Source organism: Bacteroides sp. ZJ-18 (genome assembly GCF_011038705.2).
GTDB lineage: Bacteria > Bacteroidota > Bacteroidia > Bacteroidales > Bacteroidaceae > Bacteroides > Bacteroides hominis.
Window position 1 is genome coordinate 2,249,191 of the sequence record NZ_CP072198.1, and the last position, 57,671, is coordinate 2,306,861.

A 57,671-nucleotide genomic window follows, 5' to 3' on the forward strand; every position below is an offset into this window, starting at 1 on the left:
CTCCATTGTTGTGGGAGGGCTGACCTACTATTTTACGGAGATGTTGCAGATCCAGCCGTTTAATGTGACACTTTATGATGACATGATCAGTTCTCCTGACTTTCAGGAGGAGAAGCGCTATACTCTTTCTGTCGAAGTGATGAGTGGTTCGTATTTTGATGGAAAGACGGTAAGCGAATTACTATTGCCGGAACGTTGTGAGATTATCAATATACACCGTGATCGGAAAGATATACCCCCGGCAAAGCAAAAACTTGTTCCGGGGGACCAGGTGCAGATCGAGATGGATGCACAAGATATTGAAAAATTATACGAACCTTTGGTAAGTATGGCCAATATCTATTGAGCTTGTTCTCTCAGCCAGGCTATTTCTTCGGGCCACAGTGTTTCGTCAATGGTCTCCAGAATTAATGGCATATTGTCGAAACGGGGATCTTTCATTAGTTTCTCAAAGAAAGCGAAACCAATTAATCCCTTACCGATGCTGTCGTGGCGATCTACTCGACTACCTAATTCTTTTTTGGAATCATTGAGGTGCATCCCCCGCAGATATTCAAATCCGACTACTTCACCGAATTCTCCGAAGACATTATCATAATCATTCAGAAAGTCATAACCGGCTGTAAAAGTGTGGCAGGTGTCCAGACAAACCCCTACACGGCTTTTATCCTCCACGCGGTCGATGATGTACTTCAGCTGCCAGAATTCATTTCCCAGGTTGCTTCCTTGTCCGGCAGTATTTTCAATAACGGCAGTTACTCCTTGGGTCTTTTCCAAAGTCAGATTGATGCTTTCTGAGATCCGATCCAGACATTCTTCCACCGGTATCTTGTTGAGGTGGCTGCCGGGATGGAAGTTCAGCAGTTTCAGTCCCAATTGTTCGCAACGTTGCATTTCGTCAAGGAAGGCAGCCCGGCTTTTGGACAGTCCCTCTTCTTCGGGATGTCCCAGGTTTATCAGGTAACTATCGTGCGGGAGAATGTATTCGGGGGCGAAGCCGAATTTCTCACAATTTTCTTTGAAGAGACGGATACTATCTTCGGTTAGTGGCTTACTGACCCACTGGCGTTGATTTTTAGTAAAGAGGGCAAATGCATTGGCCCCGATTTCGTGTGCATTGACAGGAGCGAACTCAACGCCTCCTGATGCACTGACATGTGCTCCGATATATTTCATATTCTTTTCTTTGATTCATATGCAAAGATAACATTTCCGTAACAATATATGTTTTGCCCCATAACAATATATGTAATGAGTGATTACATATATTGTTATGGGGCAAAAGCTCTGATGGGATCCGACAGTTAAGCCAGATTGCCTATTTCATCCAGATTCTTTTGGATATCATCATCTGTAAGCGAATAGTTTACCAAGTCACCGGACAGGTATTTGTCATACGAAGCCATATCGATCAGTCCGTGACCGGACAGGTTGAACAGAATCACTTTCTCTTCTCCGCTTTCTTTGCATTTGTTTGCCTCACGGATGGCGGCTGCGATGGCGTGGCAAGATTCCGGAGCAGGAATAATACCTTCAACCTGTGCGAACAGGCATCCGGCTTCGAAAGATTCCAGTTGGCTGATATCGACAGCTTCCATCAGTTTGTCTTTGAGGAGTTGCGAAACGATCACTCCTGCACCGTGGTAGCGAAGTCCGCCGGCGTGGATGTTGGCCGGAGCAAAGTTGTGTCCCAATGTAAACATTGGCAACAGTGGGGTATATCCTGCTTCGTCGCCGAAGTCGTATTGAAACTTACCGCGGGTCAGCTTCGGGCAAGATGCCGGTTCGGCAGCAATGAAGCGTGTTTTTTTACCTTCAAGGATGTTATGGCGCATGAATGGGAACGCGATGCCACCGAAGTTGGAACCACCACCAAAGCATGCGATCACCATATCGGGATATTCACCTGCCATTGCCATTTGTTTTTCAGCTTCCAGGCCGATCACGGTCTGGTGCAGGGTGACATGGCTCAGAACGGAACCTAATGTATATTTACAGTTTGGAGTAGTTTGAGCCAGTTCGATGGCTTCAGAGATGGCGGTACCCAATGAGCCCTGATGATTCGGGTGTGCAGTCAGAATATCTTTTCCTGCACGGGTCGACATCGAAGGCGAAGGAGTCACTTGGGCACCATAGGTCTGCATGATGCTACGGCGGTAAGGTTTCTGCTCATAACTGATTTTCACTTGATAAACGGCTGCTTCCAAACCGAAAAGTTTGGCGGCGTAAGCCAGGGAAGCTCCCCATTGTCCGGCACCGGTTTCAGTTGTTACATTCTGTACACCTTCTTTTTTACAATAATAAGCTTGTGGAATGGCCGAGTTCAATTTGTGCGAACCCATCGGGCTGACACTTTCATTCTTGAAATAAATATGTGCCGGTGTGCCTAATGCTTTTTCCAGCCCATAGGCACGGACCAATGGAGTACTGCGGTAATATTTGTACATTTCACGAACCTCTTCCGGTATTTCTATCCATTGGTCGGTTTGGTTCAGTTCCTGGCGGCAAAGCTCTTCCGCGAAGATCGGATACAGATCTTCTGCCTTTAATGGCTGTTTGGTTCCCGGATGCAACGGGGGCATCGGCTTGTTCACCATGTCGGCTTGTATGTTGTACCAGTAATGCGGAATTTCTTCTTCAGGCAGTATGTACCTTTTTTTCTTGTCGCTCATAATATTGTAGTTATTTGATTATTCTGATGCCAAAAGTAAGTATAATTTTTAAGAATTATATGATTTCAGCAACAAAGAATCGGATATGTTTGTTATTTTAGTTAAGTTTGTGCGACTCTATTAATATGCAATCCGATGAAGATTTATCATAAATTCTTTTTGTACCAGAATAAATTGTTGCAGCCTTACGTACGACTTTTGTTACGATTAATGGCAATTATCACCTATCTGGCTTCCATCATGCTGATAGTCGGAGTGATTTACGAACATGGCTTTACGCTCTCTGCCCATGAAGTTACGAAAATACATCTTCTTTATAAGACGGTTTGGATTATATTCCTGATCGACGTTACGCTGCATATCCTGCTTGAATACAGAGATACGAAAAAGAATTTCCGGAAGTTGGCCTGGATACTGAGCTGGTTACTGTATCTGACTTTGATTCCTGTTATCTTCCATCGGCCCGAGGAGGGAGGGGCTATTCTGCATCTGTGGGAATTCCTGCACGGTTACTTTTACCATATTGTCTTGCTGTTGCTTTTCTCCTTACTGAATTTGTCTAATGGGCTGGTACGATTGTTGGGCAGGAGAACCAATCCTTCTTTGATTCTGGCTGTCAGCTTCCTGGTGATTATATTTATCGGATCGGGGTTGTTGATGTTGCCTCGTTGTACTGTGGAGGGGGTTACCTTATCGTGGGTCGACGCGTTGTTTACTTCTACCAGTGCCGTCTGCGTAACCGGGTTGGTTCCCGTTGACGTATCCGCTACTTTTACGCCGGCCGGACTGACAGTTATCATTCTTTTGATTCAGATCGGTGGTCTGGGAGTGATGACACTGACCAGTTTCTTTGCCATGTTCTTCATGGGAAATACTTCTTTGTACAATCAGTTGGTCGTACGTGATATGGTAAGTTCCAATTCATTGGGGTCGTTATTCTCTACTTTATTGTACATATTAGGTTTTACATTGGTCATTGAGGGGATAGGCATGCTCTCTATCTGGTTCAGTATACATGGTACGCTGGGGATGGATGTTCAGGATGAACTGGCTTTTTCTGCCTTTCATTCCATCTCTGCCTTTTGTAATGCCGGATTTTCTACGTTGCCTGGTAATTTAGGCAATCCGATGATTATGACCCAGCATAACTGGCTGTATATAACCGTGTCTTTCCTGATTATTTTTGGTGGAATCGGATTTCCGATTCTGGTTAATTTTAAAGATATTATAGTTTACCATGCCCGTCGTTTCTGGCGTTTGATCCGTACCCGCCAGTGGGACAATCATCAGGTACATCATCTGTTCAATCTTAATACTAAGATTGTATTGATAATGACTGTTCTGCTACTGGTTTTCGGAACGCTTGCCATTGCTTTTTTCGAGTGGAATCATTCGTTTGCAGGCATGTCGGTTGCCGATAAGTGGACACAGGCTTTCTTCAATGCCACTTGCCCCCGAACCGCCGGATTCAGCAGTGTAGACCTGACTTCACTGAGCATACAAACCATCATGCTTTATATAGTCCTGATGTGGATCGGTGGTGCGGCACAGTCCACAGCCGGTGGTGTGAAAGTAAATGCTTTTGCTGTTGCCTCACTCAACCTGATCGCTGTGCTGAGAGGAACCGAAAGAGTGGAGGTATTTGGCCGTGAGTTGTCACATGACTCCATCCGACGTTCCAATGCTGCGGTAGTCGTTTCTTTGGGAATCTTGTTTGTGTTTGTCTTTATTCTGAGCATACTGGAACCCAAGATGTCTATCATGACCCTGACGTTTGAATGTGTGTCGGCTTTAAGTACGGTTGGCTCCAGTCTGAATGCCACTCCTTTGCTGTGTGATGAAAGTAAGTTGCTGGTATCTCTGCTTATGTTTATCGGCCGTGTAGGATTTATCACTCTGGTGCTGGGCATCGTGAAACAGAAAAAGAATACAAAATACCGTTATCCGAGCGATAACATTATCATAAACTAATCAGTTGAATTTATTATGAAATACATTATTATTGGTCTTGGAAACTACGGTCATGTGCTGGCTGAGGAACTTTCCGCCTTAGGGCACGAGGTGATAGGGGCCGATTTGGACGAAGGACGGGTAGATAGCATAAAAGATAAGATTGCCACCGCCTTTGTAATCGATGCGACGGACGAGCAGTCTCTTTCCGTTTTGCCTCTTAACAGTGTTGATATGGTGATTGTTGCCATTGGTGAGAATTTCGGAGCTTCAATCCGTGTGGTGGCTATGTTGAAGCAAAAGCAGGTGCAACATATTTATGCACGTGCCATCGACGGAGTACACAAAGCAGTGCTTGAAGCATTTGGACTGGAGAAGATACTGACTCCGGAAGAAGATGCCGCCCGAAGTTTGGTGCAGTTGCTGGATTTTGGTACAAAGATGGAAACTTTCCGGATAGATTCGGAATACTATGTAGTCAAATTCAATGTTCCCGAGAAATTTGTAGGCTATTTTGTCAATGAGTTAAATCTGGATGAAGAGTTTCATTTAAAGCTGATAGGACTGAAACGCTCCAATACCATCAAGAATTGCTTGGGCATTTCGTTGGTAGAGCACAAGATAGTGAACGAATTGCCCGAGAATGCCAAGATTCGTCCGGATGACGTATTGGTATGCTACGGTAAATATAATGATTTCCAGAAATTGTGGAAGGCATTGTGATAGACAAATAACGGAAGACGACGAATCATTGATATAAAAATGCGCCATAAATGTTATTGTCTAACATTTAAGGCGCATATAAAAAGAGAGAAAATTATTCTTTCAATGCTTCTTCCAGATTGATACCCAAGGCACGGGCTACTCCTGCACCATAAGCCGGATCAGCTTTGTAGCAGTTGCGCACATGCCGTTGTTTGATAAACAGTTCTGCATCGCCCATAGCACGTGCGGTATTTTCGAACAATAATTGTTGTTCATCCGCAGGCATCAGTCGGAATAAGTCACCCGGTTGGCTATAGTAATCGTCATCGTATTCGCGTTCGTTATAGTTGAATACATCTCCATGAACCTTCAGAGGCGGTTCCTTTTTATCCGGAGAGTCTTGCCATTCACCATAGCTGTTCGGTTCGTAGCCTTTGGCCGAGCCATAATTGCCATCCACCCGCATAGCTCCGTCGCGATGGAATGCGTGGAACGGGCAACGTGGCTTGTTCACCGGAATCTGTTCAGAGTTTACTCCCAGTCGATAGCGTTGTGCATCGCCGTAAGAGAATAGGCGTCCCTGTAACATCTTGTCGGGAGAGAAACCGATACCTTCAACAATATTCATCGGGTTGAAAGCCGATTGTTCTACTTCTGCGAAATAGTTTTCCGGGTTACGGTTCAGTTCAAGGATACCTACATCCTGTAACGGGAAATCTTTGTGCGACCAAACTTTGGTAAGGTCAAACGGGTTGATGCGATAGTTGTCAGCCTCTTCTTCTGTCATCAGCTGGATCTGGAATTTCCATTTCGGAAAATCGCCTCGTTCGATACTTTCGTACAAGTCACGTTGATGTGATTCACGATCTTTGGCTATGATGGCTTCAGCTTCCTGGTCAGTCAGGTTCTTGATGCCCTGCATGGTTCTCAGGTGGAATTTAACCCAGATACGTTTGTTCTCAGCGTTTAGGAAACTGTAAGTATGACTGCCGAATCCATGCATGTGGCGATAAGAAGCCGGAATACCGCGCGGACTCATTGTAATGGTTACCTGATGGAGGGCTTCAGGCAATAGGGTCCAGAAATCCCAATTGTTATTGGCACTACGCATGTTGGTGTGTGGGTCACGTTTTACTGCATGGTTCAAATCGGGGAATTTCAGAGGATCGCGCAGAAAGAACACAGGGGTATTGTTACCTACCAGATCCCAGTTTCCTTCTTCTGTATAAAACTTCATGGCAAATCCACGGATATCGCGTTCTGCATCGGCGGCTCCGCGTTCTCCTGCTACAGTTGAAAAACGTACGAAACATTCTGTCTGTTTACCTACCTGGCTGAAGATAGCGGCTCGTGTGTACTTGGTGATATCGTGTGTGACGGTAAATGTGCCGTAAGCTCCGGAGCCTTTAGCGTGCATACGGCGTTCGGGGATCACTTCACGATCGAAATGAGCGAGTTTCTCAATCAACCATGGATCTTGTAGCATGATTGGCCCGCGGGGGCCTGCTGTCTGGCTGTTTTGGTTGTCGGCAATAGGACGACCATTAGCTGCTGTAAGTTTTTTCTTTTCCATATAGTTTTGGTTTTTACCGGAAACAAAGCTTTCAATGATGTGAAGTCTTTTACAGCCCCTCTTCCGTGTTATTACTTGACAAAAGTAGCGCTAAATTGTTTACTCGTCAAATAGATAATTTCAATCCATGGATAGGTGATATCTATTTCTATCAAAGATATCAGTTTTACTTGGATTTGCAATGTTTCGTGGGAAAAAATATAAGATGTAAGTGGTTCTATTTTTTCCAACCGATTGTTTCCAAAAACCATTGGGTATTAGTTTCGTTCAGTTTTTGCTCCTTGAGCATTTCCGGCATTTGACTATAGTTTCTTTTGAATGCTTTTATCAGTTCGTTAAAACGTTCGGGCGAGTAATTCAGTGCAATGCTGGTCGCTTCGGTCGCTCCCATGGCAGGGGTCAATACGATCCCGGCATCCCGGTATTTGAGCGCAGTGACAGCCTTGCTGAATCGTTTGAATTGTGAAACCATTCCGTCATTTAATTCCGGGATAGAAGTCGGATATTGAATTTCTATCGTGTTTCCCTGGCTGCACGATGTTTCCGGTAGAGTGATCAGTAATGCCAATTCATCACCGATGTATTCATATTCTGCTTTGCTTCCATTCACGGTGATTGCTTTCGGAATGGCGGAACCTAATACTTTTATCTTAAACTGACGGTTAGGCGGCATGTTGCGATAGCTGCCTTTCCGAGGAGCAATCGTTACGGTTAAAAGATTATCTTTTCGTTCACAGGCCATCCGGGTACGGGCATATTCGTTGGCATAATATTTATCATTGCCGTTGTCTTCATAGAAACAGAACGAACCGCTTCCTCCGGGGAATACATTTACGATGATTTCTTCGTTATTGCTGTTCAGATTCTTCACCCGGTTGTAAAGAGGGAGTACGGAGCCCGCTTTTACGTATACCGGATATTCGGTCAGTGTAAACGAGCGTTCTACTGTCTGTCCTCCTTTCAACAAGGTTCCGGTTGTCCATTCAAACCAGTCGTTACCTTCCGGCAGCCACACCTTTACTGTGGAAAGTCCGTTTTGCATGGGAGTAGTGATGGGGGCTACCAAAATCTGGTCGCCAAACATGTATTCGTTTCTGAAATCGTATGCCTCTTTGGCTTCAGGATAATCGTAATACATCGGGCGGCAGATAGAAATACCATTATCGTAAGTCTCCCGAGCCATCGTATATATATAAGGAGCCAGTTGGTAGCGGAATAGGATCGAGTTACGTAAGGCTTCGAAATAATCCCCTTTGAAATTCCATAATTCTTTATTCAGGACCGCATTCTTTGTAGAGTGAGTTCGCATCACGGGTGTCAGAGCACCGTATTGCATCCAGCGGGTGAAAAGTTCCGGATCGAGTATTTCTTTTTCACCGCCTTTGAACATGTGCCCACCGATGTCATGGCTCCAGTAACCATACAATACATTGGAGGCGCAGTTAGTAAAGTAAGGTTGGAATTCAAGCGATTTCCATGATATGACAGCATCTCCCGAGAAGCCGATCTGGTAACGGTGATTGCCCAGTCCTCCCCAGCGATGATAGAGCATCGGACGCGTATCACGGTTACGCTCCATATCCGAGAAGAAAACATAATTGATCCACCAGGTATTACTGAGGCTGTCCACTTTCTTGTCATACATCCATTGCTGCCAGTCGAGCCACCAGAAGTCTACTCCTTGTTTTTCCATGGGGCGGAGTACCTTGTTCAGCATACCGTTCATAAAATGTTTGTCCGAAACTACCCAGGGGATAGGTTCGTGTTTAGCCGTATCTATTCCCATCCATTGTGCCATCTCCGGATATTTTTCTTCATAAGGGGCCACACCATCGGCAGGATGTAGATTTAGGGTAATCTTTAAGTCATTGTCTTTCAGATAACCGAGGAATTTGGCAGGATCCGGAAAGAGTCGGTGATTCCATGTCCATCCTGTCCATCCGCCGAACCCCGGTTCGGTATAGTGCCAGTCCATGTCTACCACCAATACATCCAAAGGAATGTTATAAGTGTGGAAGTTGTCCACCAATTGCCGCATCTCCTTGTCCGAATAACTCCAATATCTTGACCACCAATAGCCGAATGCGTACCGGGGTGGTAGAGGAACTTTTCCCGCAAAGGCTGTATAATCTTTCAGGGCAGCTTTGTAGTCGTGTCCATAGGCCATGAAGTACCAGTCTTGTCCGTCTTTATTTTCACGTGTCTCTACCCAGGGCCATTCCGAATCATCAAACAGGAAATTCTTTGAATCGTCAATCAGAGTCCATCCGTCTGTTGAGAGAAGACCGTCTTCCAGCTTCATGTCCTGATGGCTGTATATGTTGTGGTTTCCTTCAAAACCATCCAGTGTGCGGTCCGTCCCTTTCAGGTTTCCCTTTTGCGTTGTACCGGGTGTCCACTCGAAGGGCAACATTCCTTTGGCCGATGTAATCGTTAAATTATCTTTCGTAAAAGGACCTTTCCCTTTTTTATATTTCAATTTCATACGGGCGGTACTTATCACTACCACCGCACTTTTATTTTGTACCGTGTACTCCGGAACCGGTAAGTTACGGTGGATTGCTACAAATGATGGGGCGTCGGTAAACGTACCCGAAGGACTCCATTCCATACGGATAACTCCATCTGTGAGAATGCTAAAACGTACGTTCCCATCACAATAGGCTATTGTGTTCTGAGGAGTTGCGGCCGAGAGTGAAAGGCTGAACAGAACTCCTTGCAATGCCAGTAAAAAATAGACTGCTAAATGTTTCATGTTGTATTTATGTTAGTTTTTCACAAAGATAAGAGTAATATTCATATATTCGTAATAATGAATTTTAAATCTTTTTATATCTTTGCAACCTGTGCAATAATTATCGTTCCTTTAGTTACAACAGATGATAGTATGAAAAAAGACGGTTTCTCAGAAATTTATGATGTTTATTTTCCGAAGTTACTGCGTTTTACCCAAACGTATCTGATTTCAGAGGATGAATCGGAGAATATTGTCCAGGAAATCTTTATCTATTTATGGGAACACAGAGATATCATCGAAACACTTCAGAACCTGAATGCCTATCTGTTTACATTGGCAAAAAACCGTTGTATCGACTATTTTCGTAAAGAGATGGTTCGTGATATCCGTAAAGGTTCGCTTTCGGAGATAGAAAACAGGGAACTCCAACTGAAACTATATTCATTGGAAGCATTTGACAACGATCGCCTTTCGGATGCTGACATTGAGGAGATATTGAATAATGCCATCAATCGCTTGCCGGAGCGTTGCCGTGAAATATTTATTATGAGCCGTTTGCAGAATCTCCGCTATAAAGAGATAGCTATACGGCTGAATGTTTCTCCCAATACGGTTGAGAATCAGATTGCCATCGCATTGCGCAAGTTAAAAGAAGAACTGAAAGACTACTTTCCCCTTTTTGTTTTCATTATCTGAAAAAGAATCCCTATTTTTGTCAAGTTATTAGGAATTACTTATTTTATATTCAAAACACAACAATGAAACACTTAGTTATTTGCATCGTCCTGATGGTGGGCGGTGCTTGCTGCTTTGCACAGCAAAAGAAAGTGGCTGCCCATAAGGCCACGAGTGGTAATCCTGTACTCCAGGGGTGGTATGCCGATCCGGAAGGCATTATTTATGATGATACTTATTGGATCTTTCCAACTTGGAGCGACGTTTACGAAAAACAGACTTTCTTTGATTGTTTCTCTTCCAAAGACCTTGTGAACTGGACCAAACATGCTTCGGTTCTGGATACTACAGCCGTTAAATGGGCTAAGAAAGCGATGTGGGCTCCTTCGGTGATTAGTAAAAATGGAAAATATTATTTCTTTTTTGGAGCGAACGATGTTCACGAAGGAGAGATTGGTGGCATTGGCGTGGCAGTCAGCGATCGTCCGGAAGGACCGTACAAAGATTTGCTGGGCAAGCCGTTGATTAATGAGATAGTGAATGGAGCGCAACCGATCGACCAGTTTGTGTACAATGATGACGGGCGTTATTATATGTATTATGGTGGTTGGGGACATTGCAATGTAGTGCAGTTGAACGATGACTTTACAGGGTTGGTACCTTTCGAAGACGGTACTATCTATAAAGAAGTGACTCCGGAAAATTATGTCGAAGGACCGTTTATGTTCAAGAAAGACGGCAAATATTATTTTATGTGGAGTGAAGGAGGTTGGGGAAGCCCTGATTACTCTGTAGCTTATGCTATTTCCGATTCTCCGTTCGGTCCTTTTAAACGTGTAGCCAAAATTCTGGAGCAGGATTCTTCAGTGGCAACCAGTGCCGGACATCACTCGGTGTTGCATGCTCCCGGGTCGGATGATTATTATATTGTTTATCATCGTCGTCCGCTGAATGATAATGCGCGCGATCACCGCGCGACTTGCATTGACAAAATGACTTTTGACAAAGACGGATTTATTAAACCTGTGAAGATGACTTTTGAGGGTGTACCTCCACAGAAGATCAAGAAGAAATAAGGAAATCGTTTGGGAGATGTGCCGGAAACAGAATGGCACATGAACAAAGCTGGTTTTGTAAACGGCCGCAGATGCTGACTTTTTCAAACTGTCGATGACATTTGAAATTGCATCTGAGGCCGTTTTATTGTTTGGGGTCAGTAGGGTATCTTCGGGCGAATATGGTGATCATTAAGAGTGAGAAAGTGCATTAAGAAGTCCATTGTTTGATGGGATGTGCTTCTTTATGAAGTGGTGAAGTCATGACTGAAAAATCTTCTGGTCTGCATGTAAAGTTCATCTTAGCCGCTAAGATGGACATCTTGGCTGCCGAGATTTGCATCTTGGCGGCTAAGATACACATCTTGAGTGCTGAGATGGACAGTATGATATGAAGAATCCCATTTTCTTTAGTATTCTGACGAACTTTGATCAGGGACTTTTGTGTGTTTGATTTTAATCTTGTGATGGGCTTGTTCAGAAGAGGTTTCCAGAGAGGGAGAGGTATAAACCGATGAAAGGCTGGGACAGGGGATTGTGATGTTTTATTCTGGCTGCACGGGTTTGATTGCAAAGAAAAAAAGTTTTTTGAAAAAAAGTTGTTTTTCTTTTAGTGGATTTTAAAGGCTGTTACGCCTTATTAATAGAAACCCTAAAAAATGAATGAACTAATAGATAAATATTTTGCAGGAGAAATGACTGACCGGGAGAAAAAAGACCTTTTCGACCGGATAGAGACGGATGAAACTCTGAAGAAAGAATTTCTCCGGATGCAGAATGTAGTGGCGTTGACCGGAATACTTTCTCGGCAGGACGATCCTGAAGTCAGCCGAAAAGGGAAGCAGCATTTCGCGCAACTCCTGTTTCGTAAAAGATTGAAGCGGACAATTATCGTATCTTTGAAATATGCCGCTGTTTTTGCGGTGTTGATTGCAGGTACTTTCTATGTCACAAAGCAATACTTGTCAGAGGAATTCGGTAAAAACTATACTATGATTACAGCTCCCAAGGGACAGCGGGTAAAAGTGGATTTACCGGATGGAACCGTTGCCTGGCTGAGTCCTTGCAGCAGTCTCCGCCTGTCGGCTTCTTTTAATGAGTCGGACCGTAAAGTTGAATTGGATGGCGCTACTTATTTTGATGTGGCAAAGAATCCTGAAAAGCCGTTTATCGTTTCGGCCAAGGGCTATCGGGTCAGAGTGCTCGGAACTAAATTCAATATATCGGCCTATAAGAATAGTGCTGAATTTGAGACGGACCTTGTAGAAGGCTGTGTTCATATTTATGATCCGGCAGATATAAGGAATGAAGTATTTCTGCAACCCAAAGAGAAGGCGGTGCTGTGGGGAGACCGTCTGATGAAGCGGGAATCGGACTTTGATAATGAAGAATATCTGAAGAACGGAATAGTGAGCTTCCTGTCGGAACCTTTCGGGAGAGTGCTGAACAGCGTCGCTTTATGGAATGACGTAAATTTCAAGATAGAACGTTCGGTCAATGCAACCCAACGCATTTCCGGTAAATTCCGGCAAAGTGATTCTTTGGAGAGTATCTTAAAAGCTTTGCAAGGTGCCATGCCTTTCAAATACAAGATAGTTAGTGAAGAAGAAATTATTATTTATTGATAAATACGGATGATACTCTAACTAAAAACAGATGCCTATGAAATAGAAAAACAGTATGAAGTGAAAAAAAGGAGGAAATGGTCTGGTACACCTTTCCCTCCCGATAAAGTCAACACATTTGGCTGGTCCTAATAAAAAACAACAAAGTATTAACCTTATTACATTGCAAAAGTATGAAAAAAAACTTATTGCTGTTATCTTATGCAATTAAACAACGTGAAATTATTCAAATCTTGCGAATTATGAAATGCACAGTCTTGCTATTATTTCTGCTTATCCTTCAGGCACATGCCGGTGTAAGCTCGCAAAATGCAAGGGTAAACATGTCTCGAAACCAACTTCCGTTAAAGGAGTTTATGGCGGAAATTGAAAGACAGACAGACTATCTGTTTATCTATAGTGATGCAGAAATCAATGCTTCTCGCCAGGTAAGTGTGAAGAAAGGTACTCATAGGGTGGCCGATTTACTGAGCGAGGTGCTCTCTAAGAATAATATTTCTTATAATTTCGCAGATAATTATATTTCTCTTCATGTACGCAAAGAGGCTGAAGCACAGTCTTTGGCTGCATCTCCCCAACAGAAAAAGAATACAATTCAAGTATCGGGAACCATCGTAGATACCGCAGGTGAGCCTATAATCGGGGCTAACATCAAATTGAAAGGTGCTCAGGGAACCGGAACGATTACGAACGTGGAGGGTAACTTTAAATTGGAAGTGCCTACCAATGGTGTACTGATCGTTTCCTTTATCGGATACCAACAGCAGGAAGTGCCGGTGAACGGAAAAACCATGCTGAGAATTAAAATGGCGGAAGACGCAGAAGTGCTTGATGAAGTGGTGGTAACAGCTTTGGGTATCAAACGCGAAGAAAAGGCATTGGGTTACGCTGTCCAGAAGGTGGGTGGAAGTAAGTTGTCCACTGTGAAACCTGTTAACATCGCTACTTCACTGACCGGTAAGGTTGCCGGTCTGAACGTAACCAACAGTACGGAGTTCAATACGGCTCCGACCCTCAAACTGCGTGGTGAGACTCCGTTATTGGTTGTGGACGGTGTGCCGTATAGCAATATTTCTCTGAATGATATCGCGGCAGATGACATTGAGTCTGTTGACGTATTGAAAGGAGCTACTGCATCGGCTTTGTATGGTGCCCGCGGAGGTTCGGGAGCTATCATGGTGACTACAAAGAAAGGTAGCCAGGAAGGACTGAATATTTCGGTAAACAGTAGTACGATGTTCAATGCCGGCTATCTGGTGTTGCCGGAAGTGCAACACGGATACAGTACCGGTCAGGGAGGTAAATATACCGCTGCCGACTTTGTTTGGGGTGATAAATTGGATATCGGCCGTACAGCCGTACAGTATGACCCGTATACTTATGAGTGGAAAGAGATGCCGTTGGTTTCGAAAGGTAAAGACAACTTTAAGAACTTCCTGGAAACAGGTTTCATCACCAATAACAATATCAGTATCAGCCAGACCGGTAAATACGGTAGTTTCCGCTCTTCTTTGTCGCATGTTTATAACAAGGGACAATATCCGAACCAGAGATTGAATAAGATTACTTATTCGGTAGGTGGAGACATGAAGTTCGGCAAACTGAGTTTCGAAGGAGGCGCGATCTACAACAAGCGTTTCTATCCCAATGGTGAAGGAGCCGGTTATGGCGGCGGCGGTTACATCTACAACCTGTTGGTATGGACAGGTACCGATTATGATGTGCGCGACTATAAAAACTATTGGAGAAAGAAAGACGAAGAACAGAATTGGATGAATGACGTGTGGTATGATAACCCTTATTATCTGGCGCATGAAATGACTTCATCGAATGATTATGATAAAGTAAATACTTACTTGTCGGGTAAATATGACATCATGCCCTGGCTGAACTTCTCAATGAGAGCCGGTGCCGATGCTTATGCCAGCCGTACGGAAAAGAAAAACGCAATGAGTGCCCGCGGCGGATGGGACAAGAACGGATACTTCTATACATCCAAATCTACCGGATTCAGTTTCAATGGTGATGCTTTGTTATCTGCCAACCACAGTTTTGGCGATTTTGCCATCGATGGTTTTGTCGGAGGTACCATCTATTATTACTATGATGATGCCATATCATCGAATACCCGTAACGGATTGAGCATTCCGGGCTATTATTCGCTGAAGGCATCGGTTGACCCGATCGCTTCTTCAAGTTCATACAAGCAAAAACAGGTGAATTCTATTTACGGAAAATTCTCTGCTTCCTGGAAGAGCACCGTGTTTGTGGATGTTACGGCACGTAATGACTGGTCGTCTACTTTGCCCTCGGAAACACGTTCTTATTTCTATCCGGCTGTATCGGGAAGTATCATCATGTCGCAGTTGCTGAAGATGCCCGAATGGCTGAACTTCTGGAAACTGAGAGGTGCCTGGACTGTAACGAAGAGCGACTTGGGCATTTATGATACGAATCAGGCTTACAGTGTAAGCACCAACGTATGGGACGGAATGAATACTGCCGTATATCCGGAAATGATTCGCAGTACAACCCTTGAACCGACTGCTGCGCGTTCTTACGAAATCGGTACTGCTTTCAATGTATGGAACAACCGTTTGCGCTTTGATATTTCTTATTATAACAAGCTGAAATACAACCTGACACGTGAAGCTACAATCAGTGGATCGTCCGGTTTTACCAAAACATTGGTGAACTATGATGAAGAGCAGGTTCGTCGGGGAGTGGAAGTTTCGTTGACAGCATCTTTGATCCAATCAAAAGACTGGAATTGGGAAGTGAATGCTAACTGGGCCCGTGACCGTTACTTCTATGCTAAGGTTGACCCGGTGTACTCTACACAGAAACCTTGGGTAGCTGCCGGTAAACGTTGGGACTGGTATGGCATCTATGACTGGGAACGTGACCCTCAGGGAAACATCATTCATGAAAACGGTTATCCCGTACAAAGCAAATACCAGTCGGTAATGGGTAATGAATATCCGGACTGGATCTGGGGTCTCAGCACTACCTTGCGCTATAAAGAATGGACTTTGGGAATCTCGCTGGACGGACGTGTAGGCGGTATGGCTTATTCTCGTACGGAGCAGACCATGTGGAACACTGGTGTACACCCCGATAGTGATAACAAATGGCGTTATGATGAAGTGGTGAACGGCAAAAAGAACTATGTGGGCCAGGGTGTGAAAGTGGTATCGGGTAAGGTTGAATACGACACAACCGGAAAGATTATCAGTGATACGCGTGTGTTTGCACCGAACGATACACAGGTTTCGTATGAAAGCTATATCAAGAACTACAATCCGTGGTCGGGTGGCAAGGTTTACCAGAACGTTCACGACTGTACATTCCTGAAATTGCGTGAGCTTTCATTGTTGTACACAATGCCCAAATCAGTATGTGATAAACTGCATATGAAAGGCGTTACACTCGGTTTGATCGGACAGAACTTATTGATCTGGATGAAAGAGTTTAAGTATGCTGACCCGGATGTGGATTCGGATGACCTGAATTCACCTTCTATGAGATATGTCGGATTTAATGTTAAGTTTGATTTGTAAAAATGGAAATTATGAAACTAATAAATAAAACGTTGCTTTTACTTACAGCAAGTGCCGCTATCCTGGCATCTTGTAACAAGTTTGATGATTTGAATACGAACCCGGATGCCGCAACCAAGGTGACAGCCCCCATGTTGGCGACAAAACTTATCCTGAATATCACACAACAGGGTGCTGCAAAGAATTTTGTATACCACAGTATGCTGAGCAAGCAGATCGCATGGTCGGAGAATGCTTCGGATGAACAGTACAATTTGTTTGGCAGAACCGATTTTGACGGTTATACCATTCTCACAAACTGCCAGAAGATGATTGATGCGGCCAATGATGGAGATAAGGACTCGTATGCTGCTTTGGCTAAATTTATGAAGGCCTATAAGCTGTTCTATAAATCATTGGAAGTAGGCGATATTCCTTACAGTGATGCTTTGAAAGGCGAAGAGGGAGTTCAGAAACCTAAATACGATACACAGAAAGAGGTGATGCGCCAGGTATTGGAAGATTTGGAAGAGGCTTACACTTTATTCTCATCGGGTGATGACTTTGACGGTGACCCTATCTTTGGCGGTGACACTGAAAACTGGAAAAAGACCGTGGTTGCATTCGAACTGAAGGTACTGACCCACTTGTGTAAGAAAGAGGCGGACGCAGACCTGAAAGTGAAAGAACGCTTTGCCCGACTGGCTGCCTCGGGTTCGCTGATGACATCGAATGCAGATAACTTCCAACTGGTATATTCTAATAAGGCCGGACAGCTTTATCCGTTCTACTATACACAAAACAAGCATTCTGACTATCTGATGATGTCGAGCGTGATTATCGATAACCTGAAAAAGTTCAATGACTACCGCATGTTCTATTATGCTTCTCCTTCGAAAGCCCAGACAGACAAAGGGGTGAAAGAGTCCGAGTGGGATGCTTATCTTTCGGTAGATCCTTCGGACAGCTATTCAAATATCTCCGTTCTGTACGGAAAAGGTGAATTCTGCCTGGCTAACCTTCGTTATACCCGTATTCCGGAGGGCGAACCTCTGATGCGCCTGAGCTATGCGGAGCAGAACTTTATATTGGCTGAGGGAGCTGTACGCGGCTGGATTTCGGGAGATGCTTCTACTTATTATAAGAAAGGTATAGAAGCCAGCATGAATTTTATAGCGGACAACACGCCTGATAAGGAAGAGTATACTCATGGACGTACCATTACCCAAGAGTATATACAGGAATACTTGGCACAACCGGTCATCCAGTTATCCGGTGATAAGGAAAAAGACCTGGAGATGATCTTATTGCAACGTTATCTGGCCTCGTTCCTGCAACATCCGTATGATGCTTACTATGACTACCGCCGTACAGGATATCCGGTATTGCCTATCAATCCGAATACGAACCTGAATACAGAAAAGGATAAGATCCCTACAAGATGGATGTATCCGGAGGCTGAATTCAGTTATAATCCGGATAACGCCAACGAAGCTGTTCAGCGTCAGTACAACGGTTCGGACGATGTGAATAAGTTAATGTGGATTCTCCAGTAAATTATTATTCATTTGAAGGTAAACGCACAGGTATATCCTGTGCGTCCTTCTTTATACCCAAATAATCATAACCATGAAACAAATTTATTTATTGTTGGCTATCCTGTTGGGAAGCCTTCAGCTGGCAAGTGCACAGCAGCAAACTCTCCGGTTCAACAAAGACGGTAAATTCAAGATTGTCCAGTTTACCGATGTTCATTATATCTATAATGACCCCCGTTCGGACATATCGGTTGAGCGTATCAATCAGGTACTGGATTTGGAAAAACCCGATCTTGTTCTTTTCACAGGTGACGTGATTTATGGCAAACCCGCGGAAGAAGGGATGCGTACGGTATTGAATCTGGTATCTAAAAGAGAGATTCCTTTTGCCGTAACTTTCGGGAATCATGATAACGAGCAGGGATTGACCCGTGAAGAGCTGCTGAAGATTATCCAGTCCGTTCCTTACAACCTGACACAGACCACTCCGGGAATTTCGGGGGTGACCAATTTTATCCTGCCTGTGAAGTCGTCGGACGGAAAACGCAATGCAACGGTTCTTTATTGCATCGACTCCCATTCTTATTCACAGATAAAAGGGGTGAACGGATACGATTATATCAAATTTGACCAGATTCAGTGGTATCGTGAGAACAGTAAGAAGTTTACTGCGGAAAATAATGGCGTTCCGGTTTCGTCGTATGCATTTTTTCATATAGCTTTGCCGGAGTATAATCAGGCAGCCTCTTCCGAAAGCGCAATACTTTATGGTATTCGTAAAGAAAAAGCATGTGCTCCCCAGTTAAATTCGGGCTTGTTTACTGCCATGAAAGAGATGGGAGATGTGAGAGGTGTATTTGTGGGACATGATCATGATGACGACTATGCTGTGTCATGGAAGGGCATCTTGCTGGCATACGGACGTTATACCGGCGGCAATACAGTCTATAACCATCTGACAAACGGTGCGAGGGTGATAGAGCTGGATGAAAACGCAAGCAGCTTCCGTACATGGATACGCCTGAAAGAAGGGATTGTACAACAAGTGACCTATCCTGCCGATTTTACTAAAGAATAAAGGTTGCACAAAAGCATGATGCGATATGACACTGCCGCCACGATGGGATATGTTTTTGGAGTGAAACAGCCGCAAGTTTGGACAGGACGTCCGATGATACAGGTTTTCAAGTAAAACAGTACTGTCACAACCCGAAGAAAAACAATGCACATAATATAAATTGGATAAAATGAAAAAGATTTTTTTTATGACGCTTTTCCTGCTGGTAACTATGGTGGGGCAAAGTAAAGGTAAAGGTGAATTTACGGTTCTGCAATGGAATGTATGGCAGGAAGGTACAATGGTTCCGGGAGGATATGATGCAATCGTTAACGAGATTGTACGTTTGCAACCCGATTTTGTGACGTTCAGTGAAGTACGCAATTACCATAACACTCGTTTCAACGACCGTATTGTGGCTTCTCTCAAAGAGAAAGGGCTGGATTATTACTCTTTCTATACTTATGACACAGGCTTGCTGAGCAAACATCCGATCACGGATTCACTGACTGTATTTCCGGAAAACGGAGATCACGGAAGTATCTATAAACTGACCAGCTCGGTGGACGGACATAAAGTGGCTGTTTATACGGCGCATTTGGACTATCTGGATTGTGCATATTACAATGTGCGTGGTTATGACGGTTCCAGTTGGAAAGAGATACCTATTCCGACTACTGTGGAAGAGGTGCTCAAAGTGAATGTGGCATCTCAACGCGATGACGCTATCAAGATGTTTATCGCTGAGGCCAAAAAGGACATTGCAAACGGATATAGCGTGATTGTAGGCGGTGACTTCAACGAACCTTCACATCTGGACTGGATTGAGGAAAACAAGAATCTGTACGACCATAATGGTCTCGTAATTCCCTGGACAGTGACAACATTGTTGGAGAAGGACGGATTTATAGATACATACCGCCATATTTACCCGAATCCGCTGACTCACCCGGGATTTACATATCCGGCAGATAATCCGCTGAAAGAACCCGGTAAACTGACATGGGCACCGAAAGCGGACGAACGTGACCGCATTGATTTTATTTTCTATCAGGGAAAGGATATTGAAGCAAAGAAAGCGGTGATCTTTGGTCCGAAAGGTTCTATTGTACGTAACCAGAGAGTACAGGAGACTTCAAAAGACAAATTCCTGCTTCCGTTGGACGTATGGCCGACCGATCATAAAGGACTGTTGGTAACGTTTAAGATGAAGTGATGTTTCACCACAGAAGACATAGAGTAACACAGAGTGAATTTTAAGTCATTGATTATTGACATAAATGCTCTGTGTTACTCTGTGTCTTAAATCTCCCCACGCATCCGGTCTTCGAACGCTGCGAGCGCTGCTTTGGCACCTTCCCCCATTGCGATGATAATCTGTTTGTAGGGAACGGTGGAGACATCTCCGGCAGCATAGATCCCCGGAACATTGGTGCGGCAGTGGGAGTCTATTATGATTTCACCCGGACGGTTTACTTCTACCGTCTCCCGGAAAATACCGCTGTTGGGCATCAGTCCTATCTGTACAAAAATGCCGTCTAACCCGATTACCTGTTCCTGCTCTGTCTGACGGTCTTTGACACGGATGCCGGTAACTTTGTCGCCATTGCCTATCACTTCGGTGGTCTGCGAATGGACGAAGACTTCTACGTTCGGCAGGCTTTTCAGTTTCTCCTGCAACACTTGGTCTGCTTTCAGTTCATCCATAAATTCGAGTACCGTGACTTGGGAGCAGATGCCTGCCAGATCGATGGCAGCTTCGATTCCGGAGTTTCCTCCTCCTACGACAGCCACATGTTTTCCTTTGTAGAACGGGCCATCGCAATGCGGGCAGAATGCAACTCCCCGGCCGATGTATTCCGCTTCGCCCGGTACATTCAGTTTACGCCAGCTTGCACCGGTGGCAACGATTACTGCCGGAGCAGAGAAACGCTCGCCCCCTTTGGCTGTGAGCACTTTGTCTTTGCCTTCAAGCTCGAGCTTTTCAAGCCGGCGATGTTCGAGCAGGTCGATAGGGTATTGTGCCATGTGCGTTTTCAAGTTATCGGCCAACTGACTTCCGGTGGTTGAGGGAACGGAAATCAGGTTCTCTATGCCGACTGTCTCTTTTACCTGTCCGCCTATTCTTTCGGCAATAACGGCTACATTCAGGCCTTTGCGGGCCGAATAGATGGCAGCGGCGGAACCTGCCGGACCTCCACCGACTACAATCACGTCATACTTCCTGATAGAACTTTCACGGGCGCTTTGTTCCACTCCATATTGTTCTTCCAGTTTGCTCAACAGTTCGCCAAAGTCGCCGCGGCCTACATGAATCAGTTTGCCGTCTGCGAATACAGAGGGAACTCCCTGTATTTTCAAGGCTTCTACTTCGGCTTGATTGATGGCACCATCCACCGTCTGGTGCTGGATCCGGGCGTTGAGTGTGGTCATGGCATTGAGTGCCTGCACTACGTCGGGACAGTTGGTACAAGTCAGTGACACATAGGTTGTCAGGCGGATAGGTCCTTTCAATGCTTTTACCCGGTTGCAAATCCCTTCGTCCGGGAAGTTTTTGCCTTTTCCGTCCGCGTTCAGTACGGCGAGTAGTAATGAACTGAATTCATGTCCGTTGGGGACGGCGCGGAAAGTGATGCCCGTCCTTTGGTCGTCTTTGAGAAGCGTAAATTCCAGTCCTTCGCCCTCATGGATCCGGCAAGATAGTTTCTCTGAACAAGATGCCACGTCGTTCAGAAGGTCCAGGAGTTCGTTGCGGCTTTCGTGCTGTGGTGAGACAGTGATATCGAATGTGTACTTCGCCTCCAATCCGGAGAAGATGGTACGTAATTGTTCTTTTATAGCTGAGTCTAACATTATATTGAAGATTGATTAGGGTAAAAAAGACCGGCATTGGGGGATGCCGGTCTTCATAGAATTACTGCTTAGATCTTACCGACCAGATCGATGCTCGGCTTCAGGGTTGCTTCGCCTTTTTTCCATTTGGCGGGGCAAACTTCTCCGTCGTGGGTAGCCACAAACTGTGCGGCTTCTACTTTGCGGAGTAATTCATCGGCATTACGCCCGATGTTGTTGTCCTGTATTTCGGCAATCTTGATCTTTCCTTCCGGATTTACGAGGAAGGTTCCGCGATAAGCCATTCCGTCTTCTTCGATCATCACGCCAAAGCCACGGCTCAGTACGCCTGTCGGGTCTGCCAGCATCGGATATTTGATCTTACGGATACTTTCCGAAGCATCATGCCATGCTTTGTGTACAAAGTGGGAGTCGGTGCTTACCGAGTACACTTCCACACCCATGGCCTGGAATTGCTCATACTTTTCGGCAACGTCTACCAATTCTGTCGGACATACAAATGTGAAGTCTGCCGGATAGAAGAAGAAAATAGCCCATTTTCCCTTTACGTCTTCGCTGCTTACTGTTTTAAAACTTCCGTTTTGAAAAGCCTGTACTTTGAATTCAGGCATCTGTGAGTTGATAATTGGTTCCATAATTGTTTCTTATTTAGATTCATTCTTTATTTGTTTACGTTGCAAAAGTATGGCAAAATTTCCCGTTTCAACAAAAAATCCCATTGATAATATTTATCGGCTGATAGATGAAATCTTATGGGGTATGCAGCTCCATGTGTTTTTTGCCTGGTATAAGGACGGAACGTTCATATTGTAACTTATTTCTTTAGTCCTCTTCCGGAAAGAAAGTAAAAACGCTGATTGGCTGACAAGCCCTTTGGAGATTCGGATCAAACCGGCGGGAGCGGAGTGCAAAAACTGAGTTTTTCTTCCTCAAGAAGCAGGCTTGGGCGGCGCGAAAGCCGGTGTTTTCATCCAAAAGAGCCGGTGTTTCCGGAAAAAGAAGTAAGCATTTGGTCCGAAAGACGTAAGCAACTTGAGAAAATGCTTACTTCTTTTTGGAATATCTCTATATGTTTTCTCTCATTCCATATATTGTTCCCGTTTGAGAGATGAAAAGAGAGAGATTTTTTTCTGGTTGACCTTTGATTATGAAGGTGCCGAAACAGATAAAAGGGAAGTGCCGGACTTAAATAATACCCTTTTTGTTCTTATTCTTATAGAATAAGTGTTCTCTTGCCTGAAAATAGAGATTAAAGGTGATAAAACGGAAAAGGCTGACTGGGAAAGGAGACGAAAAAAACGTTCTACTGCATTCTTGCCCGGAAAAAAGCAAATCTGGGTCCATTCGATTATCAATTTGACAGAACGGCATTTTAAAGCCTTCGCTGTGGAAAGAGGGAGGGAAGGGTGCTTGGAAGAGAAGGTGATATGAAAGCAAAGAGAGCGCAGACAGGTGTAGTCTAATCAAAATAGAAATAAGTTTGCGTTTTGTTAAAGTTGTATTCACGTTTAAACTTCTATCTGACTTTTTAGTCATATAGACAGTTGCAACAAAAAAGACAGATGATTATTTGATAATTTAAAAAAGAAAAGAACAATGAAAAGAATAAGTTTTTTGTTAGTGGCCCTTTTGATGGTAGGGGGAATGGCGATGGCACAAGGCCCGCGCAGAGGTGGTCAGAATATGGATCCGAAGGAACGTGCCGAACGCATGACTGAACGTATGGCGAAAGAATACTCTTTGAACGAAACCCAGAAGAAACAACTGTTGGAAGCCAATATGGCTCTGATGGAGAAGATGGGAACACGTCCCGGAAAGATGAAACCCGAAATGAGGCAAGGTAAGGAGGGGCAGAGTCAGGCTACTGACAGCTGCACTTGTAAACAGGATAAAAGAAAAGCTCCCCGCATGTCGAAAGAAGACAGAGAAAAGATGCAGCAGGAGATGAAAGCTTCGCGTGAGGCTTACGATGCCAGTCTGAAGAAAATAATGACGAAGGAGCAGTATGAGGCCTATACCAAGCAGAAGGCCGAACGCGGACCGAAAAGAGGAGGTAGAAAGTAAATTTCAGTATGGATGATCAGTGATGGACCGGCGTAGCGGTATAGGGCGCCGGTTCCTCACTAATTGTCAGCTACTAATTACCGAAATACTTGTATATTTCCACTGCTTTTTGTTCCTTTGCCGTACGATTTAATAAACAGATGATTCAAATATGAAAAAGCTTATTTATCTGCTTGGGTTGACAATGCTTATGGTTATCGTTGCGTGTTCCGGTACAGCTGAAAAGAAACAGAGCGATATCCGTGTCTTGATGCAAGATAGCACCGATGCACATGGCTTGCAGCGGATGACAGCCCGGAAGAGTGAGATAGATATTAAATACAAAGGCAAAGAGTACCATTCGTTTATATCCCGTACCCCTAATGATTCACTTCCCCGGGTAGTGAGCCAGATGGGAAATACATACGTTGACAATCAGATTGTTCTGAGGCTGACACGCGGGAATGAACGTATTTTTAGCAGGACTTTCACCAAGAAACAATTTGCGTCTCTGATAGGAGAGGACTTTATGGCAAAGTCCATTCTGGAAGGAATTGCTTATGATAAAACAACTCCCGAGGGATTTGTCTATGCCGCCAGTATCTGTTATCCTCAAACGGACTTGTATGTGCCCGTCTCCATTACGATCTCGACCGATGGGAAGATCAGCATGAAGAAAGAAGAACTTCTGGAAGAGGTATACGAGGAGGATACTTCTGGTCGTTAAAAAATACAAAAAGAGTTTACCCTTTTGTTTATTACCAAATCTTTCCCGATTCTATCTCGTTATTTGCAGTGTAAAATAATTCCGAAACTTATTATTTACACTAAAAATAACGATTATGAAAAAGATTCTATCTATTCTTGTTTTGGCTATCATAGCCGTTCAATTTGCGTTTGCAGGTGATATCATTACGAAAGACGTGATGACACTGCCTCTTCCGGCACGCAACTTTATTAATCAGCACTTTTCTAATCCGCAGATTTCGCATATTAAGATAGAAAATGAGATTCTGCAAACAAAGAAGTACGATGTGTTGTTGACTAATGCAACCGAGATCGACTTCGATAACCGGGGAAACTGGATTGAAGTGGATTGTAAGAAAGCCGCTGTTCCCGCATCGATTATCCCCGGCTTCGTGAAGGAGTATTTGAAGTCCAATGGATATAACTCTGAATTTGTAACTCAGATAGAGCGTGACCGCAGAGGTTATGAAGTCGAGCTTAATACGGATTTGAGTCTGAAGTTTACCAAAGACGGCCGTTTCCGTAAAGCGGAATATTGATAAATTGGAATAAACCTGTTAAAAAAAGACCTTGATTATGAAATCGTTGAAATTTAGTTTGTTGGCAGCTGTGCTGCTGTCGGTAGTGTTTGCTTTCAGTTCGTGTGGTGATGATGACGATACAGGATATCTTCCGCCGAGCCAGGCCATTCAGGATGCACTGAAGAAGCTTTATCCCAATGCTACTGCCATTAAGTGGGAGCAGAAGGGTGTTTATTACGTAGCCGATTGTCAGGCTGACGGCAGGGAAAAGGAAGTATGGTTTGATGCCAACGCCACCTGGCTGATGACGGAAACCGAGTTGAACAGCATCAATAATCTGCCCCCGGCAGTGCTGACGGCTTTTATGGAGTCGAGTTACAGCAATTGGGTGGTGGATGATGTAGCGATACTGGAATATCCGAATGAACCTTATACGGAATTTGTGGTAACCGTGGAACAGGGTAAGAAGATTGATTTATACTTTTCGGAAGGTGGCGGTTTGCTCCACGAAAAAGATGTGACCAACGGTGACGATACTCACTGGCCCAGAACTTAAAGGTTGAATCTGCCGACCGAGGCACGTGAATAGTAAAAACAAGAGGATGTGCAATCTGTGGTGAGTCATGCACACCCTCTTGCGCTTTATGGAGAATGGCCTTTTACATCGGCTTGTAATCCTTTGCCAGTCCGCCTTCGCTTGTTTCTTTATAAAGTGAAGGGAGGTCGTGGCCGGTTTGTTTCATTACCTGTATTACCTTGTCGAAAGAGACGCGATGTATTCCGTCGGTGAATGACGAGTATAGATTGGCGTCCAGTGCACGTGCGGCTGCGTATGCGTTCCGTTCGATACAGGGGATTTGTACTAATCCGCACACCGGGTCGCAGGTCATGCCCAAGTGATGTTCCAGACCCATTTCGGCGGCATATTCAATTTGCGCAGGACTGCCTCCGAACAATTGGTTGGCTGCGGCCGAAGCCATTGCGCATGCCACGCCTACTTCTCCCTGGCAACCTACTTCCGCTCCGGATATGGAAGCGTTCTGCTTAACGATGTTGCCAATTAGTCCGGCCGTTGCCAGTGCGCGAAGAATGCGCATCTCACTGAAATCACGGCTCTTGGCAAGATGATAGAGAACGGCAGGCATTACTCCGCATGAGCCGCAGGTTGGTGCCGTTACGATTTTACCTCCCGAGGCATTTTCTTCACTTACGGCAAGTGCATAGGCAAAAACCAGTCCGCGGGATTGCAGGGAAGCTTTGTATCCGGTGGCCCGAATATAATATGTGGAGGCTTTGCGTCTCAGGTTCAACGGGCCGGGCAGTACTCCCTCTTGTTCAAGACCACGCTGGACGGACTCTTTCATCGTATTCCATACTTCTCTCAGGTAGTCCCATATATCGGGATCTTCGCATTCTTTCACGTATTCCCAGTAACTCTTTCCGGTGTGTTCGCACCAATCCAGAATTTCGGTCATGCTGTTCATGCCATATACTTCCGGGCTTTCAATGGAAGCTTGTTTGTTGTCTTCGGCCAATGCACCTCCGCCAACGCTGTAAACGGTCCAGTTTTCAAGTTCGTTGCCATCAGCGTCGAGCGCAATGAAGTTCATTCCGTTGGGGTGGAAAGGTAGAAATATTTTAGGTTGCCATATAAGATCTACCGGTGCTGTCGGTTCCAATGTGTCGATGATGGCTACATCCGTCATGTGCCCTTTTCCTGTCGCTGCCAGGCTTCCGTAGAGGGTTACTTTGAACGATGCTGCTTCAGGATGTCGGGTGAGGAACATTTCTGCTGCCTTGCGAGGCCCCATGGTGTGGCTGCTCGAAGGCCCGGTTCCAATGCGATAGAGTTCTTTTATTGATTTCATATTAGCTAATTAGGTTGTTGCGCAAAGGTAATTGTTTTTTCAAGATTTTTGGTAACTTAATACCATTTCTTCTTACGGAAAAACCAGTATACGGCTGCGCCTACCAATATCATCAATATCCAGGCGTATACATATCCATACCGCCAGTCCAATTCGGGCATAATCTTGAAGTTCATTCCCCATACACCGACAAGAAAAGTCAACGGGATGAAGATGGTAGAAACAATGGTGAGCCGCTTCATGATGTCGTTCATCCGCAGATCATTGTTCGATATATAAAGGTCTACCAAAGACGATAACGTTTCTCGGCATATTTCGATTGTTTGCAATACGAATTGCAGATGGTCGTTGACATCATTGAAGAAGGCACGGTTCACTTTGTGCATCAGGGAGTTTTCCGCCCTCAACAGTTTGACGTATTGTTCTTTTAACGGAAGAATGGCTTTTTTCATCAGCATATATTGCCGGCGGAGTGCCTGTATCTGGATGCCGATGTCGTTTCCGTCACTGATGGTGAGTAGCTCTTCTTCCAGGTCTTCCAGCGAGTCGTCGATGGTGGATACGGTGGAAATGTAGTTTCCCATCACGCTGTTCAGCAAAACGCTGAGCAGGTAGTCACTTTGCCGGCTCCGGATTTTCAGTACGTCATTGTGCAGGGCGGAGGTAACGTCATCGAAGAAGTCGGTTTCATTTTCCAGAAAGGTAAGCACAAAGTTGCTCCCTTGTATGATACACACCTGTTGCTGCTCCAATTCATCCATCTCATCTTCGGGGCTTGTTTCTTCTCTGTTGTTGAAGCGGAATATTTTCATGATCAATACCGTATACTTGTCATGCTCTTCTATCTTTGTGGGATGTTCGGCATTCAGAATATCCTGAAGGGTAAGAAAGTCTATTTCGAAGTGGCTGCATATTTCGCGGATGAGCTCGGTATTCTGAAGCCCGTGTATCTGCAGCCAGTTGATTTCTTCGTGGTTGAGTGCATTGGCTACAGCCTGGAAATCGGTGCCCGATACTTCCTGCATTTCGAGGGCATTGTAGGTACACAAATGCAGGTGAGTGGGAGTCTGGCTCTCACCGGTATAAACTAATCTTTCACTTAACAGGTTATTCTTCATATTCTTTGTTCTTTTATGCCAAATCGACTACCGTGATACCTGCTCCCCCAAATTGGACATGCTCGTCGGCGAAGTGACGGATACCCGGTACGGTTTGCAGATATTGGCGGATTAGGGTACGCAAAATTCCCGTTCCGGTTCCATGCAGAATACGTACCCGGCTCATACCGACCAGGATGGCGTCATCCACAAAATAGGTAACAGCCTGTAAGGCTTCGTCCCCCCGCATTCCCCGCACATCGATATCTTGCTTGAAGTTCAGCTTCTTCTCGTACATGCTGTCCTGGGTCTGGTTGCTGACAAAAGTACTTTTAGCAGGCTCCTGTTTCTGAGGAGTTGCATTGCTTCGTTCCAACCGTTCCAGCTTTACGGTTGTTTTGATACTGCCGAAAGCTACGACTGCATTCTTTCCGTTGATCTCAAGCACTTCTCCGACAGAACTCTGCCCTTTGATGCGTACCGGACACCCTTCGGTGATGGGAGCTACTTGGGGAGTTTGCTGTGCAGCTTGTTGTTCTTTCGGAACATTCTGCTTTTTTTCTTTCTTCCGGTTTTGCTTTTCTTTCAGCTTTTCCATCTTTCGGGCTATCTTGTCCTCCTGTTCTTTGGAAGTCAGGCTGTCCATCGACTCGCGGAACTCTGCCAGTTCCTGACGGACGAGGCGTGTCTTTTCTTTTTCAGCCTGTGCCTCTTTAATGGTACGTATGGTGTTCTCGATACGTGCGTTCGATTCTTGCAATAACCGTTCGGCTTCTTCTTTGGCCTGGCGGATGATTTCCTTTCTCGACTTTTGCAACTCTTCCATTTCCGATTGATAACGGGCGATGGTTTCTTCCATCTGTTTTTCACGTTGACGGATGGTCTGGCGTTTGCCTTCCCAATAACGCTTATCCCGCACAATGTCCTGCAAGTATTTGTCAGCATTGATGTACTCGCTTCCCACTATTTCGGAAGCATCGGCAATGACATCTTCCGGTAAACCGATTTTCCGGGCTATCTCTACTGCGAAAGAACTTCCGGGATTACCGATTTGAAGTTGGAACAGTGCCTGCATCAAGTGGCGGTCGTAGAGCATAGCTCCGTTTACCACACCTTCATGGTCTTCTGCAAAGTGCTTCAGATTTTGGTAGTGTGTAGTAATAACGCCGAAAGTATGCTTTATGTTGAATCGTTTCAGAACAGCTTCCGCAATGGCCCCGCCAATCTGGGGTTCTGTACCGCCTCCGAATTCATCAATCAGAATCAGGCTGCGTTCATTGCAACTCTTCATCATGATCTTCATGTTCGTCAAGTGGGAAGAGTAAGTGCTCAAGTCGTCTTCAATGGATTGTTCGTCGCCTATATCGATGAAGATGCTGCCGAACAGACCAGCGTGGCTGCGTTCGTGCATGGGTACCAGCATACCGCATTGTAACATGTATTGCAGCAGTCCGACGGTTTTCAGGCAGACTGATTTACCTCCGGCATTAGGGCCGGATATAATGAGGATGCGCTGTTTGGTACTCAGTTCTATATCCAGGGGAACTACCTTTTTTCCGTGCTTGGCAAGGGATAATTGCAGCAGTGGATGAACAGCCATGGTCCAATCCAGTAATTGTTCGTTTTCCAGACTGGGCTTGATGCTGCTGGTTTGAATGGCAAAGTAACTTTTGGCGCGAATGAAATCGATTTCGGCCAGAAATTCGTACGATTGGAGTATCTCCGGAATGGAAGGACGCAATGTATTGGAAAATGTGGTCAGGATACGGATGATCTCGCGACGCTCGTCTCCCTCCAGTTCGCGGATGCGGTTGTTGGCTTCTACCACTTCTGCCGGTTCGATGAATACAGTTTTACCACTGGCCGATTCATCATGGACGATACCTTTGATTTTGCGTTTCAGCCCCGGGGCAACCGGAATTACCAATCGACCGTCGCGCATGGTCGGAGTAACGTCTTTATCCACATATCCGTCCGATTGAGCGTTACGCAGGATGCTGTTCAGCGAGCGTGAAATACTCCCCATCGTATTAGCCAATTCCCGGCGGATGCGTGACAGTTCGGTTGAGGCGTTGTCCTTGATTTTACCGTATTTGTCCAGAATGCCGTCTATCTTGGTGATAAGTTGCGGGAATACGGCAATATCTCCTGCGAGTCTTTTCAGGCTGGGGTAAGGGTGGTCGGATTCTTCTTCCTCGTTCCGTTGCAGAAAACGTACGATGTCGCGGATTGTCTCTAATGAACGCCGCAAGTCGAACAGTTCCTGTTCGTCCATGTACATGCCTTCTACCCGTACCCGTTTTAATGATGGACGGACATCGAAGAAAAACTGATCCGGGAAGTTATCTTCTTCTTGTATGATGCGGACAAACTCTGTGACTTGGTTCAGCAGTTCTTCAACAGTTTCAAATTGATCGGAGAAGTTCATTTCCGATACTCTCTCTTCTCCCAACGTACTGAGACATTTGTCCTTTAATAATTGTCTGATCTGGTCGAATCCTATTTTTTGCTCAAAATTCTGGGGATATATCATGTACTGTCTTATTTATCTGTATAACGCTTTAAGTTGAAATGTGCCGCAAAAATACGATTATTTCGCGAAAAAAATGCCGAAACGTTTGCAGATTTGAAAATGATTCGTACCTTTGCAGCGCTTTAAGAGAAAAGCACTATTGAAAAGTAGTTTTGGAGAGGTGGCAGAGTGGTCGATTGCGGCGGTCTTGAAAACCGTTGTACTGCGAGGTACCCGGGGTTCGAATCCCTGTCTCTCCGCAAACTTATCGGATGGTAAGTGGATAAAAAGCCTACAAGTTCACAACTTGTAGGCTTTTTACTATTTATACTTTTTATTTCCAGAACATCTGAGTGAATAAAAAGGTATAATAATGCTACCATTTTATAATCAGACATTACCGTATTGATGAAAATTATATTATTTTGACTGGTAGAAAATAAGCTATGAGACTCACAGACCCTAAATGCAAATACATTTTTGCCTTCATTCTTTTATTGGGGGTCTTCTTATGTGGGTATAATTCCAAACAGTGGTATGTCACAAATCATCGGATTAAAAAAAACATTTCTCTTATTTATTCTTGTTCAAAAGATAAAATCGGGCATGGACGCTTTGAAGAACTTGTAAAACAAGAGTTTAAAGCGCAGGGTATAGAGCCTGTGTTTGATGAATTTTACCTTGATTGTGACCGTTTCGACCAGAAAGTCGAAATGGAACATATGGGTAATTATCTTGAAATTCTGAAAACTAAGCCGATAGATCTTATTTTAGCGGTAGGGGACCAAGCTGCTTTTTCTTTGTTATCGACCCGTCATCGCCTTCTCTATTCTATTCCTGTGGTAGCCTGCAACGTGCATTTCCCTGATGAAAATCTTATAAAAGAGTATGAATCCAGAAAGGTATATGTGTTGAGAGATACTCCGGACTTTAAACGCAATATGGATTTTATAAAGTCTTTGCAACCCCATGTAAATATGGAGATTGTTTATAATATTGATTTAACTGCTCTTGGGCATAAATCTTTTGACTTGCTGAATCGGGTTATCGACAGAAAGAATGTGCAGATTTGGGGGCATAAGTCAGCGTTTTCTATGGAGTATGAATACAAGGAAATGAGAGAAATGATAGAGTATTACAGTCTGATGCCTGCTGTCGCAAATCATAAATCAGAAAAGGAGGAACTGACTGTGAGCCTCTGCCCTTTCCGGTACATAAAAGGTGCTTCTTTGCTTGTTATGATGGAAAATTCGAAATGTGAGCAAGAGAGGAAGGCATTCTTACTTGATAAATTTGATCTGGTATCGCTTCCGATAGTAAATGCTCTGAATATACCTTCTTTCAGTTGTGTACGCGAGGGATTTGGAGATGGGAGTAAAATTGTAGGTGGTTATATGGCTACTGAAGAGATCTCTGCACAAGCTGTTACCGGTTTATCCGTCCGGCTAATGAATAAAGAGAAAATAGGTATGCCTAAGATAAGGGATCTGGAGAAAGAGTATGTGCTGGATTGGAGTGTCTTTTCGTCCTATAATGGTTATGATATTGGAAATGTGGCAAAGGATGTGCGTATTATTAATTATCCGTTCTATGACCATTACCGAAAGGAGGTTTATTTATTGGGTGTGCTATTTATTCTTGCATTCATTTTCATATCAATCAGCCTGTTGCGTACACGCCGACGTTCTCTGATAGAACGTAAGAACTTACAAATATTGGAAGAAGCACACAAACGGTTGACTCTTTCTGCCGACGGAGGGCAGATTTCATTATGGAATATGCAGGGAGATGACATTGAGTTTGATGATAATTATACGCGTCTGACAGGTATGGGAAAAAGAAGGGTTAAGAGAAGCACCTTTTTAGAGTATGTACATCCCGATGATTCTCAGTTATTGAGTTCTTTTTACGGAGCACTTTACAAATCTCCGGGCATGCAAATACAACGGGCACGTTTTTGTTTTGATGAAACGGAAGAATATCAATGGTACGAATTGCGCTGCCGGAGTCTGAAAGATGTAGAAGGCGAGATGATGCTGGCAGGTATCATGCAGAATATTCAGGAGGCGGTAGAACGTGAGCATCAGTTGATTCTGGCTAAACAAATGGCTGAGAAAGCTGAATTGAAACAATCTTTCCTTAATAATATGAGTCATGAAATTCGTACCCCGCTCAATGCAATTGTCGGATTTACGAATGTGTTGATAGGCGAAGGTTCTGAAGAGATAGATCCGGATGAAAAGGCAAGTATGCTTGATATCATCAATCATAATAATGAATTGCTTTTGAAGCTTATTAATGATGTGCTGGAAATATCCCGTCTGGACTCCGGAAGTCTGGATTTCGAAATAAAGGAATGGGATATGACAGAGATTATGAAAGAGATTTATCTGACGTATCAGCCGTTAATTCAGCCTTCCTTGCAGTTTCATCTTGAATTGGGTAATCCGGTTCCTTTACTTGTGCATATTGATCGTTTCCGTTTTACTCAGGTTATCTCCAACTTTTTGAATAATGCAAATAAGTTTACTCAAAATGGTCATATAACATTGGGATGCAAAGTGGACGAAGAACATCATGAAGTTTGTATATATGTAAAAGATACCGGTAAGGGAATCGATGAAAAGGAACTTATGATGATTTTTGACCGTTTTTATAAAACAGACGAATTTGAACAGGGAAGCGGTCTTGGACTTGCTATTTCTAAAGTTATTATCGAGCGATTGTCAGGGCGTATAGAAGTGCATTCAGAGAAGGGGAAAGGCAGCTGTTTTGCAGTGATTTTATCATTGGCGGATGTACGGAAGGATCATTTGGATGAGCTTTTATAAAGTGTCGTGGTGGGTGATCCGCTTGATCTGCTTCAGCGGGGCCGGTTTCATGATAGTGTGCCCCCTGTACTTACATAAAAATCCCCCTCTGTCCTTTGAGGCAGAGAGGGATTTCAACTTATTATTTTCTCAATGTTTATTTACGGAAAGGCGGTTTTACTACCACAGCTTTCAGCTTACGGCCACGCATATCGATGCATATCTCCGTACCGACCTTGCTATATTCAGGCTTTACATATCCCATGCCAATACCGATTTTACGGGTTGGAGACATTGTGCCTGAAGTCACAATCCCGATCTTATCACCTTCGGCTGTTACCAGTTCGTAACCATGTCGGGGAATACCACGGTCGATCATTTCAAAACCTATCAGTTTGCGGACTGTGCCCTCAGCCTTCTGTTTTTCAAGCATTGGGCGATTTGTAAAGTTCTTGCCATCCACGAATTTAGTAATCCAACCAAGTCCGGCTTCAATAGGAGAGGTAGTGTCATCCAGATCATTGCCATACAGGCAAAATCCCATTTCAAGTCGAAGTGTGTCACGTGCGCCAAGTCCTATCGGCTTAATGCCAAACTCGGCTCCTGCTTCGAAAACGGCATTCCAGATCTTTATGGCAGCATCAGGATAGAAATAAAGTTCAAATCCACCGGCTCCGGTATATCCCGTGTTAGAAATAATCACATTTTTCTCACCGGTAAACTCACCAACCTTAAATGTATAATAAGGAATATCGGAAAGGTTGATGTCTGTCAACTTTTGCAGAGCTTGAATAGCTTTCGGACCTTGTACGGCGAGTTGCGCCATATTATCAGAAGAATTTTCCAGTTCGGCTCCTTCTGTATTGTGAGAGACGCACCAATTCCAGTCTTTCTCTATGTTTGAAGCGTTGACAACCAATAAATACTTTTCCGGTTCATATTGATAGACCAGCAGGTCATCAACAATACCGCCGTCTTCATTCGGAAAACAGGTATATTGAATTTTGCCCGGCACCAAAGCTGCCACGTTATTTGAGGTCACTTTCTGCAAAAAAGCCAATGCATGAGGCCCTTTCACCCAAAATTCACCCATGTGGGAGACATCGAAAACACCGACACTATTACAGACAGTAAGGTGTTCGTCAATGATACCGGTGTATTCAATAGGCATGTTATATCCTGCAAACTCGTGCATCTTAGCACCAAGTGCGATATGTTTCTCGGTAAATGGAGTGGTTTTCATGAAATGAGAATTTAAGAATTATATAAATAATGATTATTTAGAAGCTACAAGTTCAGCAATCTTCACAATGACTTTCATTGCCTTTTCCATGTTCTGGATCGGAACAAATTCATAGCGGCCATGGAAGTTCAGCCCACCTGCAAAGATGTTAGGACAGGGTAAACCTTTGAATGACAATTGGGCTCCATCCGTTCCTCCACGAATTGGTTTCACATTCGGCTTCACGCCTACAGCCTCCATTGCGGCAAAAGCAGTATCGATAATATGCATCACAGGCTCAATCTTTTCTCGCATATTATAGTATTGGTCACGCAACTCAAGAGTGGCGGTACCTTTACCAAACTCTGCGTTGATCTTGTTTACCAGATGCTCTATTTCTTTCTTGCGATCTTCAAATTTATTGCGATCATGGTCACGAATGATATAGGATACAGTACTCTGCTCTACATCCCCCTGGATACCGATAAGATGATAGAATCCTTCGTATCCGGAAGTATGTTCCGGAGTTTCATGCCGGGGAAGCATGGTGATGAATTGATTGGCTATGCGGATAGAGTTAATCATTTTATGTTTCGCATATCCCGGATGTACATTACGTCCCTTAAAAATGATTTTGGCAGCAGCGGCATTAAAGTTTTCAAACTCCAATTCCCCGACTTCTCCTCCATCCATCGTATAAGCCCATTCACATCCGAATTTCTGAACATCAAACTTATGGGCACCTTCACCTATTTCTTCATCCGGATTGAAACCGATCCGGATTTTGCCATGTTTAATTTCGGGATGTTCTTGCAGATAGACAACGGCTGATACAATCTCGGCAATACCTGCTTTGTCGTCTGCTCCTAATAAGGTTTTACCATTGGTGACAATCAGATCTTCTCCTTTGTGATCAAGCAATTCGGGAAATTGAGCCGGTGAAAGCACAATGTTTTCTTCGGTACAGAGTACAATATCCGAACCATCATATTTTTCTACAATGCGTGGAGTTACATTTTTTCCACTCATGTCGGGACTCGTATCCATATGTGCTATGAAACCGATAACAGGTACTTCCTTGTCTGTATTGGCCGGCAATGTTGCAAAAAGATAACCGTTTTCATCCAATGTTATATCTTCTAACCCCAAAGACTCTAATTCGGACTTTAGATATTCGGCAAATACCATCTGTCCCGGAGTACTGGGAGTAAGTCTTGTCAGTTCGTCCGACTGTGTGTCAAAGCTTACATACTTTAAAAAACGTTCTACTAAATTCATATCATTAAGAATTAATAATTTGCTAATCTATTATTTTTCACGCCTGTAAAGGTAAAAAAAGAGCCGTGAACTGCCAAGCAATTCACGGCTCTTTTTTAATACATTATTCTATATTTAGTCACTAATAGCTACTTAGAAACAGCTGGAGCCATCGAAACAATGGGTGCAGACCTTACATTTTGGCAGTCCGATAGCTTCAATTAGTGTTTCAATCGTATTGAATTTGAGGGAAGAAAGTCCAAAACGCTCAGCAATAATACTTACCATTTTTTCATATTCCGGTGAACCGGTAGTAGCATATTTATCCAGGTTTTTGTTTTCATCTCCTTCCAAGTCTTTTATTATTTGTCTGGTGATCAGTTCCATATCTGATTTTGAAGCAGTAAACCCAATAAAGGGACAGCCATAAATCAGCGGTGGACATCCAATACGCATATGTACTTCTTTTGCACCATAATCAAAAAGTATTTTCACATTATCGCGCAACTGCGTACCGCGTACAATGGAGTCGTCACAAAAGATGATACGCTTGTCCTGAAGCATTGCACGGTTAGGTATTAATTTCATCTTTGCCACCAGAGAACGTAATTCCTGCTTACTCGGAGTAAAACTACGAGGCCAGGTGGGAGTATATTTAGTAATGGCTCTATGATAAGGAATCCCTTTCCCTTCTGCATAACCTAACGCCTGTCCAATACCCGAATCCGGGATTCCACAAACGCAATCGGCGTCAAAATTATCTTGTTCTCCCATTTTCATTCCGCTCGTGAAACGCACCTCCTCTACATTACGGCCTTCATAGCATGAATTGGGAAAGCCGTAATATACCCAAAGGAATGAACAAATCTGCATTTTATCGTTAGGCTTACGGAGTTGTTCTAAACGGTCGGCGTGCATACGGACAATCTCACCGGGACCCAAATAACGTTCTATTTCAAAATCAAGATTCGGAAAACTGTTGGATTCACTGGTAGCAGCATAAGCCCCCTCTTTTTTACCGATAATTATAGGAGTACGTCCCCATTTGTCACGTGCGGCAATCACTCCATCTTCTGTTAACAGAAGCATGGAACACGATCCCTTGATATGGTTATATACGTTTTCAATCCCTTCAACGAAGTTTTTTCCTTGAATAATCAATAAAGCAATAAGTTCAGTCTGATTGGTGTTACCCGAACTAAGTTCGGCGAAATGCATGTTTTGTGAGAGTAGTTCCTCTTCAAGTTCTTTGAGGTTGGTGATCTTTGCGACTGTAACAATGGCGAATCTGCCAAGATGTGAATTGATAATAATGGGTTGTGCGTCTGTATCACTGATAATGCCTATACCGGCATTTCCTTTAAATTTATCAAGTTCCTCCTCAAACTTAGTCCGGAAATATGAACTTTGTAAATTGTGGATCGAACGGATAAATCCTTGTTCTTCACTATATGTCGCCAGTCCTCCCCGTTTTGTTCCCAGGTGTGAGTTATAGTCTGTGCCGTAGAATAAATCGGTCACACAGCTCGTTTTCGAGACTGTTCCGAAAAAACCTCCCATATGATTCTTTTTTGATGTTGTTTTTAAAAAGATGGCGCAAAAGTACAAAAAAGATTCGTGTTGGCATAGGTTTCTATAAGAAATCAGTTTTTCAGGCGATCCTCCAGAAACGCCTGTAAAATACGGGCATGATTATAAACCGGTTCCTTAGAAGCATATAAAAGAGTGACTGTTTTATAAGGATGTATCCGGACTAAAAAATCAGCTACTTTATCGGAGGTTTCAAGCTCTTTCCGGTACATTGCCGCAAATTCTTCCCAATGTCCTGAGATATCTCCGTGAAACCATTTTCTCAAATCGGAAGAGGGAGTCAGTTCCTTCGCCCAATAATCATACTTTAAATATTCTTTTTTCATTCCACGAGGCCAAAGCCGGTCAACCAGTACACGATAGCCATCCTGTTCCGAAGGATCTTCATATACACGTTTAATTCTTATCTGATTCATATCAATGATCTTTTGATTATAATAACTTAATAGAAATAGAAAAAGTTTATGGAAGAAAGGACAAATCATAATACCTTAAGAAAATGTGAGTTTTAAAATATAAACATTGTAAGTACATCGTTCTTCAAGTGGAGATTGATAAGAGAAGTTATGAAAGATGAAAATCGGAACATAAGGAATTAACAAACCATTCATTTTGTTTGTAGAGCTTCATATTGGTATTATACCTATTTAATTATTATAATCTGCTGAGAAACAATTTTATGTGAATAGCTCTGCAAAGCGATCTAAACGCTCTTTTTCTATTCCAATTATAAATACCTATTTTACAAAGGTTTGCATTTAATTCAAAATTTACTTCCCAGAAATAGGCTTGCGGAAATTTGCAAGCTACAAAAATAAATTATATTTTTGCGGCTGTTTTTGCAAAACCGGTTTACATGAATCGGATCGATAAAACAATTATTGGCGAATAATTAACTATTAATGTTTAACCAAACCAATTTAAAATTTAGAAAAAATGAAGAAAAGTATTATTATGTTTGCATTAGCAGCATTGATGAGCACAAGCGTTTTCGCTCAAAACAATGATGCAGAACGCCTTCCGGGGTACAAAACAACTTTCGAAGGTAATGGATTTTGGAATAATTGGTATATGTCTTTAAACTTTGGTGCGCAGTCTCTCTTCGCTGAAAACTCTAAAGATGCAAAATTCAGAAACACTATAACTTTTATGCCGACTCTTTCGGTAGGTAAATGGTTCAACCCTTATTGGGGAGTTCGTTTGCAGGGTACAGGTGGCTCATTGCATGGATTTACATCTGGAGCTAATTCAATGTTACATTATCAATATGGTGCCGTTCATGCAGACTTTATGTTTGGACTGATCAATTTCTTCGCTCCTTATAAAGAAAATCGTCGTTTTGACATCGTTCCTTTTGCAGGTATCGGTGGAGCATTCATCCGCAAAGGTGACCAGTCATTTACAATCAATGCAGGTATTCAGGCACGCTACCGTATTTCAAAGCGTTTCGATATCAATGTTGAATACCAGGGAGCTATTTTAGACGACGATATGGTAGTTCGCGGCGGTTTCCCGAACGATGGAATCAGTGGGCTGACAGCCGGCGTTACTTTCCGTTTCGGAAAAACCGGTTTCAAGAAAGGTTACTCTTCACGTCAGTACAATGCAATTAAGAGCAACTATTCTGACTTAGAGGCAAACTATACTTCTTTGAAAAAAGAAAATGCTGCACAACAAGCCGAAATAGCTGAGTTGAAAGCACGTAAGCCGGAGGTTATCAAAGAAGAAACCGTAATCGATAATTCAGAAATCAAGGCTCTCCCAAGTACTATCACTTTCCCGTTCAACAGCAGTAAAATTGAACTCTCACAGGAAGTAAGTATCTTCAATATTGCTGAATTCTTAAAAGCAAATCCTGAAATCCGTGTTCGTCTGACTGGTTACGCCGACAAACGTGGTTCGGAACAAGCTAACAGAATTGTTTCTGAAAGACGTGCCAATGCAGTGACAGAGGTATTTGTCAATAAGTACGGAATTGCTAAAGATCGTATCACTACAGAATTCAAAGGTACCAGCACTAAATTTGAAAATGATGACTGGAACCGTGCAGTAGTTGTGGAATTGATTAAGTAATAACAATTATACTACCTTTTTTAAGAAGGCGCATTGATAGATCATATCAATGCGCTTTTATTTTTAATGGCCTTTTTTCAGCTCTGCCGCACATTCCGCGCAACATCCTTTTAATACATAATTTATGCTTCGTACGGCAAATCCTTCAGGCAAATCTACTACGGGGACATGAATGTTTTCAAGGCAGAAAGTCTTATGGCAATATTCACAGTAAAAGTGCGTATGCAAATCTTTCACGGCACAAGTACATTCACTGTCACAAACCGCATATTTTAAAGATCCTGTACCATCATCTACGCTATGTGCCAGATGTTGGGAAACAAACAGGGTAATCGTTCGGAATATGCTCGACTTATCCACAGTATCCAGTTTGTTCTCCAAATCAAGAAGTGAAACAGCTTGTTCCGCATCTATCATAGCTTTTAAAACCAGCATCCTTATGGCAGTAGGTTTTATTCCTCTCTGTTCTAATATCTTCAAACACAAATTTTCCATTCTCATTTAATCATTTTCTGTATACGAATAGCATTCACTATGGCAATCAATGTCACACCTACGTCTGCGAAAACTGCTTCCCATAAAGTTGCAATACCACTTGCTCCCAATACCATTACCAGCAATTTTACTCCAAATGCCAGCGATACATTCTGCCAGATGATGCGGCGCGTACAACGTCCGACCTTTATGGCAGTCGCCACTTTCGAAGGTTGATCTGTCTGGATAACCACGTCTGCGGTTTCAATAGCGGCATCACTTCCTAACCCTCCCATCGCAATACCTACATCACTTAAGGCAAGTACCGGAGCATCATTCATTCCGTCACCGACAAAAGCAATCCGGTTATCTTTGTTTTCCTTCAGCTTTTCCATATGCTCTACCTTTCCTTCCGGTAGCAGATCACCATACGCCCGGGTAAGTCCCAGTTTGTTTGCAAAAATGCTAACAATACTCTGTTTATCACCTGACAAGATCTGAATATTCTTAATATTTAACTCTTTAAGTGATCTGACAGTATCTGCTGCATCGTCCTTTAACACATCGGACAATGTAATGTAACCTATATATTTATTTCCGACAGCACATACGACTGTTGTTTCCGTTATCGAAAGAATATACGCCGGAAACTCAATGGAATATTTCGACAACAATCTGGCGTTACCGACCAACACTTTTTCTCCGTCAACCTCAGTCATTAACCCATAACCTGCAACCTCTTCTATATTCTCAGCAGCAGTAAGGCCAATCTTTTTCTTTTCGGCATAACTAACAATAGCTTTGGCTATCGGATGAGTACTATTTTTCTCAACGGAAGCTATTATACGTATCAGTTCTTCTTTTGAAACGCCTGGAATAACTTCACAGGATTCCACTTCAAAAACTCCTTTAGTCAGAGTACCTGTTTTATCAAATACGACTGTATTGACACGGGTTATGGCATCCAGATAATTTCCACCTTTGAACAAAATACCTAAACGGGAGGCTGCTCCGATTCCTCCGAAATATCCTAATGGAATACTGATAACCAATGCACACGGACATGAGATTACCAGAAAAACCAATGCTTTATATAGCCAATCATTAAAAACAAATCCGAATAACGGGTTTATGAATGAATAGATATATGGGATCAGCACAATCAAAAAGGCAAGGCCGATAACAATAGGGGTATATATACGGGCGAATTTTCTAATAAACAATTCGGCCGGTGCTTTACGTTCAGAAGCGTCCTCTACAAGTTCCAGAATACGAGCCAATGCGCTTTTATCAAAAGGCTTTGTCACCTTCATCCGGATCACTTTGTCTGTAACAATCATACCGGCAAGTACCTCCTCACCCTTGCGAATATCTCGTGGAACACTCTCTCCGGTAAGGGCCGCTGTGTTGAATGCTGCTATTTCGTTAAGCATAATTCCATCCAACGGTACACGTTCACCGGCTTTTATTTCGATAATTTCGTTTATAAAGACTGACTTCGGATTGACTGTAACGATCTCGTTCCCTCTCACTACCATTGCCTTTTCGGGTCTGACATCCAACAAGGCACTGATATTACGTTTAGCCTTGTCTATTGCTCGATCCTGAAATAATTCACCAACTGAATAGAACAGCATGACAGCAACTCCTTCCGGATATTCCCCGATATAAAAAGCGCCTAATGTTGCGACTGACATCAACGTAAACTCACTGAAGTAATCTTTCTGGAGAATACTTTCCCATGCTTCCTTTATCACAGGTAAGCCGACAGGCAGATAGGCCAATACATACCAAATCAAAGAAACTGTATTTTCCTTGAAAAAAGCAATATCCAGTTGATTCATTATACCGCCTGCTACCAACATCACCAATGAAAGCATTACTTTCCAATATTCGCCTATGAAGCCATTTGCTTCCTGGCAATTTCTGACCCGCATATTTGCATTCGTTTCACATTTGCATTGTCCCATAATCATGTTTATTATTAGGTTTATGATGCAAAGGTAGCGGATTGCAGGTGCAACAAAGTTGCAAAAACTCAACCGAAAAAGTTTCGAAGGCATTTCGGAATCCGGGAAGGTACTTTTTACATCAAAACAGGTGCAAGGTATTTAACCAGAAAATATCCCCCGGCAATTAGCCATAGATACAACAGGGAAGCAAGTATAAATGGTTTGGCACCAGCTTTTTTGAATTTGTCAATGCTGGTTTCGGCTCCCAATGCAGTCATCGCCATGGTAAGCAAAAAAGTATCCAGATTATTGATGAAAGTGATCAACCCTTGTGGCAGTAAATCAAAAGAATTAAAACCGATAACTGCCAGAAAACCGATGGCAAACCATGGAATGGATATGTCTTTCATGCGGCCGCCTTGTCCGCCTGTTTTCACTGCTGCCCTGGATACCATGAAACTGGTGATCAACAGTACCGGAACCAGCATCATTACGCGGATCATTTTCACGATAATGGCAACATCGGAAATTTCTTTTCCCATCGCATTTCCCGCACCTACCGTATGTGCAACTTCGTGTAACGTAGCACCGGTAAAGATTCCCATTTCGTTGGGCGACAACATAAAAGTTCCGTTTCTATATAATATAGGATAGATAAACATTGACAGAGTACCAAAAATAACTACGGTGGACACAGCTACCGCAGTTTTGTATGGTTTGGTCTGGATGGTCGATTCAGCCCCTAAAATAGCGGCTGCACCACAAATGCCGCTACCAATGGAAGTCAGTAGTGCGACCCCACGGTCCATCTTAAGCATACGTCCAATTAAGATACCTCCGAGAATAGTTGTAGCTACTACAATGGCATCGATAAATATGGCAGGTAGCCCCACTGCCAGCACATCCTGAAAAGTCAATTTAAAACCATAAAGAATAATGCCTATCCGTAAGATACGTTTTGAGCAGAACTGAATACCCGGTACCCATGTTTCCGGAAGATTGTTTCTGAGGCTATTGGCATATAGCATACCTAAAATAATACCTACGATCATCGGACTGAAAGAGAGTCTTTTTATGAACTCCATGTCGCCTATGTAAAAGGCTGCACATGAAAACAGGGCTATTAACAAGACCCCGTGAAGCATACTGTTTCTTTTTTCGCTTAACATAAATGAATTTATTTATAGTGTTTTTATTAGTACACCACAAAGTAAGCACTTTAAATCGGGACGCAAGCAATTAAAAAATTTATACCCCATAACTTATCGTTATTTCTGTTCTTGAAAATATGTTCCGGTTTTGTTATTATAAAAAAGCCCCATCCAAAGTATAATCTATACGCTTGGGATGGAGCTTGATTTCAGGAATAGTCAATCAGACTGATCACTATCCTTTTATTTTTCTGCAGGCATTGCCGGTGTTGTGGGCCAATATGGATTTTGGTACAGTGGAGATAAATGGACGGATGTATGGTCAGAAGCTGTCAACAGGAATTGTTTAATTGGCAATGGTTGTAAATAATGGGCCATATGCCAGATATAACCATCCTTATATAAGTTCCCGGATCCCATATTTTTCTGATAAGGCCGGAGATACTCACTTAAACTGGCGTTTGAGACATTTGCCGATGAACTACCGTCAGCAACCAACTGACCGGCATCATACCATTGTTCCATCGGAGTGTTCCAAAGATGGATTCCCTCCACATGATACGGTTCCACCATCATCTGCTCCAATGCTCTCCACCGTATTAGATCCATCCAGCGTAATCCTTCAGCCATTAATTCACTGCGACGCTCCCGACGTATGTTATACAAAACAGGGTCAGTCAATAATGATCCGGCAGAGTATGCGCCCCAATCTAACTTCTCTTTTTCCATATTGGTGGATGCGATAGTCACTTGAGGGTCAATAGCGGTTCCATTGAAGCCGGCTGCTGTACGAACGGTTTTCCAATACTCCAATATCTTTCCTGAAGCTATATTCTTCGTCAACTGATACTCAGCTTCCATATAGTTCAAAAAAGCTTCTGTTGCACGAAATACTATTATTATAGTTTACCTGGGTTTTGCCTTCCGTGCTTCCTGATTTGGTTGTGATTAAGATTACACCGAATGGTGCACGTGAACCATATATTGATGATGCAGCCGCATCCTTCAAAACAGAAATATTGGCAATGTCCTGAGGATTAATGGAATTAAGATCACCTTCCATTCCATCAACTAAAACCAAAGGTTCACCGCTGGTTCCCTGTCCGATAGTGGTAGTACCGCGAACATTTACACTTGGTTTATCTTCCAGGCTACCGTTCGTCTGTGTGATTCGTAGTCCCGGAACCATACCTTGCAATGCTTGTGCCGCATTGGTCACCGGACGTTCTTTCAACTCTTTGGCTGAAACAACGCTGACGGACCCTGTCAGGTTTACCTTTTTCTGGGTACCGAATCCCACAACCACGACTTCATCCAAAACCTCCGAATCTTCTTTCAAAGTAATATTATACGATTTTCCCGGAGACGTTTTTATTTCCTGAGACTTATAGCCGATATATGAAATTACGACTATCACACCATCCGGGACAGACAGAGAAAAGTCCCCCTCTAAATTTGTCACGACTCCATTAGTGGTTCCCTTTTCTACGACGCTGGCTCCAATAACCGGCTCTCCATTGGCGTCCGTCACTTTGCCGGAAATTGTATTTTTCCGCTGAAAAGTCTCTTTTACTACAACATTAGGCTTGCCCGATGTTGCAAAGACAGCCGAGGGAGCAAACCCGGCAGACAGCAATAAAGCCAATAGTAACTTACAATTGTTTTTCACTTTCATGTTTTTCATGTTTTTAATTTTCCAATCACATAAAATTAACGTTAACTAAATAAATGTCATTAAATTAAGTATATCAAGTTTGGCCAAAAATGATTATATCTCCGAATCTAACGCAGTTCCTTTCTTCTATACGGGTTATTTCGAATTCCTATCGAACATGTCTTTTATTTCCTCAAAGTTTTCAATGATTGTAGGATCGAAATCTGTGCTATTCATGTATTTCAGTAATGAAACAAGCATTTGTTTTGCTACCGGTCTGTTCTCTAAATCAGATTGCAAATCGAAAGTGGCTAATACCAATTTGCCTCCATGCACTTTGCCTTCATACAAAGAAGCCAGACGGCGATTATTAGTAAAGTTATCGACCATTTCTACAATAGGGGTCCCTCCCTGTATACTATCTGTTATCATGGTTTTGGAGTTCTTATTTAAATCCCACCATTGCCAATCGGTGTGCATGTCTGTCGGAAAATCAGCCAATGCTTTATGAGCCGGATTACATAATACTCCCATTGTCCCGGCCTGATTCGGAAAATGTACCGGGCTCCAGAATACAGGTACGAATTTGCCTTCGATACCTTTCATCTTTTTCCAATCCGGATTGAAAAGGACTTTTTGCCCTTCATTCAGCCATGCCATGGCCTGATCATAATTACGGGTATATTTCACATTACCCCATTCTACTTTTTCTCCTTCAGGATAAACCCATATGTTCCATCTGTTTACATAATCTGTTCCGATTACTTTTACACACACTTCCAGTTTTGAAGCATTCTGTATGTCTGTCAAGGGTACCGATATCTCACCCAATTTTCCATTATAACCAAATTTCAATTCTCCTACTTGTATTTCACCATGCTTTACAGAACGTCCTTTATCCAGAATATCCCAATGCAGTGTTTTGTTTGTCAGAATATCGTTTCCGTAATTGCATAACTCGATCTTAGCTTGAAACATTTCATCGTTTTTATATACTGCTTTAGGAAAGCGCAATAACGGCACCACCGGTGAACAAAACTCCCGGAAGGCTTTACCGTCGATAATTCCTTTACTTTCCCAGAAGGCATTCAATAGTCCGACGAGTGCTGTTCCTTGTCCCGGAAAGTCATGTAAATCAAGTAATTGAAAACCACTGATTCCATCAGTTTTCAATGCACGCTCAATTTCTTCTTTATATAAGATTGCGGCTAACTTTCCGGAAGCCATTAAATAATCGGGTGCTTTATCAAGTAATTTCTTTTTTTCAAGATCATTCTTCACAGCCATAAAATTTAAGGGTTTCAGAACTCCGGTATATTTGGAAATCTCGGTTAAATCCGGATAAACCGAATATTGGCCTATTTCGTGCGTAATCAGAGGGACCTGTATACCTGCAACCGACTCACTGTAATCTTTATCGAATGTAGGGGATAGTTGATTGAAAACTCCCTGTCCCCGTACCCAGCCTTTATTGGTCCACTGCGTGACAAAGAAATCATCGTTTGATTCCGGCCATCCGCCATGTCCGCCTTCGAACGTAAACGAAGTTGTTACGTATAAGTGTCTGTTATCCTTTGCTTTCAATTCGTCTAACATTACAGACAGAATGGTGAAATCTCCCTGCAATTCGTTTCCCAGGCTCCAAAGGCAAAAAGAGGGGTGATTGCCGTAATTTTTGATAATCCGGTCTGCTTCTTCTCTTAAAAAGCGTACGGCACTTGAATCCTGCCCAATTGTAAGTACCCATGCAGGAAGTTCAACCTGTAAATAAAATCCCATTTCATCTGCTGCTTCAAAAGCTGCTTCGGGAGGGCACCAGGAATGAAAACGAAGATGATTCAGCCCATATTCTTTGGCTGCGGCATATACTTTTTGCCAGCCTTCTTTATTCATTGGAGGAGTTCCGGTTAATGGGAATATGCAACACTCCAATGTACCTCTTAAGAACAAAGGTTTATTGTTCATCAACATTTTATCACCGTTTGTTTCCAATTGGCGCATACCGAAATCTTCTTTTATTTCTGATACTCTTCCATTGGCCTCCAATGTGACCGTAGCCTGATACATTTCAGGAGTAAATTCATTCCATAATATCGGGTTATCTCCCATGTTGTAAAGCAACTCAACCGATGAGGCTCCGGCTTTCACATCCATCTTTTTTACCTGCTCTTCAAGTTGTTGAGAGCCGTTTTTTGCAGATACTTTCATCGAAAGCAATGCATGTTCTGCGGCAGGTGTATTGTTTGAAAACGAAATAACGGCTTTTACCTGTTTGTTTTTTACATCGGGATATAGTTGTACGCTTTCTAAACGTATTTTTTCCATGGCCCGGACAGTCATATCTCCTAAAATACCATTCCATTTAATTTGTGTATGATCTGTATATGCATGTGCCATACCATTGGAGATATCATAACGCTTGCGATTATCGACGCGTATGGTCAGAATATGCTTTTTACCGCATGTCATATAAGGAGTCAGATTGTAGCGGTGTGGCGTGCTTAAGCTTTCTTCATGTCCTTCGACTTTCTTATTATCTACCCAAACCTGAGTATCCCACAAGGCTCGTTCCAAATCCAGAAACAGCTCTTTATCATTCCATTGGGCAGGGACCGAGATCTCTCTTGAGTACCATGCAACTCCTACGTAATTGTGCAAACGTGTGAGATATAATAACTGGGGTTTTGACAGTGTAGGTTCCAAGGCATTGAGGGTTCCAAGTCCGGCATCGTCAGTTGTACCCGGTAACTGCATGGGCGTTTCAAACAGGTTGCCTTGCCATGATTCTTTTATTCCAACATCTGTACTGTCCAGCCTGACAGTCCACTCTCCGGAAATATCCAACTGTTTCTTTTCAGAAGAACATGATGTCGACAGAATAATGATCAATAAAGAAAATAGTAGTTTTTTCATATTATTACATTTTAAATATTACAAATAGCTGATCTTTCAACATTGCAAAATAGCTAAGAAAATATAACCTTGAAAATGTAAGAAAGGACTGTTATGATGTATAAAATCTCTAATTTTAAGTGATTATATCATTGATTATCTTTAGAAATACCCTAATAACCAGTGTTTTCAGATTAATTCAATAAAAAGAGTCGAAAAATATCTCGTTTTATAATAAAGATGTATATTTGCAAAAAGAGTGTAACTATGGAACGCAAAAAAGAAGGATTTACCAATCAAAGAGCGATTGTTCTTCCTGAAGCTATAAAAAAAATATTGGTCGGCAACGAGCTGACTAATTTGTTGTATGTAACGGATATCGGGTATTATCCACATGCCACCGGACACTATCGAGCCAGAAGATATGGTTCGCAACAGCACATTCTTATATATTGCACTGAGGGAGAGGGCTGGTATAGCATTCACGGTCAAAGACAGAAAGTATGCAAAGACCAATTCTTCATTATCGAAGCGGGCTTGCCACACATTTACGCCGCTTCAGAAAACAGTCCATGGAGTATATATTGGTTGCATTTCACCGGAGAAAAAAGTCATTTGTTTAATTCATTCTACAACAAACTGCATAAAATAGATGAATCTCCCAACGCACGTATTAAAGATCGGATGCAGTTGTTCGAAGAAATTTACCAGAATCTGGAAATGGGATATAGTATTGAAAACCTGGAATACACTACACTGTGTCTATGGCATTTTATAGCTTCCTTCAAGTTTGTTTCACAGTTTAGAGAAATTAATCGGGCCAAACAAGGAGATGTCACTCAGGAAGCGATCAGTTATATGAGAAAGAATATCGAAAAGAAACTCTCGCTGGATGATATAGCCGGCAGTGTCAACTACTCATCTTCGCATTTCGGACAAGTGTTTTTAAAGAAGTCCGGATACACTCCTTTAAATTACTTCAATCAATTGAAAATACAAAAGGCCTGTCAGTTACTTGACTTTTCAGACTTGAAAATAAAAGAAATAGCAGAACAACTTGGCTTTTATGATCAATACCATTTCTCTAAAGTATTCTATAAGCAGATAGGCGAGACACCAAGCAGTTACAAAAAAAGGAATAAAGGATAAAAAAAGAAAATGCAAAAGTGCAGCTGATAAATGTAGGAAAGTAGTACTTAAAGTTTGTTTATAAGGCAAATTGAGTGTATCTTAGCAGGCAAGATGTATATCTTAGCGGCCAAGATGCAAATCTTAGCTGCTAAGATGCACATCTTGCGACGCAAGATGAACTTATCGCCTAAGGGAGGCCATTTACTGAAGTAGCCGGAGCGACTTTGTCCGGCATACTTGGCAAGTTTTTACCTTTACTTCCGACAAGCCCACTCTTTATCGGTTTTCTCTATTCACCTTTTAAAAACATTGCAAGCTATGGCTGAATATCAAATGCAAGAACTGACTCTTCCCAATGAGGAAGACAAGAAAATTCTTTTCCCGCGCATGAAACTGTCCGGGCAAGTAGACTTAAATTACATTGCTTCACACATTAATTATGCAAGTTCTTTTACCCCGGGGAATATCATCGGACTGACGAAGGCTTTGGCGCAGGCCATTGCCTATGAAATGGGGCAGGGACATTCAGTGAAAATCGACGGACTAGGTATCTTTACTCCTTCACTGGGGTTACGTGACGGAGCCGAGCGTGAGAGTGGTGAGAAAGGTGGTAAAAAACGTAATGCCATGAGCATCTGTGTAAAGAATATCAATTTTCGTGCTGACAAACAACTGATCATTGAAACAGGAGACCACTGTATGCTGGAGCGTTCGGAATGGAAGTTCAGGCACTCTTCGCAATTCTACTCAGAGCAGGAACGGCTCAAGATGGCACAGGACTATCTGGCTGTGAATCATTTTATGAAAGTGGCGGATTATTGTCGCTTGACGGGGTTGTTGCGTGACAAGGCTGCACGGGAGTTGAAACGCTGGACCAAACAACCTGAAACAGGTATTGATTATCGGGGACAGGGCTCGCATAAGATATACATGGTCCGTTCCAACTTATGAGTGTGTCCTTACAAAAAAGATAATCAGTGCATACGCATCGCGTTGCCGGGACATATCGGTATTTTTGCGGAAGAAACCTGATTCCGACTCGTCTTAAAATGACTTCATGTTATTATTGTGTGAAGTTGTTTTAGGGCAAGTAAGATACCGGACACCATTGATTGCGGATATGTATCGGACAGATTTTAAATGATCTGCTTTCTTTATAATATGCATCCGCTCTTTTCTTCTCTGTTTACGAAATATTTTTATCTCTAAATAATCACTATTTACATCCATATAAACTCTCGTATTTGCATTATATTCCATATTCTGCGTTTATTGATTTCTTTGAATTAATATATATTTGTATTTTTGATTCACTTTTATATCACAATGAAAAGAATGATTATATTGATCAAGAAGTGAAGTTTTTACTCTCTATGAAATAATAATGTAATTAAATAGTGATAGATGTATCACTGTTTTCGGTGACAAAAATGTATTTAATATCGTTTTATGGTGGCAAATAGTGAAGCGAATAATACGTGATTGATAAATTTTGAAATATTTTTTCTGTTAAGTATTTGAAATGATAAATCTATGCGCTATATTTGCTGTTACACTAAAAGATACTAAATGAAGAATTGCTCTTATTGAAATAATGTTAACTGTACGGCTAACGCTATTGGATCCGTTAAATAAGAATTCAATAAGAGAAAGAAAAAATATATTTGATAATAAAATTTTATAGGGGTATTACACTTACATAACAAATTACTTTATTATAGGTACAAGAATATTGGGGGGAGATGCGAGGATATTACAGTAAGTCAATTGACATTATTATTGCTCAAATATCAGTTGAAAAACGAGATTTATACAGGATAAGCTGCATTGGATGTTTTGTTCACTGAATAATAACCGGAATTGACGTTAATATAAAAGTTCTATATATGAAAAAAATATATCTGTTATTATCATTTCTTTCTGCATTCTTTTTGCTCTCGGCTTGCTCAGATGATACTGAGCAATGTTTATATTCTCCTAAAGTATTTGATACCGGTAATTTATTGAGTAATAAAGTAAAAGAGGAATTCTTGAATTTTGATTATCCTGCTGGAATTGTTCCGGTTCTTTTTGCGGCAGATAGCATAGAGCCCATTAAAATGGGTGCTTATGCTGACGAATGTTTTGATGCTCTTGTGGATTCAATATCTGAATCAAAAGATTTTAAACGTAGGGGAATGCTGGTACTTGTGTCCAGGAATCCGGAGCTGATTCAAATTCGTTTGGGGAGTCGGTATCGGGTTTATTGTAATATGACTGGCGCAACTTCCGGAGTCGATTACTTAAACTTGCAGAAACAAATACGGGAAAAAGGTATAGAAGAAACTCTTCCGTTGTTTTTACAAAATACATCAGTTCGCATTCAAGAGTTGAATGCTTTACCTTCGTATAAAAAATATCGAATAAATTCTGCCGTATCGGCTATTTCTACTTGCCTGGAATACATAGGAACTCCCTCGGAGAACTTTTATGGAAAATGTGTTTTAACTCCTATTCTGAAGACAACGTCATTGGGGTACTATGTTTTTAAATCTTGGCTGCTGACCTTCATGTTTGTATGTCTGATAATGCTTTTGTGTCGTTGGGCATTGTTTTTAGTAGTGAAGCGTTTATTGCAGAAACATGTTATAGGCCTTATTTGGTCTCAAAAGATTATCAATTGGGGATTAGGATTGTTGTTTTCTATTTCAGCAGCGGCTTCGGCTATTATTTTATCCAGCGGACGTATGGAAGATGCGATCGCATTACAGGCCATCGGAGTTCCTTTTATAGAAAATTTTCAGATAGCGGCTGCCGATTATGTGTTGAAAACATCTTTTGTGGCTGCGTTCTTTTTTGTGTTGATGTATGCTTTGAAACGTAATATAGTATCAGATATATTTTTATATAGCCTCTTGGAACCAGAGAAGCAACAGGCTATTTATCATAATTTGAGTGATGCTCAAAAGACTACTTTGGTTATAGGGCATGAAGCGGATCTCAGCAAAGTTGAAGAAAGTTCTGAACCATATTCCGAATTATTCACTTCTCGTGTTTCCCAACGGGAAACCATGACTATTGTTTCGTTGGCGATGGCAGCTTTATTTTTGATTCCGCGTCCATTGATAATTATGGGCATTGCTTTAACCATTTATCCTTTGGCCGGACAATGTGCGAAGATCTATCATGTTGTAAGTAATAATACACTTCCTGAACAAATAAAAAGAGATAGGAGGACATCGTTAATAACTAATTTGCTTATCATTTTTATTATAGCTTTTATTACTGTTTTGATGGGATTGTTTTTTAATCCTATGCCGGATAAAAAAGAGATTGATTTAAATGAGGCAAGAACCGAACTGGTCACATCGGATAGGCTTGAGGGGAATTATACCGTTAGTAAATCTATTGCCGGACAAGTTCAGGTATCCAGTGGAATTATAAAAAAAATAAAAAATGGTGCGTTTCAATTATTGATAACCGGCAAGTCTTCACCTAAAGTGTACAAACTTGGTTTTGACTCTGATGAAATGATATTTGTTTCTGAGGAATTGGGTAATGGGATCATTCATTATGACAAAGATTTGGATAAAATTAAAGTTGTATTTACTATAAATGAACATACGACATGGACAATTTCAAAATGATTTATTCGATTCCATTTCTGTTTTTTACTTTTGTATCTTGTAGTAACTCGTCAACAGAAATGGTTGCTAAAAGTAAGTATGATGCTCAAATTGCTGAGTATAAAGAGTTAAATGAACAGCAAGCTGCTGTTATAGAAGATAACTTAGAGAAAAGTAAGATCATCAATAATGTAGTGACAGAGTTGAACCAAATAGCCGGGAATACGCAATCTTTACGTGTGAATGTAGAACATGGGGTCGGAGAACTAAGCCAGGCTGAAGAGATTAACCGGAAACTCCAGATTTTGAAGAAACGATTGACCGCTGTCGAGGGGAAGCGTAGTGACAGCAGTAAGAATCTGTTGGCAACGATGGATAACCTGAAGAGTATTATAGAACAAAAAGAAATTGAAATAAATAATCTCAAACAAGAGATTGCGAATCAACAACAGACCATTGCTAATCAGAAAAACACAATAGCTAATCAGCAGGTAACGATTGATGCCCAAAGTCAGGAACTGATGGCTAAGCAACAGGAAATGTGGTACAAATTAGGTGTTGAACTGCATTCAGTTGTAGAAGAATTACCAAAAGTGAAAGGCAGGAAGGATAAGCGAAACATTAAAAACACCAGATATTATATTCTTAACAAAGCAAAAGAGTGCTTTGAGCATGCTGCACAATTGGGACATTCGCTCGCAAGTTCGAAAGCCCGGCAGATAGAAGGTGAGATGAGCAGGTTATAATACGTGATTTTATTGTTTTTCTGTTTTTAATTAGTAGAAAACATTAATTTTGCATTCGATTTAAATCCGATTCGAATGTCACAACTTCCAACGTTAATAGCCGACCTCGCTCTGATTTTGATTTGTGCCGGTGTTATGACTTTGTTATTCAAGAAACTGAAGCAACCACTTGTGCTGGGTTATGTCGTTGCCGGTTTTCTTGCCAGTCCACACATGCCTTATACGCCTTCGGTGATGGATACAGCCAATATTAAAACCTGGGCGGATATTGGAGTCATCTTTTTGCTTTTTGCCCTTGGACTGGAATTCAGTTTTAAAAAGATAGTGAAGGTTGGAGGTACGGCTGTCATTGCTGCCTGTACCATTATCTTCTGTATGATTCTGTTGGGGGTTGCTGTCGGGATGGGCTTTGGTTGGCAGCGTATGGACAGTCTGTTTCTGGGCGGGATGATTGCTATGTCTTCTACTACCATCATCTACAAAGCGTTTGATGATTTGGGGTTGCGGAAGAAACAATTTACCGGTTTGGTGCTCAGTATTCTGATTCTTGAAGATATACTTGCCATTGTGTTGATGGTGATGCTTTCAACGATGGCTGTCAGCAATAATTTTGAGGGAACAGAGATGTTGAGCAGTATCGGTAAACTACTTTTTTTCCTTATTCTTTGGTTTGTGGTAGGTATTTATGCCATACCCGAATTTCTGAAACGTTGTCGGAAATTGATGAGTGAAGAAACATTGCTGATTGTTTCTCTGGCTCTCTGTTTCGGTATGGTGGCTATCGCTGCCAATACGGGCTTTTCTGCTGCATTCGGTGCCTTTATTATGGGGTCTATTCTTGCCGAAACAATTGAGGCCGAATCTATTGACCGATTGGTGAAACCTGTGAAGGATTTGTTTGGAGCTATCTTCTTCGTATCAGTGGGAATGATGGTAGATCCTGCAATGATTGTTGAATATGCAGTTCCAATTATAGCTATTACATTGGCAGTAATCTTGGGTCAGGCTTTTTTCGGCACAATGGGCGTTATGCTGGCGGGACAACCTTTAAAGACAGCCATGCAGTGTGGTTTTAGCTTGACACAGATAGGGGAGTTTGCTTTTATTATCGCTTCTCTCGGTTTGTCCTTGCATGTGACAAGTGATTTTTTATATCCGATCGTAGTTGCTGTTTCTGTTATCACCACATTTCTGACTCCTTATATGATCCGTGTTGCCGAGCCGGCTTCAAATTTTGTAGACCGTAAGTTGCCCGAGTCGTGGCGACGTTTCCTGATGCGGTATACTAACGGTTCCCGGACCGTCAATCATGAAAGTCTTTGGCGGAAATTACTGTTTGCCTTGGCACGGATTCTGGTGGTTTACTCCATTGTCAGTATTTCTGTGATTACCCTTTCATTTCGTTTTGTGGTGCCCTTGTTTCGTGAACATCTTCCGGGTATCTGGGGACCACTGGCGGGAGCTGTTTTTACTATTTTGTGTATATCTCCTTTCCTGCGGGCCATTATGGTGAAGAAAAACCATTCGGTAGAATTCATGACTTTGTGGAATGACAACCGTGTCAACCGGGGACCTTTGGTTTCTACGATTGTGTTTCGTGTAGCTGTTTCCGTTCTGTTTGTCATGTTCGTGATTACCCGTCTCTTTAAAGCGTCTGTCGGATTGATGTTCGGAGTTGCCTTGTTGCTGGTAATCCTGATGGTTCTTTCACGGCAGCTGAAGAAACAATCTATTTTGATAGAACGTAAATTTTTTCAAAATCTCCGTTCCCGTGATATGCGTGCCGAATACCTGGGGGAGAAAAAGCCGGCTTATGCCGGGCGTTTGTTGTCGAGAGATTTACACCTGACCGATTTTGAAATTCCCGGAGAATCGGCTTGGGCCGGAAAAACATTGCTTGAGCTGAATTTGGGCAAAAAGTATGGAGTGCATGTTGTTTCTATTCTACGGGGAAAGCGTCGGATTAACATTCCGGGAGGTTCTGTCCGTTTATTCCCGATGGATAAGATACAGGTTATTGGTACTGATGATCAGTTAAATACATTTGCAGAGGAAATGTCTCATGTTTCTGTTATCGATTGGGATGTGTTTGAGAAAAGTGAAATGACATTGAAACAATTGTTGATTGATACTGATTCTGCTTTTTTGGGCAAAACGTTGCGTGAATCAGGTATCCGGGATAAGTACCATTGCCTGATAGCCGGTGTGGAGCGGGGAGGGGAGGCTTTGATGACTCCTGACGTAAATATTCCTTTTGAAGAAGGAGATGTGGTATGGGTGGTAGGTGAGAATGAAGATGTATACCGGTTAATAGGGCAAAATTGTGATAGAAAACGTTAACAGGATACTGGCATATCATAAAAAAATGCGATATTTGCGAAATGATTCAGATAGAGACTATACTTGATATACTTGTTAAAGGATTCGTGATTGGCATTGTGGTTTCTGCACCGCTGGGGCCTGTAGGTGTCCTTTGTATTCAGCGTACTTTGAATAAAGGACGCTGGTACGGATTCGTTACCGGTCTGGGTGCTTCGTTGAGTGATATTGCTTATGCCCTTCTAACGGGATATGGCATGAGTTTCGTGTTCGATTATATCAATAAGAATATTTTTTATCTACAGCTTCTCGGAAGCATTATGCTATTGGTTTTTGGTATATATACATTCCGTAGCAACCCGGTACAATCCATCCGTCCGGTATCAGCCAATAAAGGTTCTTATTTCCACAATTTCATCACCGCTTTTGCGGTTACACTTTCAAATCCTCTTATAATTTTCCTTTTCATCGGTTTGTTTGCCCGTTTTGCATTTGTGCAACCCGGTGTGTTGGTTTTTGAAGAGATAACCGGTTATCTGGCCATAGCTCTCGGAGCATTGGCATGGTGGTTCGGAATTACTTTCTTTGTCAATAAAGTGCGGACACGATTCAATTTGCGTGGCATCTGGATTCTGAACCGGGTGATCGGAAGTATTGTGATGGCTGTGTCTGTGTTTGGATTGATATTCACTCTGTTGGGGGAATCTATCTATTAATGTAGGAGAAAAGAAAGAAGATGAAAATAGCGCAACAACTGAAAGAAAAGAATATTGCCGAGTACCTTATATATATGTGGCAGGTAGAAGATCTGATCCGTGCCAATGATTGTGATATCGACCGGATTAAGGAGAACATTATATCCCGTTACAAGATTGGCGATGAAGAACGCCGTGAGTTGACGGAATGGTATTCTAATCTGGCTTCAATGATGCGGGAAGAGGGAGTCCGTGAGAAAGGACATCTCCAGATAAACCGAAATGTAATCATTAACTTGACCGAACTGCATGCAGCTTTGCTGGCGTCGTCTAAGTTTCCTTTCTATAGTTCGTCTTACTTCAAAGCACTGCCTTTCATTGTAGAGTTACGAAATAAAAACGGTCAAAAGGAAGAACCGGAACTTGAAACCTGTTTCGAGGCTTTGTATGGGATGATGTTATTGCGTTTGCAGAAGAAGCCTATCAGCCCGGAGACTACAAAGGCGATGGAGGCTATCAGCAGTTTCCTGTCTATGCTGGCTAACTATTACGACAAGGACAAAAAAGGAGAGTTAAAATTGGAATAGAAATGAATACGATTCACCACAGAGGACACAGAGGACACAGAGTTTTAATCTCTTGTTTATTAAGATGTTTAAGAAAAAGATATTCTCTGTGTTCTCTGTGTCCTCCGTGGTGAATTAAACTCAAAAAAAGATAGAAATGAATATATTAGTCACCGGAGCCAACGGGCAACTTGGTAATGAAATGCAGGTGCTTGCCAAAGAAAACCTGCAGCATACGTACTTTTTTACGGATGTGCAGGAGTTGGATATTTGTGATGAACAAGCTGTTTATGCCTATGTGAGTGAACACAAAATTGATGTCATTGTGAATTGTGCGGCTTATACAGCGGTGGATAAGGCGGAAGATGATGCTGAATTTTGCGACAAACTGAATAATGTCGCACCAGGATATTTAGCTCGGGCGGCGCAAGCCAACGGAGCTGCGATGATTCAGGTTTCTACCGACTACGTGTTTGATGGCACAGCCCATATCCCTTACACAGAAGATCAACCCACTTGTCCGACCTCAGTTTATGGCTCTACCAAATTGACCGGTGAGCAGAACGTGATGAACCATTGTGAAAAAGCTATGGTAATCCGTACGGCATGGTTGTATTCTATCTATGGCAACAATTTTGTGAAAACAATGATTCGTTTAGGACGTGAGCGTGAGTCTTTGGGGGTTATATTTGATCAGATCGGTACGCCGACTTATGCCAATGACTTGGCTCTGGCTATTTTTGCAGCCCTTAATAAAGGTATTGTCC

42 protein-coding genes, 1 tRNA gene and 3 pseudogenes (2 of these 46 only partly in view) are annotated in these 57,671 nt (G+C 42.6%); 27 read left to right on the plus strand and 19 right to left on the minus strand.

Annotated features, from left to right (window positions below; all coding sequences use genetic code 11):
- Window positions 1-346, plus strand: partial view of a ClC family H(+)/Cl(-) exchange transporter gene (locus G7Y45_RS08880; protein WP_005775949.1) — the final stretch only. 1,226 nt of this gene lie to the left of the window's left edge; only the last 346 of its 1,572 coding nucleotides appear in the window; its start codon lies off the left edge, out of view; it ends in the stop codon at window positions 344-346.
- Here G7Y45_RS08880 and nfo read toward each other — a convergent pair.
- Both nfo and G7Y45_RS08890 read right to left on the minus strand, forming a co-directional pair.
- The gene (nfo, locus tag G7Y45_RS08885) at window positions 340-1,176 is read right to left on the minus strand and encodes a deoxyribonuclease IV (RefSeq protein ID WP_005809774.1); all 837 of its coding nucleotides are present in this window, start codon (window positions 1,174-1,176) and stop codon (window positions 340-342) included. The two genes, G7Y45_RS08880 and nfo, sit on opposite strands and share 7 nt — an antisense overlap.
- Window positions 1,177-1,304: 128 nt before the next feature.
- Window positions 1,305-2,672, minus strand: coding sequence for a TrpB-like pyridoxal phosphate-dependent enzyme (locus G7Y45_RS08890; RefSeq protein ID WP_022011915.1), 1,368 nt, complete (start codon window positions 2,670-2,672; stop codon window positions 1,305-1,307).
- A 135-nt stretch (window positions 2,673-2,807) separates the two neighbouring features.
- Here G7Y45_RS08890 and G7Y45_RS08895 point away from each other — a divergent pair, with 135 nt between their 5' ends.
- A complete protein-coding gene (locus G7Y45_RS08895; protein ID WP_005809772.1) occupies window positions 2,808-4,643 on the plus strand; it encodes a TrkH family potassium uptake protein in 1,836 nt (611 codons plus the stop codon).
- Window positions 4,644-4,658: 15 nt separating this feature from the next.
- Window positions 4,659-5,345, plus strand: a complete 687-nt coding sequence (locus G7Y45_RS08900) for a TrkA family potassium uptake protein (RefSeq protein WP_005775954.1) — start codon at window positions 4,659-4,661, stop codon at window positions 5,343-5,345.
- 94 nt (window positions 5,346-5,439) lie between these two features.
- Here G7Y45_RS08900 and G7Y45_RS08905 read toward each other — a convergent pair whose 3' ends face one another.
- Both G7Y45_RS08905 and G7Y45_RS08910 read right to left on the minus strand, forming a co-directional pair.
- Complete coding sequence (locus G7Y45_RS08905) at window positions 5,440-6,900, minus strand: catalase (protein ID WP_032529774.1); 1,461 nt, start codon at window positions 6,898-6,900, stop codon at window positions 5,440-5,442.
- Between the two features lie 217 nt (window positions 6,901-7,117).
- The gene (locus G7Y45_RS08910; RefSeq protein WP_165016037.1) at window positions 7,118-9,655 is read right to left on the minus strand and encodes a glycoside hydrolase family 31 protein; all 2,538 of its coding nucleotides are present in this window, start codon (window positions 9,653-9,655) and stop codon (window positions 7,118-7,120) included.
- Window positions 9,656-9,787: 132 nt separating this feature from the next.
- On the opposite strand from G7Y45_RS08910, the gene G7Y45_RS08915 reads away from it, so the two are divergent.
- From G7Y45_RS08915 to G7Y45_RS08950, 8 genes and pseudogenes are all read left to right on the plus strand, one after another.
- Window positions 9,788-10,333 (plus strand): RNA polymerase sigma-70 factor, encoded by a 546-nt coding sequence (locus G7Y45_RS08915; RefSeq protein WP_032529786.1) that lies wholly within the window; start codon window positions 9,788-9,790, stop codon window positions 10,331-10,333.
- A 62-nt stretch (window positions 10,334-10,395) separates the two neighbouring features.
- Window positions 10,396-11,388 carry a glycoside hydrolase family 43 protein gene (locus G7Y45_RS08920; RefSeq protein ID WP_005818850.1) on the plus strand — a complete coding sequence of 331 codons (993 nt, stop codon included), beginning with the start codon at window positions 10,396-10,398 and terminating at the stop codon, window positions 11,386-11,388.
- A 638-nt stretch (window positions 11,389-12,026) separates the two neighbouring features.
- Window positions 12,027-12,992 carry a FecR family protein gene (locus tag G7Y45_RS08925; RefSeq protein ID WP_165016040.1) on the plus strand — a complete coding sequence of 322 codons (966 nt, stop codon included), beginning with the start codon at window positions 12,027-12,029 and terminating at the stop codon, window positions 12,990-12,992.
- Between the two features lie 173 nt (window positions 12,993-13,165).
- Window positions 13,166-16,552, plus strand: coding sequence for a SusC/RagA family TonB-linked outer membrane protein (locus G7Y45_RS08930; protein WP_032543324.1), 3,387 nt, complete (start codon window positions 13,166-13,168; stop codon window positions 16,550-16,552).
- A gap of 11 nt (window positions 16,553-16,563) precedes the next feature.
- Window positions 16,564-18,087, plus strand: coding sequence for a SusD/RagB family nutrient-binding outer membrane lipoprotein (locus G7Y45_RS08935; RefSeq protein WP_005809757.1), 1,524 nt, complete (start codon window positions 16,564-16,566; stop codon window positions 18,085-18,087).
- 73 nt (window positions 18,088-18,160) lie between these two features.
- On the plus strand, window positions 18,161-19,147 hold the full coding sequence (locus G7Y45_RS08940) for a metallophosphoesterase family protein (RefSeq protein ID WP_005809754.1): 987 nt from the start codon (window positions 18,161-18,163) through the stop codon (window positions 19,145-19,147).
- Window positions 19,148-19,156: 9 nt separating this feature from the next.
- Window positions 19,157-19,261: pseudogene (locus G7Y45_RS08945) on the plus strand (alkaline phosphatase); the annotation flags it as partial.
- Between the two features lie 73 nt (window positions 19,262-19,334).
- A complete protein-coding gene (locus G7Y45_RS08950) occupies window positions 19,335-20,342 on the plus strand; it encodes an endonuclease/exonuclease/phosphatase family protein (RefSeq protein WP_005809750.1) in 1,008 nt (335 codons plus the stop codon).
- 86 nt (window positions 20,343-20,428) lie between these two features.
- Here the strand turns inward: G7Y45_RS08950 and ahpF are convergent, their stop codons facing one another.
- Together ahpF and ahpC are read right to left on the minus strand one after the other, a co-directional pair.
- Window positions 20,429-21,979 (minus strand): alkyl hydroperoxide reductase subunit F, encoded by a 1,551-nt coding sequence (gene ahpF, locus G7Y45_RS08955; RefSeq protein WP_005809747.1) that lies wholly within the window; start codon window positions 21,977-21,979, stop codon window positions 20,429-20,431.
- 68 nt (window positions 21,980-22,047) lie between these two features.
- Window positions 22,048-22,614 (minus strand): alkyl hydroperoxide reductase subunit C, encoded by a 567-nt coding sequence (gene ahpC / locus G7Y45_RS08960; RefSeq protein WP_005775969.1) that lies wholly within the window; start codon window positions 22,612-22,614, stop codon window positions 22,048-22,050.
- A gap of 49 nt (window positions 22,615-22,663) precedes the next feature.
- On the opposite strand from ahpC, the gene G7Y45_RS20045 reads away from it, so the two are divergent.
- The 5 genes from G7Y45_RS20045 (at window position 22,664) to G7Y45_RS08980 (ending at window position 25,846) form a co-directional block, all read left to right on the plus strand.
- Window positions 22,664-22,792 (plus strand): hypothetical protein, encoded by a 129-nt coding sequence (locus tag G7Y45_RS20045; RefSeq protein ID WP_255504458.1) that lies wholly within the window; start codon window positions 22,664-22,666, stop codon window positions 22,790-22,792.
- A gap of 783 nt (window positions 22,793-23,575) precedes the next feature.
- Window positions 23,576-24,043, plus strand: coding sequence for a DUF4890 domain-containing protein (locus G7Y45_RS08965; RefSeq protein WP_022011904.1), 468 nt, complete (start codon window positions 23,576-23,578; stop codon window positions 24,041-24,043).
- 151 nt (window positions 24,044-24,194) lie between these two features.
- Window positions 24,195-24,749, plus strand: a complete 555-nt coding sequence (locus G7Y45_RS08970) for a DUF4738 domain-containing protein (protein ID WP_005775973.1) — start codon at window positions 24,195-24,197, stop codon at window positions 24,747-24,749.
- Between the two features lie 115 nt (window positions 24,750-24,864).
- Window positions 24,865-25,308, plus strand: a complete 444-nt coding sequence (locus tag G7Y45_RS08975; RefSeq protein ID WP_005775974.1) for a PepSY-like domain-containing protein — start codon at window positions 24,865-24,867, stop codon at window positions 25,306-25,308.
- A 37-nt stretch (window positions 25,309-25,345) separates the two neighbouring features.
- Window positions 25,346-25,846: a PepSY-like domain-containing protein gene (locus tag G7Y45_RS08980; RefSeq protein WP_005775975.1), complete on the plus strand. Its 501-nt coding sequence runs from the start codon at window positions 25,346-25,348 to the stop codon at window positions 25,844-25,846.
- A 103-nt stretch (window positions 25,847-25,949) separates the two neighbouring features.
- Here the strand turns inward: G7Y45_RS08980 and G7Y45_RS08985 are convergent, their stop codons facing one another.
- The 3 genes from G7Y45_RS08985 to G7Y45_RS08995 are packed head-to-tail and all read right to left on the minus strand — an operon-like array spanning window position 25,950 to window position 30,788.
- Window positions 25,950-27,158, minus strand: coding sequence for an L-serine ammonia-lyase (locus G7Y45_RS08985; RefSeq protein WP_005775976.1), 1,209 nt, complete (start codon window positions 27,156-27,158; stop codon window positions 25,950-25,952).
- A 56-nt stretch (window positions 27,159-27,214) separates the two neighbouring features.
- A complete protein-coding gene (gene corA / locus G7Y45_RS08990; RefSeq protein ID WP_005809741.1) occupies window positions 27,215-28,276 on the minus strand; it encodes a magnesium/cobalt transporter CorA in 1,062 nt (353 codons plus the stop codon).
- 13 nt (window positions 28,277-28,289) lie between these two features.
- Window positions 28,290-30,788 carry an endonuclease MutS2 gene (locus G7Y45_RS08995; protein WP_005775979.1) on the minus strand — a complete coding sequence of 833 codons (2,499 nt, stop codon included), beginning with the start codon at window positions 30,786-30,788 and terminating at the stop codon, window positions 28,290-28,292.
- Window positions 30,789-30,942: 154 nt separating this feature from the next.
- On the opposite strand from G7Y45_RS08995, the gene G7Y45_RS09000 reads away from it, so the two are divergent.
- Window positions 30,943-31,027 (plus strand) — tRNA-Ser (locus tag G7Y45_RS09000).
- Window positions 31,028-31,213: 186 nt separating this feature from the next.
- Window positions 31,214-33,598 (plus strand): HAMP domain-containing sensor histidine kinase, encoded by a 2,385-nt coding sequence (locus tag G7Y45_RS09005; protein WP_165016043.1) that lies wholly within the window; start codon window positions 31,214-31,216, stop codon window positions 33,596-33,598.
- A gap of 136 nt (window positions 33,599-33,734) precedes the next feature.
- Here G7Y45_RS09005 and gcvT read toward each other — a convergent pair whose 3' ends face one another.
- The 4 genes from gcvT to G7Y45_RS09025 form a co-directional block, all read right to left on the minus strand.
- Entirely contained in the window at window positions 33,735-34,820 is a 1,086-nt protein-coding gene (gcvT, locus tag G7Y45_RS09010) for a glycine cleavage system aminomethyltransferase GcvT (RefSeq protein WP_165016046.1), read from the minus strand.
- A gap of 33 nt (window positions 34,821-34,853) precedes the next feature.
- A complete protein-coding gene (pepT, locus tag G7Y45_RS09015; RefSeq protein ID WP_005775982.1) occupies window positions 34,854-36,077 on the minus strand; it encodes a peptidase T in 1,224 nt (407 codons plus the stop codon).
- A gap of 132 nt (window positions 36,078-36,209) precedes the next feature.
- A complete protein-coding gene (locus G7Y45_RS09020; protein WP_005775983.1) occupies window positions 36,210-37,616 on the minus strand; it encodes an amidophosphoribosyltransferase in 1,407 nt (468 codons plus the stop codon).
- 83 nt (window positions 37,617-37,699) lie between these two features.
- Window positions 37,700-38,062, minus strand: a complete 363-nt coding sequence (locus G7Y45_RS09025; RefSeq protein ID WP_032540694.1) for a DUF488 domain-containing protein — start codon at window positions 38,060-38,062, stop codon at window positions 37,700-37,702.
- A gap of 520 nt (window positions 38,063-38,582) precedes the next feature.
- On the opposite strand from G7Y45_RS09025, the gene G7Y45_RS09030 reads away from it, so the two are divergent.
- A complete protein-coding gene (locus G7Y45_RS09030; protein ID WP_005775986.1) occupies window positions 38,583-39,719 on the plus strand; it encodes an OmpA family protein in 1,137 nt (378 codons plus the stop codon).
- A gap of 63 nt (window positions 39,720-39,782) precedes the next feature.
- On the opposite strand, the gene G7Y45_RS09035 is transcribed toward G7Y45_RS09030, so the two are convergent.
- The 6 genes and pseudogenes from G7Y45_RS09035 to G7Y45_RS09060 form a co-directional block, all read right to left on the minus strand.
- Window positions 39,783-40,214: a Fur family transcriptional regulator gene (locus tag G7Y45_RS09035; protein WP_005809711.1), complete on the minus strand. Its 432-nt coding sequence runs from the start codon at window positions 40,212-40,214 to the stop codon at window positions 39,783-39,785.
- Between the two features lie 2 nt (window positions 40,215-40,216).
- Window positions 40,217-42,163, minus strand: coding sequence for a heavy metal translocating P-type ATPase (locus G7Y45_RS09040; protein WP_165016049.1), 1,947 nt, complete (start codon window positions 42,161-42,163; stop codon window positions 40,217-40,219).
- A 116-nt stretch (window positions 42,164-42,279) separates the two neighbouring features.
- The gene (locus tag G7Y45_RS09045; RefSeq protein ID WP_165016052.1) at window positions 42,280-43,314 is read right to left on the minus strand and encodes a YeiH family protein; all 1,035 of its coding nucleotides are present in this window, start codon (window positions 43,312-43,314) and stop codon (window positions 42,280-42,282) included.
- A gap of 225 nt (window positions 43,315-43,539) precedes the next feature.
- A pseudogene (locus tag G7Y45_RS09050) lies at window positions 43,540-44,193 on the minus strand (RagB/SusD family nutrient uptake outer membrane protein); the annotation flags it as partial.
- Window positions 44,189-44,980: pseudogene (locus G7Y45_RS09055) on the minus strand (TonB-dependent receptor plug domain-containing protein); the annotation flags it as partial. The pseudogenes G7Y45_RS09055 and G7Y45_RS09050, both read right to left, overlap by 5 nt.
- A 126-nt stretch (window positions 44,981-45,106) precedes the next feature.
- Window positions 45,107-47,863 carry a sugar-binding domain-containing protein gene (locus G7Y45_RS09060; protein ID WP_165016054.1) on the minus strand — a complete coding sequence of 919 codons (2,757 nt, stop codon included), beginning with the start codon at window positions 47,861-47,863 and terminating at the stop codon, window positions 45,107-45,109.
- A 246-nt stretch (window positions 47,864-48,109) separates the two neighbouring features.
- Here G7Y45_RS09060 and G7Y45_RS09065 point away from each other — a divergent pair, with 246 nt between their 5' ends.
- From G7Y45_RS09065 to rfbD, 8 genes are all read left to right on the plus strand, one after another.
- Window positions 48,110-48,991 (plus strand): AraC family transcriptional regulator, encoded by an 882-nt coding sequence (locus tag G7Y45_RS09065; protein WP_005775995.1) that lies wholly within the window; start codon window positions 48,110-48,112, stop codon window positions 48,989-48,991.
- A 300-nt stretch (window positions 48,992-49,291) separates the two neighbouring features.
- Window positions 49,292-49,924: an HU family DNA-binding protein gene (locus tag G7Y45_RS09070; protein ID WP_005818897.1), complete on the plus strand. Its 633-nt coding sequence runs from the start codon at window positions 49,292-49,294 to the stop codon at window positions 49,922-49,924.
- 935 nt (window positions 49,925-50,859) lie between these two features.
- Window positions 50,860-52,599 (plus strand): hypothetical protein, encoded by a 1,740-nt coding sequence (locus tag G7Y45_RS09075; protein WP_165016057.1) that lies wholly within the window; start codon window positions 50,860-50,862, stop codon window positions 52,597-52,599.
- Window positions 52,581-53,324 (plus strand): hypothetical protein, encoded by a 744-nt coding sequence (locus G7Y45_RS09080; protein WP_005809702.1) that lies wholly within the window; start codon window positions 52,581-52,583, stop codon window positions 53,322-53,324. Before G7Y45_RS09075 ends, G7Y45_RS09080 begins: the two co-directional genes overlap by 19 nt.
- A gap of 75 nt (window positions 53,325-53,399) precedes the next feature.
- A complete protein-coding gene (locus tag G7Y45_RS09085) occupies window positions 53,400-55,664 on the plus strand; it encodes a cation:proton antiporter (protein WP_101602891.1) in 2,265 nt (754 codons plus the stop codon).
- A 41-nt stretch (window positions 55,665-55,705) separates the two neighbouring features.
- Entirely contained in the window at window positions 55,706-56,359 is a 654-nt protein-coding gene (locus tag G7Y45_RS09090) for a LysE family translocator (RefSeq protein WP_005776017.1), read from the plus strand.
- Window positions 56,360-56,379: 20 nt separating this feature from the next.
- Window positions 56,380-56,925 (plus strand): DUF4924 family protein, encoded by a 546-nt coding sequence (locus G7Y45_RS09095; protein WP_005809700.1) that lies wholly within the window; start codon window positions 56,380-56,382, stop codon window positions 56,923-56,925.
- Between the two features lie 136 nt (window positions 56,926-57,061).
- On the plus strand, window positions 57,062-57,671 hold the 5' portion of the coding sequence (rfbD, locus tag G7Y45_RS09100; RefSeq protein WP_022011862.1) for a dTDP-4-dehydrorhamnose reductase. Its footprint extends 254 nt past the window's final position; 610 of the gene's 864 nt are visible here — the first part of the coding sequence; the start codon lies at window positions 57,062-57,064; its stop codon lies beyond the right edge, outside the window.

Bases quoted from the DNA above. Each gene is read 5' to 3' on its own strand.
- nfo (WP_005809774.1), bottom strand. From the start codon at position 1,176: ATGAAATATATCGGAGCACATGTCAGTGCATCAGGAGGCGTTGAGTTC.
- G7Y45_RS08890 (WP_022011915.1), bottom strand. From the start codon at position 2,672: ATGAGCGACAAGAAAAAAAGGTACATACTGCCTGAAGAAGAAATTCCG.
- G7Y45_RS08895 (WP_005809772.1), top strand. From the start codon at position 2,808: ATGAAGATTTATCATAAATTCTTTTTGTACCAGAATAAATTGTTGCAG.
- G7Y45_RS08900 (WP_005775954.1), top strand. From the start codon at position 4,659: ATGAAATACATTATTATTGGTCTTGGAAACTACGGTCATGTGCTGGCT.
- G7Y45_RS08905 (WP_032529774.1), bottom strand. From the start codon at position 6,900: ATGGAAAAGAAAAAACTTACAGCAGCTAATGGTCGTCCTATTGCCGAC.
- G7Y45_RS08910 (WP_165016037.1), bottom strand. From the start codon at position 9,655: ATGAAACATTTAGCAGTCTATTTTTTACTGGCATTGCAAGGAGTTCTG.
- G7Y45_RS08915 (WP_032529786.1), top strand. From the start codon at position 9,788: ATGAAAAAAGACGGTTTCTCAGAAATTTATGATGTTTATTTTCCGAAG.
- G7Y45_RS08920 (WP_005818850.1), top strand. From the start codon at position 10,396: ATGAAACACTTAGTTATTTGCATCGTCCTGATGGTGGGCGGTGCTTGC.
- G7Y45_RS08925 (WP_165016040.1), top strand. From the start codon at position 12,027: ATGAATGAACTAATAGATAAATATTTTGCAGGAGAAATGACTGACCGG.
- G7Y45_RS08930 (WP_032543324.1), top strand. From the start codon at position 13,166: ATGAAAAAAAACTTATTGCTGTTATCTTATGCAATTAAACAACGTGAA.
- G7Y45_RS08935 (WP_005809757.1), top strand. From the start codon at position 16,564: ATGAAACTAATAAATAAAACGTTGCTTTTACTTACAGCAAGTGCCGCT.
- G7Y45_RS08940 (WP_005809754.1), top strand. From the start codon at position 18,161: ATGAAACAAATTTATTTATTGTTGGCTATCCTGTTGGGAAGCCTTCAG.
- G7Y45_RS08950 (WP_005809750.1), top strand. From the start codon at position 19,335: ATGACGCTTTTCCTGCTGGTAACTATGGTGGGGCAAAGTAAAGGTAAA.
- ahpF (WP_005809747.1), bottom strand. From the start codon at position 21,979: ATGTTAGACTCAGCTATAAAAGAACAATTACGTACCATCTTCTCCGGA.
- ahpC (WP_005775969.1), bottom strand. From the start codon at position 22,614: ATGGAACCAATTATCAACTCACAGATGCCTGAATTCAAAGTACAGGCT.
- G7Y45_RS20045 (WP_255504458.1), top strand. From the start codon at position 22,664: ATGGCAAAATTTCCCGTTTCAACAAAAAATCCCATTGATAATATTTAT.
- G7Y45_RS08965 (WP_022011904.1), top strand. From the start codon at position 23,576: ATGAAAAGAATAAGTTTTTTGTTAGTGGCCCTTTTGATGGTAGGGGGA.
- G7Y45_RS08970 (WP_005775973.1), top strand. From the start codon at position 24,195: ATGAAAAAGCTTATTTATCTGCTTGGGTTGACAATGCTTATGGTTATC.
- G7Y45_RS08975 (WP_005775974.1), top strand. From the start codon at position 24,865: ATGAAAAAGATTCTATCTATTCTTGTTTTGGCTATCATAGCCGTTCAA.
- G7Y45_RS08980 (WP_005775975.1), top strand. From the start codon at position 25,346: ATGAAATCGTTGAAATTTAGTTTGTTGGCAGCTGTGCTGCTGTCGGTA.
- G7Y45_RS08985 (WP_005775976.1), bottom strand. From the start codon at position 27,158: ATGAAATCAATAAAAGAACTCTATCGCATTGGAACCGGGCCTTCGAGC.
- corA (WP_005809741.1), bottom strand. From the start codon at position 28,276: ATGAAGAATAACCTGTTAAGTGAAAGATTAGTTTATACCGGTGAGAGC.
- G7Y45_RS08995 (WP_005775979.1), bottom strand. From the start codon at position 30,788: ATGATATATCCCCAGAATTTTGAGCAAAAAATAGGATTCGACCAGATC.
- G7Y45_RS09005 (WP_165016043.1), top strand. From the start codon at position 31,214: ATGAGACTCACAGACCCTAAATGCAAATACATTTTTGCCTTCATTCTT.
- gcvT (WP_165016046.1), bottom strand. From the start codon at position 34,820: ATGAAAACCACTCCATTTACCGAGAAACATATCGCACTTGGTGCTAAG.
- pepT (WP_005775982.1), bottom strand. From the start codon at position 36,077: ATGAATTTAGTAGAACGTTTTTTAAAGTATGTAAGCTTTGACACACAG.
- G7Y45_RS09020 (WP_005775983.1), bottom strand. From the start codon at position 37,616: ATGGGAGGTTTTTTCGGAACAGTCTCGAAAACGAGCTGTGTGACCGAT.
- G7Y45_RS09025 (WP_032540694.1), bottom strand. From the start codon at position 38,062: ATGAATCAGATAAGAATTAAACGTGTATATGAAGATCCTTCGGAACAG.
- G7Y45_RS09030 (WP_005775986.1), top strand. From the start codon at position 38,583: ATGAAGAAAAGTATTATTATGTTTGCATTAGCAGCATTGATGAGCACA.
- G7Y45_RS09035 (WP_005809711.1), bottom strand. From the start codon at position 40,214: ATGGAAAATTTGTGTTTGAAGATATTAGAACAGAGAGGAATAAAACCT.
- G7Y45_RS09040 (WP_165016049.1), bottom strand. From the start codon at position 42,163: ATGGGACAATGCAAATGTGAAACGAATGCAAATATGCGGGTCAGAAAT.
- G7Y45_RS09045 (WP_165016052.1), bottom strand. From the start codon at position 43,314: ATGTTAAGCGAAAAAAGAAACAGTATGCTTCACGGGGTCTTGTTAATA.
- G7Y45_RS09060 (WP_165016054.1), bottom strand. From the start codon at position 47,863: ATGAAAAAACTACTATTTTCTTTATTGATCATTATTCTGTCGACATCA.
- G7Y45_RS09065 (WP_005775995.1), top strand. From the start codon at position 48,110: ATGGAACGCAAAAAAGAAGGATTTACCAATCAAAGAGCGATTGTTCTT.
- G7Y45_RS09070 (WP_005818897.1), top strand. From the start codon at position 49,292: ATGGCTGAATATCAAATGCAAGAACTGACTCTTCCCAATGAGGAAGAC.
- G7Y45_RS09075 (WP_165016057.1), top strand. From the start codon at position 50,860: ATGAAAAAAATATATCTGTTATTATCATTTCTTTCTGCATTCTTTTTG.
- G7Y45_RS09080 (WP_005809702.1), top strand. From the start codon at position 52,581: ATGGACAATTTCAAAATGATTTATTCGATTCCATTTCTGTTTTTTACT.
- G7Y45_RS09085 (WP_101602891.1), top strand. From the start codon at position 53,400: ATGTCACAACTTCCAACGTTAATAGCCGACCTCGCTCTGATTTTGATT.
- G7Y45_RS09090 (WP_005776017.1), top strand. From the start codon at position 55,706: ATGATTCAGATAGAGACTATACTTGATATACTTGTTAAAGGATTCGTG.
- G7Y45_RS09095 (WP_005809700.1), top strand. From the start codon at position 56,380: ATGAAAATAGCGCAACAACTGAAAGAAAAGAATATTGCCGAGTACCTT.